Raw genomic sequence first — 57,671 nt, 5'->3', positions numbered from 1 at the left:
CTGTTATCGCTTTTGTTGAAGGCGGAGAGATAAAAGTTGGTGATCCAGCAAAACGTCAAGCAGTAACAAACCCAACAAAAACGGTTTATTCTATTAAACGTTTTATGGGTAACAAATATTCTGAGTCTAAAAACGAAGCAGAACGTGTACCATATAAAGTAGTAAAAGGTGATAACGATACACCTCGTGTAGATATTGATGGTCGTTTATATACGCCACAAGAATTATCTGCAATGGTACTTCAAAAAATGAAAAAAACAGCTGAAGACTACTTAGGACAAGACGTAAGTGAAGCAGTAATTACTGTACCAGCTTACTTTAATGATAGTCAACGTCAAGCTACTAAAGAAGCAGGAGAAATTGCTGGTCTTAAAGTTAGACGTATCATTAACGAGCCTACAGCAGCAGCTTTAGCTTATGGATTAGATAAAAAAGGAACAGATCAAAAAATTGTAGTATTTGACTTTGGTGGTGGTACTCATGACGTATCTATATTAGAATTAGGAGATGGCGTTTTTGAAGTATTATCTACAGACGGAGATACACATTTAGGTGGTGATGATGTAGATGAAAAAATCATTAACTGGTTAGCAGACGAGTTTCAAGCTGAAGAAAACATGGACTTACGTAAAGACCCAATGTCTTTACAACGTTTAAAAGAAGCTTCAGAAAAAGCGAAGATAGAATTATCATCTTCTGAGCAAACTGAAATTAACTTACCATACATCACAGCTACAGCAAGCGGACCAAAACACTTAGTGCGTACATTAACACGTAGTAAATTTGAGCAATTAATAGACGATTTAGTAAAACGTACTATAGAGCCATGTGAGTCTGCATTAAAATCTGCAGGATTAAGTAAAAGTGACATTGATCAAATTATCTTAGTTGGTGGATCTACACGTATTCCAGCAGTACAAAAAGCAGTAGAAAGTTTCTTTGGTAAAGCGCCAAGTAAAGGTGTAAACCCAGACGAGGTTGTATCTTTAGGAGCAGCAATACAAGGTGGTGTATTAACAGGAGATGTAAAAGACGTATTATTATTAGACGTAACACCATTATCATTAGGTATCGAGACTATGGGTAATGTATTTACTAAGTTAATCGAAGCAAATACAACAATCCCAACAAAAAAATCTCAGATTTTCTCTACCGCAGCAGATAATCAGCCATCAGTAGAAATCCATGTATTACAAGGAGAACGTGCTATGGCGGCAGATAATAAAACGATTGGACGTTTCCATTTAGACGGAATTCCACCAGCACAAAGAGGTGTACCACAAATTGAGGTAACTTTTGATATTGATGCTAATGGTATTATTAAAGTATCTGCAACAGATAAGGCAACAGGAAAATCTCAAGATATTCGTATTGAAGCGTCTTCTGGTTTAACTGAAGACGAAATCCAAAAGATGAAAGCTGACGCTGAAGCAAATGCAGAAGCAGATAAAAAAGCAGCAGAAAGTGCTAAGAAGTTAAACGAAGCAGACTCTATGATTTTCCAAACGGAAAAGCAATTAAAAGAATTTGGTGATAAATTATCAGACGATAAGAAAAAGCCAATTGAAGATGCTTTAGAAGAACTTAAAAAAGCTTACGAAACAAAAGATTTAGCAGTAATCGAGCCAGCGTTAGAAAAAATTAACGAAGCTTGGAAAGTTGCTAGCGAAGAAATGTACAAAGCACAACAAGAAGCACAAGGAGCAGCTGGTGCTACTGACGCTGGTGCAGGCGCACAAGGTCAAGCAGCAGACTCTGGTAACGATGTTGAAGACGTAGACTTCGAAGAAGTAAAATAAGCTTGAAGTCTTTAGACGGAAAATAGAAGTAAAAAAAAGGTTGCCTATTTAGGCAGCCTTTTTTTAATGGAAAAAAATTTTACTTACTGAGAATTCAGGAATTTATCTAATAAAAACACAACCTTAATGGTTGTGTTTTTTTGTTTTAAATTTATTTTTTTAAATCCTATCCAACCTTTTTTAAATGTAAAGCGTTTATATAGATAGAGAGCAAAACTAATGACAAAAATAAGACCTATTAATCAAACCGATACTTTGCTTATTCGATTAGCTAAAAAAGCTAATAAGAAGGCGCAATTATCTATATACGACAAGTATTCTGCAAAGATGCTTGCGGTTTGTAGGCAATATATAAAGGATTTACATTTTGCAGAAGATGTTATGATAACAGCGTTTCATAAAGTGTTTTTAAATATAGAATCATATCAACCTTATGGTAGTTTTGAAGCATGGATAAGACAAATTATGGTTAGAGAATGTATTTCTTATTTAAGAATACAGAAAAACAAATTTAACGTTGTAGAGATTGAAGACAATCACTTTTTACATCATGAACAACAAGATTTTACAAATAAAGATAGAATACAATTAGCAATAGATAATTTACCAATAGGATGTAAAACAGTTTTTAATTTATATGCTATAGAAGGATATAAACACCAAGAAATAGCAGAAATGTTAAACATAAGTTTAGGGACATCTAAATCTCAGTTATCGCATGCAAGAAAACTGCTTCAAAGTCAGTTAGAAAAATTTAATACAAGCAATAATGGAACCGAATAATATAGATCAATTAATTAAACAACATCTAAAGGATAAAGAAGTTGTTCCTTCTATTCAAGCAAGAGAAAAACTAAGTGAGCTTATAGATACATCTAAGCAATCTAACCGTAAACAAATATGGTTTAGATTAAGTATTGCAGCTAGTTTAATTATAGGGTTATTTATATTTAAACAGTATGTTTTTAATCAAACAACTAGTATCAATCCAAAAGTAGATTCTCAAGATGTTATCATTGTAGATCAACAACCTAAACCTACTATTGATAAAGAATCAACGCCAAAAAATAACAACAATCAGAATAAAGAAAACACAAGTAAAACTGAAAAAGCTTCAATAACCAAAAACAAAGAAAAGTCTTCTAAGCACTCGCAAATCGCATATTCTAAAACTGAAACTAAACAGAATGAAACAATAAAGACAAAAACAGATAACAATATTGTACTTAATGATTTAGAATACGTTAAAATTGATGAGGATACTCTTTCAATTAAACCTAAAATAGACACACAAAATACTTCTATAAACACATACATTACACCTAATGCATTGCTAGCGTCTTTAGATGATAATCAAAATACAACTATAGAAGATACACTTAAGCTTAAACCAACAAACTCTAACTATGTAAATTCTGATAGATTACTTTTAAATACAGAGAAGCAACTGTTTTTTGATGAATCTAAAGGAACTCTGCAAAAAATTTCAAAACATTACAAATCAATTAAAACAGCTGTTGTAAACAGAAACAACAATTAATTAATTAACCTCTTAAAAACAATAACTATGTTAAAATATTCAATTTTAATAGTGGCATTCCTATGCGCTATTCAGATCAATTATGCACAAGAAACCAGTTTCGAAAAAAACGCACAAATCATTGCAAAACGCATAGATTCTATTACCAATACAGAAAAAATTCAACTAAAAAGTAAAATAAAAAAGATAGACAAACAACTAGAAAAAAATAAGATTACAGAAGAAGAAGCTAAAGCAAAAAAACAAGAGTTTGCTAGTTACCATGCGCAAAAAATTAACGAAGGTGTAGCTAAGCAAGAGCAACTAATGCAAACGCTAATTAAAAATAAAGTTAACGGAAATTTAGAGCCAGATCTAATTGAAGACAATAATCGTTACAAACTATTTAAGTCTTTTTCTGATGAAAACTATATTAAAGATTCATTAACTGGCGCTAGAATAGAAAAGCGATTTACAACTCAAATCGTTGCTGCGTTAGGTGCAAATTTCCCTAGCGAAAATGGTTATAAAAATCATCCTATTGGTGATGGAGAAGTTGGTTTTTCATTTAAATACCGTTTAAAAGAAACATCTACACTTTGGAATTTAAAATTTGGTATGTCTGTATTAGTTAAAGAGTATAAGCCAGAACAAGACAATTTCATTTTTGTGAAACAGAATGGACAAACCTTATTACAAGATTCTGGATTAGATTTAAAAGATGCAAAACTTACTTCAGGGTATTTTACATTACCAGTACATTTAGAATTAGATTTTTCTAAACCAGAATACGATAAAGATACCAATCAAACAGTGTTAAGATCACAACGCGGATTTAGACTTGGTATTGGAGGATATGTTGGCTTTAGATACTTTACACAACAACAAATAAGATATAATGACAACGGTAAGAAAGTAACTATTACTGAACGTGATAACTTTAACCAAAATAATTTTGTCTACGGACCAAGCGCATATATAGGTTATAGAGATGTTAGTATTTATGCAAGGTATGATGCACAATCTTTATTTAAAAACAATACTAATAATCTTAATAGTTTAGCATTAGGTTTAAGAATAGATTTAAATTAAAAGTTCATTTTTTGTTTTTTATTAATGTTAGTCAAAACGCAATTTTTATCAATTGCGTTTTTTTGTTTTTATAAACTACATTTGCACAAAACAATGCTAATGACTTTTTCTAATAAAATAAAAGCAAATTATCAACCCAAACGCCTTGCTGTAAAATTAAATGCAAAAGGAGAACAGTTTGTGGTAAAAGGTCATCCTTGGGGATTTTCTAACAGTATTGTTAAGATAAATGACGATGCTAAAACTGGAGATTTAGCTATCATTTTCAGTAAAAACAAAAACAAAGTCATAGCATTAGGTTTGTTTGATGCTAATTCGCCTATACGTATTAAAATCATTCATAATTCTCAAGACAAAGTTGAAGTCAACTCCGCTTTTTTTCATCATAAAATAGAAAAAGCATTTACATTAAGGCAACCGTTATTGCAAACCAATACTAATAGTTATCGCTTATTGTTTGGTGAAAATGATGGTTTCCCTGGGTTAATTGCAGATGTGTATGACAAAGTTTTGGTAGTTAAATTGTATTCTGAAATCTGGCTACCTTATATAGAAACCATTATTCCTAGTTTACAACAAATTTCTAAAGCAGAAACTGTAGTTGTTAGATTAAGCCGAAGTTTAGAAAATTCATCTAATCACCAATTAAAAGATGGCGATGTTGTTTATGGCGAATTACATAATGAAGTTGTAGAATTTGTTGAACACGACGTAAAATTTTCAGCTCACGTCATTAAAGGTCACAAAACAGGTTATTTTTTAGATCATCGTGCTAATAGAAAACAAGTAGGAGAGTGGAGTAAAAACAAAACCGTAATAGATGTGTTTAGTTATGCTGGCGGATTTTCGGTACATGCATTGTATAATGGCGCAAAAGAAGTAACCAGTTTAGATATAAGTAAACAAGCGCTGGAAGTTGCTGTTCAAAACGGAAAATTAAACGATTATACAGGAATACATAAAACCATTGCAGGTGATGCTTTTGAAGCACTTAAGCAACTTATTAAAGACAAGAAAACGTTTGACGTCGTTGTTATTGATCCGCCAAGTTTTGCAAAACAAGCGTCAGAGATTGATTTAGCAAAAAAGAAATACGCACAATTAGCCCAATTAGGAGAGCAACTTACTGCTAAAAAAGGACTATTAGTTTTAGCCTCATGTTCTTCTAGAGTTGTTCCTCAAGCGTTTTTCGATATTAATAAACAGGTTTTGCTAGATAGTAATAGATCGTTTAACCTAATTTTAAAAACAGGACATGACATTGATCATCCTGTAACCTTTCCAGAAGGAGAATACCTTAAATGTGGTTATTATAGATTTCAAAACTAAAAAGTGTTATGCATGCATAATATTTTTTGTATATTTATGCGATCAAATAAACTGATAAATATGCAAACTAAACTTACAGAGTTACTTAATATAAAACATCCTATTATTATGGCGCCAATGTTTTTGGTGTCTAACGTTGCAATGGTTAAAGAAGCAATGAATTCTGGTATTGCTGGATGTATACCAGCATTAAACTATCGTACTTTAGAGGAATTAAGAGCAGCAATTAAAGAACTTAAAGCTAGCAAGCCTGAAGGTGGTGCATTTGGTTTTAACTTAATTGTAAACAAATCAAACCCTAAAGCTAAAGCACAATTAGATGTCTTATGCGAAGAAGGTTGTGATTTTATTTTAACCTCTTTAGGTAATCCAAAAGAAACTATAGAACATGCTCACAAAGTCGGTATAAAAGTGTTTTGTGATATTACCGATTTACGTTTTGCTCAAAAAGTAGAAAGTTTAGGCGCAGATGCTGTTGTTGCAGTTAATAACCAAGCTGGTGGACATAGAGGAAATATCTCACCAGAAGAATTAATTTCAACTTTAAAAGATAATTTAAATATTCCTGTCATTTCTGCTGGTGGCGTTGGCTGTAAGGCAGATATTGATAAAATGTTAAGTTATGGTGCTGTTGGCGTATCTGTTGGAAGTCCGTTTATAGCCTCAGTAGAAGCTGGTGTCACAGATGAATATAAGCAAGCTTGCGTAGATTATGGTGCAAAAGATATAGTTATGACCGAACGTATTTCTGGGACACCATGTACAGTCATTAATACACCTTACGTTAAAAAGATTGGTACTAAAGCCACTTGGATAGAAAACCTGTTAAACAAGAATAAAAAATTGAAAAAATGGGTAAAAATGATTCGTTTTTCAATAGGAATGAAAGCTACCGAAAAAGCAGCTAAAAAAGCAACTTACAAAACGGTTTGGGTTGCAGGTCCAAGTATAGAACACACAAAAGAAATTTTGCCTGTAAAAGACATTATTGCAAATCTTGTCTAAGATGAAATACTTATGCTTAATCCTAGTCTTAATAGTCTCTTGTGCAAAAAAAGAGACTATAAAAACTGGTGATGTTATTTTTAGAGAACCAATAACAACTAGTCAACTTTCTGAAGCTATAAATGAAGTCACGCAAACCCAAAAAGTGACTAATTATACACATATGGGAATTTGTTTTATTGAAAACGATTCGGTAAAAGTGATACATTCCGATGCAGATTTAGGTGTTGTAATTCAATCGTTACAAGTGTTTTTACAACCAGAAGATTCTACAACGTATTTTGCAGATGTTTACCGTATAAATCAGCTTGAATCTGCTCAAGCTTCAAAAGCTATTAGTAATGCAAAAGCGTTGGTTGGTCAGCCATACAATACCACTTATGTTTTTGAAGATGAAGGTTATTATTGTTCAGAATTAGTCTACGAAGCCTTCAAAGATCATCAAGTGTTTCAATTAGAACCAATGACCTTTAAAGATCCTAAAACCAATCAATTTCACGAAGGTTGGATTAGTCATTATAAAGCATTAAATATCGAAATTCCCGAAGGTAAATTAGGTTGTAATCCTAACGGAATGGCTAATAACAAACACCTAACTTTAGTAGAAAGCTTTAGAAATTAGTTAATAAAATATTAATTTCTAAAATTGATTTTTTAAGGTTTTTTAAGTTTTGTACCTTGTATAAAACCAACTAAAACCCTTAATGAAACGAATTGTATATTTTTTTATATTTCTTCTAATAATAGCGTTAGGCTTGCTGTATTGGTCAACTTCGTCTACAGACCAAGTTTTTAAAAAGTCAGAATTAATCAATATTAAAAACATCAATTCGGTAGATTTTAAAACTAAAGATTCTGTGTTAGTTGCAGCAAGCGATTTGTATCAAGCAGATGAGGTTAAAAAACTAATGCAAGGCGAGCAATATCGTAAAGCTTGGTCAACACCTGTAAAAGTACCAGTTATGTATTTAGATACATTATTTGGTGGCGTTTCTATAGAAAAAGAAGGTGGCGGAAAACAAACCCATTCTTTAAAATTAAAAACTAAAAATAATATCGAATTAACGCTGCGTAGCGTTAATAAAGATCCAGAAGTTTTAATTCCGGAATTTGCAAAAACTTTAGGGTTAGAAAATATTGTGGTAGATGGTATTTCGGCACAACATCCTTACGCAGCTATTTTGGTGGCAAAATTGGCAGAACACGCTAAAGTACATCACACAAATCCTAAATTAGTTTTTGTACCAAAACAGAAAACACTAGATAATTATAATTTTAAATACGGAAATCGGTTATTTCTTTTAGAATATGAAACTGAAAGCAAAACTAACTGGACAAAAGAAAATAATGTCGTTGAAATTTTAGATACAGAAGATTTACAAGAGTTAAAATTAGAACAAAAAGAGCAACTTACTGTAGATAAAAAAGCATTGATTCGCGTCCGACTTTTTGATTTATTAATTGGCGATTGGGACAGACATACTAAACAATGGGGCTGGATTGTAAAACAAGAAAATGAAGTGCTAAAAGCGATACCAATTGCAGGAGATAGAGATAACGCATTTTTTTGTGTAGATGGTGTTTTACCAACCATACTTTCTGATAAAAATGTAGTTCCAGAATTAAGACCATTTAAATCAGAAATAGATTTTATGCCAGGTTTAGTTTATCCTTTTGATCAATATTTTCTTATAAATACTTCAGAAAAATTATTTATCGAGCAAGCAAAACAGCTTCAGCAATTATTAACCGATGAGGTTTTAGAACAATCGTTGTCTGTTTGGCCAAAACAAATAGCAGAAATAGATGGAGAAGAAATTATCTCGAAAATAATATCAAGACGTAACCATTTAATAGAATATGCCAAGCAATTTAAAGCCGAAATTGATAAAAAAGGTATAGTAAATCAGCCATTAAAAGGCTCGGAAGACATTAACTTGCCTGAAAAATTATTACAGTGTTTTGAGTGTAATAATTAAAATTCTTCTAAAATAGTTAGTAAATTTACAGCTCAAAATTATAACAATGCAATACACAAAAGAAGAAGTGCTAGCACAAGCCAATAAAGCTAGTAAAAATACATTAATGGAAACTTTAGAAATAGAAATGGTAGATTTTGGACCAGATTTTTTAGTTGCCAGAATGCCGGTTACTTCAAAGGTACATCAACCAGATGGTGTGTTACATGGTGGCGCAACAGCAGCGTTGGCAGAAAGTGTAGGTAGTTTTGCATCGGTTATTTTTACAGACTCTAATTTAATGGTTAGAGGCTTAGAAATTACTGCAAATCACGTGAAAAGTATTAGAGAAGGATTTGTGTTTGCAAAAGCAACATTTTTGCACAAAGGTCGTACAACGCAATTGTTGGATATTAGAGTTACGGATCAAGATGAAAACTTAATTTCTATCTGTAAATTATCAACTATTTCTTTACCAAAAAAGAAGTAATTAATGCAGCAATCGTTTTTCAATCAATTACAAAATCGTTTAGTAAATCAGTTACCATTCGTAGCGTATCGTAAGCCAAATGAAATAAATATAACTGCTATTTTACAGAAGAATGACGCTGTAAATTATTGTCAAGATTTTACTAATTCTGGTTTTGTGTTTTCACCTTTTGAAGATATTGAAAACGCCATTATTTTTCCTTTAAATGAAAGTGAAATTATTGAATTTAAAGATGAAATAATTTTAGATGAAACGGAACATTTTCAGCCCAATTTCAATCTAGTTAATAGAGAAGAAGCAAAGCAATTTCATATTAATTTAGTTGAAAATGCTGTAAAAGCAATTAAAAACGAAAGTTTTAAAAAAGTAGTCGCTTCCAGAGTAGAGCAATCGTCATTTAATGGTTCAGAAACTATTTCACTATTTAAAAGATTGCTAAATAACTACAAAACCGCTATGGTCTATTGTTGGTACCATCCAAAAGTAGGTTTGTGGTTAGGCGCAACACCAGAGACGTTATTAAAAATTGAAGGTAACCGTTTGCAAACAATGTCCTTAGCAGGTACGCAACCGTATGTAAATACAACAGATGTTACTTGGCAAAATAAAGAAATTGAAGAGCAACAATTTGTGACCGATTTTATTGTAGATAGCCTTAAACCATTGGTAAATAGAGTAAGTACTACAAAACGACAAACGATTAAAGCTGGTCAGTTACTACACTTACAAACAAAGATTTCGGCAGTTATTGATAAAGCTAATTTCAACTTTAAAAATGTTTTAAAAGCGTTACATCCAACGCCAGCAGTTTGCGGATTACCAAAAGCGCCAGCAAAAGATTTCATTTTAAAAAATGAAAATTATAATCGTGAGTTTTATACCGGTTTTTTAGGCGAACTTAATTTTACGCAAACAAAATCAAGAAATACCAACCGTAAAAATGTAGAAAACAACGCTTATCAAAGCATTAAAACCGTCACTAATTTATTTGTCAATTTACGTTGTCTTCAAATAAAAAATAATCAAGCATTAATCTACGTTGGTGGCGGAATTACAAAAGATTCTAATCCAGAAAAAGAATGGGAAGAAACCGTTGCAAAAAGCTTAACGACTAAAAGCTTACTTTAGGCAAGATTTCTTTTAAAATCAAATTCATTTAGACTTAAAAATTGCGTATTTTTGTAAGTAGAATGAAGTACCCAAAAATTCCTTTAGCACAGACCGTTGTTCAGCTTTGTAAAGCTAAACAGATTCAACATATTATTTTATCACCAGGTAGTCGTAATGCGCCGTTAACTATAGGTTTTACGCATGACGATTATTTTAAATGCTACAGCATTGTAGACGAGCGTTGTGCGGCATTTTTTGCTCTTGGTATTGCACAACAAATAAAAGCACCAGTTGCAGTTGTTTGTACGTCTGGTAGTGCTTTGTTAAATTATTATCCAGCAATTTCAGAAGCGTTTTACAGTCATATTCCTTTAGTAGTTTTAAGTGCAGATCGACCTAAATATTTGGTTGGTATTGGTGATGGACAAACTATAAATCAAAAAGACGTATTTAAAAATCACATTCAATATTCGGCCAACTTAAAATTAGATTTAGACGAAAAAAAATCTAATACACAAGAGGATTTGCCAATCATGAAAAGTATTGAAAATAGGATAGAAAACTTTTTAGGATTACAGCAAAGTATTCAAGACTATAATGAGTTGGAGATTAATAAAGCCATTAATATTGCTTTAGAAAATGAAGGTCCAGTACATATTAATATTCCGTTTGACGAGCCACTTTATGAAAGAGTAGATGCGCTTACAGTTACTCCAAAAGTGATACAACCTAATGTTGAAAATGTAGTTGAAACCGATTATCAGTCTTTTGCTAATATTTGGAATTCGTCTAAAAGAAAACTGGTTCTTGTTGGTGTTTTAAGCCCAAATTCTATAGAGCAAAAATATATCAATCAATTAGCCGAAGATGATAGTGTTTTAATAATGACAGAAACCACGTCAAATCTTCATCACCCAAAAATAATTTCTAGTATTGATAAATTAATTGCTGCACTAAATACAGAAGAATTTGAATTACTAAAACCAGAAATTGTTTTAACATTTGGCGGTTTAATTGTATCTAAAAAAATAAAACGATTTTTAAGAGATTATAGCCCAAAACACCATTGGCATGTTGCAAAAAACGGAGCAAATAACACGTTTTTTGTATTAAACAAGGTTTTTAAACAATCTGAAAATTCATTTTTAAGTTCGTTTTTACCACTAACAATAGCTTCTAAAAGCGATTATCAACCGTTTTGGTTAAACCAATTTAAAATTAGACAAGACAAGCATAAAATCTACTTAGATACGATAAGTTTTTCAGATTTAAAGGCGTTTGATAGCATTTTAAGCGCGATACCAAATCAGTATCAATTACAAGTTAGTAATAGCTCTACGATAAGATATTTGCAATTATTTGATGTAAATCCAACCTTAGACGTTTTTTGTAATCGCGGTACAAGTGGTATAGATGGAAGCACAAGTACAGCAATTGGTGCTGCAGTAGGACATACAAAACCAACGCTATTTATTACAGGCGATTTATCTTTCTTTTATGATAGTAATGCTTTGTGGAATAATTACACGCCTAAAAATTTTAGAATTATTGTAATTAATAATGAAGGTGGCGGAATTTTCAGAATTCTTCCAGGACACAAAAACACTCCTAATTTTGATTATTATTTTGAAACTAAACACCATTTAACAGCAGAACATCTTTGTAAAATGTATAGTTTTAAATATGCTAAAGCAACAACAGAAGAAGACTTAAAAACACAGTTACAAGACTTTTTTAAAGATGATAATGCACCAAAGCTATTAGAAATTTTTACGCCTTCAAAGCTTAATGATGAAGTATTATTACAATATTTTCCGTTTGTAAAATAACTTAATCGATAAAAATTGTTTTTAATCGTATTAATTGGATTAATTCTTTATACGAATTAAACTTTTTTAAAAAAATTGTACCTTTAAATAGCTTAAACAAAACATTAATCTTAAAATTATTATTATGAGTAAACGCGATGAGTTAATCACTAAATACGCTGCAGATTTAAAGGACAAATGTGGTGTTAATCCAGATATGGATTTATTAACAAAAGTAACAATTGGTTGTGGTCCTTCAATTTATAATAAAGATGCTGCTACGGTTTCTAGTTCTGACGATAAAGAATTAGCAACGGTTAAAAATAATTTTTTAATTAAAAAATTAGGATTAGCAGATAGTGCAGATTTAGATAAAGCAATAGATTCTGTAATGGAAACTTACGGTAAATCAAATAAAAATAAATACAGAGCAGTAGTATATTACTTATTAACTAAACACTTTAAAAAAGAGTCTGTTTACTAGTAGATAAAAATATATATAAAAAAAGCGTTACAATAGAGTAACGCTTTTTTTATATGCTTACATTTGCAGCATGATACAATTAGGAGAATACAATACTTTAGAAATTTTAAGAGACACAGAACCTGGATTATTTTTAGGAGATAATGAAGGTAATGAAGTGCTTTTACCTAACCGTTATGTGCCTGCACAATTTAATATTGGTGACCAAATTGAGGTGTTTGTGTATTTAGATAATGAAGAACGAATTATCGCCACAACAACAACACCATTTATTAAAAACGGTGAATTTGCAATGTTACGTTGTAACGAAGTTTCTAAATATGGCGCTTTTCTGGATTTTGGTTTAGTAAAAGAATTATTTTGTCCATTTAAAGAGCAAGCTTTTCCTATGAAAAAAGGAGGTTGGTATCTAGTAAGATGTTACATAGATGAAAAAACCGAAAGGTTAGTTGCCTCAAGTAAAACAAATAGATTTTTAGATAACACAACCTTAACTGTAGAACAGTTTGAAGAAGTAGATTTAATAGCTTCTCATCCTAGTGATATAGGAATGAATGTAATTGTAAACGGAAAACATTTAGGCTTAATCTATAATGATAATATTTTCCAAGATATAAGCGTAGGTGATAAGCTAAAAGGTATTGTTAAAAAAATACGTCCAGGAAATAAGTTAGATATTGCATTAGGTCAAATAGGATACAGAAATATAGAACCAAATGCTAAAAAAATCTTAGAAGAATTAGAAGATAATTCAGGGTTTTTAGCTCTAAACGATAAATCTGATCCAGAAGTAATTAAAGATATATTGCAAATGAGTAAGAAAAGCTTCAAAAAAGCAATAGGAACACTTTATAAGCAAAAAACAATTTTAATTAAAGAAGACGGTATATATCTTAAGAAGCAATAGTTTTTTTATTGCAACAATCATTATGGGTTTTGCACCAATTTATAGCATCGTATAAACTGTCAAACCTTTTAATATCAACTTTAGAGAATAGCTTTTCCATCAAAGCATTAAACCAACTATTTTCGCTTTTAGTGACTACTGCATAACCGTTTAGTCTAAAATTATTACGATAAAATTTTAACCAATCAGATGGCTTAACAGAGTATTTATTTACTCTATTAGATATATAACACAAGTTGTAATCATCACCGTAAAATTCTATTGCGGCATCAATTGCATTTTTTGCTTCTTCCCAAGTATATGTTATACCTTCATTTAATTCGGATATAACAATGCCATCTAAAAAGTAAAAAATACCTTGATCTGTAATATGAACATCTAATATTTGGTCTGCTAAGTTAGAATCTGCTATTCTCATTAAAATTAAAAAACAACTAATTTAAGAAGCTTTAGTTTTATGTTGCTCTAAACTGTCTAAAATAGTTTTAGAAAAACTAATAGCTTTACTTAAAGTATTAAAAACATTTACATTTGTATCGCAAAAATAACGTTCTAAAAGTAAATTAGCCCAACTACTTTGACTACTTGTTACAATAGAAAAAGAAACCACATTGCTTTTCTTTAAACTGTAAATTTTTAACCAATCTGTTGGTCTTACAGAGTAAGGATTAATCCTGTTAGAAATGTAAGCAAGGTTTGTTTTTTCTCCATACATTTTTTTTGCTTTTTCTATAACCTCTAAACTTTTTTGGTAGGTTAATGTTGCACCATGATCGATTTCTCCTATCACAATACGATCTAAGAAATAAAATTTACCAATTTCTGTAGTAAAAATTTCTCTTACTTGGTTTTGATTTGGGTTTTCCATAAGAAGATAATTTAGTTGATTATTAAATTTAATAAAAATTAAATAACATACTAATAACTAAATAGTTAAAATTTTAAATAAAAAAAGCTAATATGTTATTATTCATAACATGATTAGCTTTTTTAGAATAACTAATTACTACTTAGGGAATTTATTTTTATTAGAAACTTTCAATTCTTTTTTAGAGAATTTATAAGCTTCTGTTATTGTTTTAAAATCTAAATACGGAATTTTACAAAATTGTTTTTCAAAAGCTAATCCTTTATATGTAAACTGGTTGTAATAGACTGTTACAAATGCTTTCATATTAGGAAAAGTATTGCAAAACTTTTCAAAATCCATAATATTTACAGAGAACTGATTAACTCTATTTGATATATATATAAATGGTTTACCATCAAATTTCTCTGTAATTAAATCTTTATAGTCTAATGCTTCGTTATAATTAACGTGCTTACCTTCATTAATTTCGCTAATTAATATATTTTCAAAAAAAAATATATTTCCTAAACCTAGTTGGTAGCTAGATTTCACCTTTTGGCTATATGCGGAATTCAATAATGTCATATTTGACTAAAAGATTAATAACTAGACAAAGGTATACTTAGTCCCAATCTTTTCATTTTCTGTAACTTAACTTTGAATGGTTAATCGATAAAATACATTTTTTATCGATTATAAATGTTTTATGTAAGAAAACACTTAATTTTATAATATTGAAAATCAATGCTTTATAATTAATGTGTTTCAATTTTTAAATTCAAATTAAACGTGTCTTTACATCTAAAGTAATTGTATATACAGTTATTGTTTTAAAATTATTTAAAAACAGTTTTATTACTTATTTTTATACTCTAAATAGAATTTATAAAACAATGAGTGAAATTAATTGGGTTACAGCCAAAGAATATCAAGACATAACTTATAAAAAATGTGATGGTGTAGCACGTATTGCATTTAATAGACCAGACGTACGTAATGCGTTTAGACCACAAACAACTAAAGAACTATATGATGCATTTTACGATGCAAATGAAGATACATCTATTGGTGTAGTTTTACTATCTGCAGAAGGACCATCATCTAAAGATGGGATTTATAGTTTTTGTTCTGGTGGCGATCAAAAAGCAAGAGGACATCAAGGTTACGTAGGAGAAGATGGTTATCACAGACTAAACATTTTAGAAGTACAACGATTAATTAGGTTTATGCCTAAAGCTGTAATCGCAGTTGTTCCTGGTTGGGCAGTTGGTGGCGGACACAGTTTACACGTAGTTTGTGATCTTACTTTAGCAAGTAAAGAACATGCTATTTTTAAACAAACCGATGCCGATGTGACAAGCTTTGATGGTGGATATGGATCTGCTTACCTTGCTAAAATGGTAGGACAGAAAAAGGCTCGCGAGATTTTCTTTTTAGGTAGAAATTACTCGGCTCAAGAGGCTTACGAAATGGGTATGGTAAACGCAGTAATACCTCATGCAGATTTAGAAGATACTGCTTACGAATGGGCTCAAGAAATTTTAGCTAAATCGCCAACATCTATTAAAATGTTAAAGTTTGCGATGAACTTAACAGACGATGGTATGGTAGGACAACAAGTTTTTGCTGGTGAAGCCACACGTTTAGCTTATATGACAGACGAGGCTAAAGAAGGTAGAGATGCGTTTTTAGAAAAACGTAAGCCTAATTTCCCTAAAAAATGGATTCCTTAAAATGAAAAACTTAAAATATTGGATTTCGGCAATGCGCTTACGCACATTGCCATTATCTATTTCTGGAATTATATTAGCTTCTTGTTTTGCCGAATACAATGGGTTTTTTGATATAAAAATTTTTGTTTTTGCAATATTAACAACGCTTAGCTATCAAATTCTATCAAATCTTGCAAACGATTATGGTGATGGCGTAAAAGGTACAGATAATGAAGAACGCATTGGACCAAAACGTGCCATACAATCTGGTAATATTACCGAAGACCAAATGTTTAAAGCCATACGTTTTAATATTTTAATAAGTATCGTATTAACTGTTGGGTTAATTTTTTACGCTTTTGGATCTAAACATTTCTTCTTAGCTATCCTATTTTTTATTCTTGGTGGACTTGCTGTTGGAGCAGCGATAAAATATACCGTTGGCCAATCTGCTTATGGTTATAAAGGACAAGGTGATATTTTTGTTTTTTTGTTTTTTGGGCTTGTAAGTGTTATAGGATGTTATGTTTTATACGCAAAACGTATAGATCATCTAGTAGTTTTACCAGCAATTAGCGTAGGATTACTAAGTACTGCTGTTCTAAACCTTAATAATATGCGTGATATTAATTCAGATTTAAAATCTAATAAAATGACGTTAGCTGTTAAGTTAGGAGCTAGTAAAGCAAAACGGTATCATTATACAATTATACTACTAGCAATGTTTATTGCTGTAGTATTTGCTATTTTATATTTTACAGGTAGTTTTTATAATTTACTGTTTTTAATAGCTTTTATTCCTTTAGGTTTACATTTAAAAAGAATAAAAACTATTACTAACCCAAAAGATTATGATCCCGAACTTAAAAAAGTAGCATTATCTACTGTTTTGTTTTGTATCCTTTTAGGAATTGGATATTTATTTTAAATTATCTAACGTCACTTTTTAGAATAAATTTATGAAGTAGCTTAGGGAAGAATCGTTTTAAATAGACGCCTAAAATTTCTTTTTTACCAATATAAACTTCAAACTTTTCCTTTTGTATGGCATTTACCATACGCTTACAAAATTGGGTTATAGTTAAACCGTTTTCTGTAGCTTGATCTTGTTTGTTTTGTAAACTACCATCACCTATTAATGCATTTTTAGCAATGTTTGTATTTACAAAACCTGGACATACTATGGTCACTTTAATATTGTCTTTCTGATGTTCCATACGTAACGCATCAAAAAAACCATGTAAAGCGTGTTTTGCGCCACAATAACCTGATCTGTAAGGCGAACTAAATTTTCCCATTAGACTGGTAACCACAACAAAATGGCCATTTTTATTTTTGATAAAATGTGGCAATAAGGCTTTACTTAAAGCAACAGTACCTAGATAATCAACGTCCATCAATTTTTTATCTACACTAATATCTGTATCTACAATTAATGATCGTTGACTAATACCGCCATTATTTATTAAAATATCAATATTTCCAAAGTAGTTAATTGCGGTTTTAACAACCGTTTTCAGGTTATCAATTTCGGCTAAATCAAAAGGAATAACTGCTATATTTTCAGGTGTTTTACTGGCTTGTTTTATGGCTTCTAATTTGTCATTATTTCTTGCAGAAATAATTAATTTACAATTCATTTTAGAGAAATGCTCAACTAAACCTTTTCCAATTCCGCTAGAAGCACCAGTAACCCAAATTACCTTATTGTTAAACGTCATGTTGTTTATTTTTTAACCATTGCTGTCTTAAATCGTCACTTAATATACTTGTACCATCGTGTTTCCAACCTGGTGGTTTTATTAAATAATTAAGTCTATTTTTTATTGAAATTTTTTGTCTAAAAGCATCTTTAAACATTAAATACCATTCTAAAAAAGCAACTTTTACCGGATTAAAGGTTGAAATATTACTAACAAGACCATACACAACTTTCTCGTCCTCTAATTCTTCTTGAAAAGTACCAAAAAGTTTATCCCAAATGATTAAAATACCAGCATGATTTCTATCTAAATAAATAGGATTACTTCCATGATGTACGCGATGATGTGATGGCGTATTAAAAATTGCTTCAAACCATTTGGGCATTTTATGTATAGCTTCTGTATGGATCCAAAATTGGTATAACAAACTTATAGACATTTGTAATAAAATCATTCCAGGATGAAAACCAATTAAAGGTAACCAAAGCCAAAAAATAAATGTGTAAAATCCGCCAGACCAAGTTTGTCTTAAAGCTGTACTTAAATTATACTTTTGTGAAGAATGGTGAACTACATGTGAAGCCCAAAATAACCGACATTCATGTGATACACGATGAAACCAATAATAACTAAAATCGTCTGCAAAAAAGATTAAAATAAAACTCCACCAACTTATAGGTATTGTAAATAACCTAAAATTATCATAAATAAAATAAAACGCAGCAATCACAACTGCTTTACTAAAAAAACCAAGTAAAACATTTCCAATGCCCATACTTAGTGATGTTACTGAGTCTCTTGTGTTGTAAGATTTAATATTAAATTTTATGGTATAGATAATTTCTACAACCATAGATACTATAAAAAAAGGGATTGCATATAGTATAATGTTAGGAAATTCCTGCATTTTATTTAGAGTTAGTTATGCTATAAAAATACAAAAAATATTGCCTATTTTTGATTATTACAATGAAAGCAAATTACTACAAACACATTTTAAACTTTAAAGTACCAAGTGGTACTTCTAGAGGTATTTTAAAAACCAAAGAAACTTGGTATATCACGATAACTAAGGATGATAAAAAAGGAATTGGAGAATGTGGTATTTTAAGAGGTTTAAGCGCAGACGATAGACCAGATTACGAGACGCAATTAAAATACACGTGTCAAAATATAGAAAAAGGCTTAGACGTACTTTATAAAGAAAATGAAGAATTTCCAAGCATTCAAATAGGATTAGAAATGGCTTTTAAAAGTTTAGAAGCAAATGATCCTTTTATCCTGTTTCCATCAAATTTTACAAATGGTAATGATGCAATCCCAATTAATGGATTAATTTGGATGGGTGATAAAGCCTTTATGAATCGGCAAATTAAACAAAAAATAGCTGATGGTTTTGATTGTATAAAAATGAAAATTGGCGCAATAGATTTTCAAACTGAACTAGATATTTTAAAAGGCATCAGGCAAAATTTTAGCGAAAGCGATATAGAAATTAGAGTAGATGCAAATGGTGCTTTTAGTACAGATTCTGCTTTAGAAAAACTAAAACGATTATCAGATTTTCAATTACATTCTATTGAGCAACCAATACAACCGAAGCAATGGGAAGACATGGCAAAACTTTGTGAAAATACGCCACTTCCAATTGCTTTAGATGAAGAATTAATTGGTGTTTTTAATGATGAAACAAAGCAAATACTATTAAACACTATAAATCCACAATACATAATCCTAAAGCCAAGTTTTATTGGCGGTTTTAAAGGTAGTGATACATGGATTTCTCTTGCTGAAAAACAAAATATTGGTTGGTGGATTACTAGTGCTTTAGAAAGTAATGTTGGACTAAATGGTATAGCACAATATACGTATTTAAAGCAAAATCCGATGCCACAAGGACTTGGAACAGGAAGTTTATTTACAAATAATATTACTGCACCTTTACAAGTAAAAAATGGTACATTGCAATACAATACTAACTTAAACTGGAAATTTATTTTTTAATTATGAATTATATACAACAAGCTTTTAAAGGACAACACCAATGGTGGCATTACTTAATTGGATTTGTAATCATATTAATAGCATGGCAATTTATAGGTAGTTTACCACTACTTATTGCATTAATCATGGCAATGATGAAGTCAGGAAATGGACTTCAAAATATGCCTTCAGAAATAAGTGAATTAACCAATCTTTTAGGACAAAACACGTTTTTAACGTTAATGTTAGTTTCCTTTTTAATAGGATTAATAGGTTTGTTTTTTGTGATTAAAGTAATTCATAAACAAACCATTTTATCCTTAACAACAGCAAGAGATAAAATAGATTGGAAACGTATTTGGTTTGCATTTTTCTTTTGGGGAATTATTTCTAGCGCAATGGTTGTGTTAGATTATTATTTACAACCAGAAGGCTATGTTTGGAATTTTGATTTACAAAAATTCTTGATTTTAGCAGTAATAGCAATAGTTTTATTACCATTTCAAACCAGTTTTGAAGAATATTTATTTAGAGGTTATTTAATGCAAGGAATTGGTGTAATTAGTATTAACAAAAAGTTTCCTCTATATTTTATAATTTTTACTGTTTCAATAATACTTTATTTTGTTTTAGATAATACTATAAGCTTTAGATGGTATTTTAAATTACTATATTTATTACTAACATTATTTTTAATTATTTTTTCTAATTCTAATGAAAGTTATTTAGAATCAAAAACATATAAAATGATTCATGAAAACATAGCTAGAAGATGGTTACCACTTGTAATTACTTCAGTAATTTTTGGTGTTATGCACATTGCAAATCCAGAAGTTGAGAAATTGGGCTATGTAATCATGGTATATTATATAGGTACAGGTTTTTTCTTAGGCATTATTACATTAATGGACGAAGGTATGGAACTTGCACTTGGTTTTCACGCAGCAAATAACTTGTTTACAGCATTGCTAGTAACTGCGGATTGGACAGCTTTACAAACAGATTCGGTTTTAAAAGATATTTCAGATCCAAGTGTTATGGGAATTGGCGAAATATTTGTCCCTGTTTTTATTGTATTTCCTATTCTAATTTTCATTTTTACTAAAATGTATGGTTGGAACAATTGGAAAGAAAAATTATTTGGAGATGTAAGTAATCCTATAGCTAATCAAATGCATGAATTAAGTGATGATACCAACGTTTAATAACATTCACAATCGTTTTAAATTAAACGGTACGCATTATAATTTTGAGGATTTAAAAGAAGTTGCTTACAGTTTAGTTAAAGAAGGTCAACCTTTTGAAAAAGAAATAGGCCAATTCCTTCTAGATTGGCAAGATCAAAATGATTTTATCATTGTTAAAACTTCAGGTAGTACAGGTCAGCCAAAAGCGATTAAAATCAACAAACAAGCAATGGTACATTCTGCTATTGCAACAGGAGATTTTTTTAGTTTAGAACCAGGTAACACAGCGTTATTGTGTCTTCCTGCAAATTACATAGCAGGAAAAATGATGCTAGTCCGTGCGCTAATTTTAGGTTTAGAAATTGAAGTTATAGAACCAAAAACAAATCCAATTTTTGATAACGAAGTACACTACGATTTTTGTGCAATGATACCTATTCAAGTACAAAAAGCCATACAAAGATTAGATCATATTAACACGTTAATAATTGGTGGCGCTTCGGTAAATTATCAATTAAAAGAAAAGCTTCAAAATTTAAAAGTGAATGCTTATGAAACTTATGGTATGACCGAAACCATAACGCATATTGCAGTAAAAAAGCTAAATAACTTCAATGCAGATAACGATTGTAGTACAGTTGAAACGTCTTATTTTGAGACCTTACCAAACATCAAAATTTCACAAAATAAATCCCAATGTTTAGTCATTGATGCGCCAAATATTTTAGAGGAAACCATAGAAACAAACGATGTTGTAAAATTACATTCTGCAACTACTTTTGAATGGTTAGGACGTAAAGATAATGTGATTAATTCTGGTGGCGTTAAATTGTTTCCGGAACAAATTGAAACTAAATTACATTCTCAAATAGCTTCACGTTTTTTTATTTCAAAAGAAAACAATGATAAGTTTGGAGAGCAAGTGATACTTGTTGTAGAAGATAAAGATTTCAACTTAAAACCTTCAGATTTAAAAGGGTTATCTAAGTTAGAAGAACCTAAAAATATCTACACTATAGATAAATTTATAGAAACATCTTCAGGAAAAGTAAACAGAGGTAAAACATTACAACTATTTCAAAAGTAGACTTCACTCAACAAAAAACACACTTTACTCAATACTAGTTTTATACATTTTGGTTTGGTTATAGTTTAGTTATAAATTCTAAACCATCATATTATGAAACTATTTTTAAAAACAATATTTGTACTATTTGCAATGGTACAAATGCATGCACAAGAACAAACAATAAGCGGTGTTGTCTCAGATGAGAATGGGTTACCATTACCATCTGCAACCGTATTAGTAAAAGGAACAAAAAACGGTACTCAAACCGATTTTGATGGAAAATACACTATCAAAGCACAACTAGGAGACATTTTAGTTTTTAGTTATGTAGGCTATGCAACAAAAGCAGTTACAGTTGGTGCAACTAATAAAATTAATGTGAGTTTAGTGCCAGATAATAATTTAGATGAAGTTGTTGTAATTGGTTATGGTACAACTAGACATCGTGTAAAAAAAGAAAGAATTAAAAATGCTAGTCAATTAATTAGTAACAAACAGCAAGAATCTTCAAATGTCACTCAAGCTTTAAGTGGACAAGTTGCAGGTGTAGCTGTAATAAATTCTACTGGACAGCCTGGTAATACAGCTAATATTAGAATTAGAGGTTATAATTCAATTAATAATAACGAACCTTTATACATAATTGACGGAAAAATTTCTAGTAAAGAGGAATTAAATGCTATTAAAGCGAGAAAAGTATCAGAAGTCAAAGTTGCTAAAACTTTTGTTGGTCAAACACTTTATGGAGACAAAGGAAAATATGGAGTAGTTTTCGTAAAAACTAAGAATAGCAATTATATTCTACCAGATTTAGAGAGTATTGAAAACGAATCCTACACAAAAATTCACGAAAACAAGTTTAAAACTGTAAGTACTTCGCCATTATCAACATTTTCAATAGATGTAGATAAAGCAGGTTATAGCAATGTAAGACGCTTAATTAATAATGGTCAATTTGTACCAGCAAATGCTGTAAAAATAGAAGAAATGATTAATTATTTCAATTATAATTATTCGCAACCAAAAGACGAACATCCATTTTCAATTCATACAGAAGTGGCGAAAACACCATGGAATCAAGACACAAAATTGGTTAAAATTGGATTACAAGGTAAAATATATGAAAACGAAAACTTACCAGCAGCCAATCTTACATTTTTAATTGATGTATCTGGATCTATGGGAAGTCCAAATAAGCTAGGATTATTAAAACAAGCATTTAAATTATTAGTAAATCAGCTTAGAGAAAAAGACAAAGTATCTATCGTGGTTTATGCTGGTGCAGCAGGAGTTGTTTTAAAACCAACATCTGGCAAACACAAAAATAAAATTATCAAAGCATTAGATAATTTAGAATCTGGCGGATCTACAGCTGGCGGCGCAGGTATACAGTTAGCATACAAATTGGCACAAGAAAACTTCAATAAAAAAGAAAATAACAGAGTGATTTTAGCAACCGATGGTGATTTTAATGTTGGCGCATCTTCAGATCAAGATATGGAAGATTTAATCACTGAAAAACGTAAATCTGGCGTATTTCTTTCAGTTTTAGGCTTTGGATATGGAAATTACAAAGATTCTAAATTAGAAACTTTAGCCGATAAAGGTAACGGTAATCACGCTTACATAGATACAATGCAAGAAGCTAGACGTATTTTTGAAAGTGAATTTGGCGGAACGTTATTTACCATTGCAAAAGATGTAAAATTACAAGTAGAATTTAACCCAAATAAAGTACAAGCCTACCGTTTAATTGGTTACGAAAATAGATTATTAGCAGACGAAGATTTTATTGATGATACTAAAGATGCAGGCGAATTAGGCGCAGGACATACCGTAACAGCACTTTACGAAGTGATTCCTATTGGTGTAAAAAGTGAATTTATAAAAGATGAAATTGATTTAAAATACACAGACAAAAAAGCGAATAACAATTATTCTGACGAGTTATTTACAGTAAAATTCAGATACAAAAAACCAGACGAAGACACGAGCATAGAAATGGTTCATGTTCAAAAAGATGAAACAACAGAAGCTTCCGAAAACATGAATTTTGCTAGTGCAGTTGCTTTATTTGGTATGCAATTAAGACAATCTCAGTTTTACAATAACGCATCTCAAGAATTAGTGATTCAATTAGCAGAAAAGGGAAGAGGCGAAGATAAAAACGGTTATCGTGCAGAATTTATTAGACTCGCAAAAACACAAACATTTTAATTAATTGTATAATGAATTTAGAACTAGATTGTATTTTTAATTTTTAATCATTTATTTTTATGGTCTAACTAAAAATACAATCTATGAGTTCTAAATTTTACGATTTTAAAAACTTAAAAGGAGATTTAACTGGCGGATTAGTGGCTGGTGTTGTTGCTTTACCTTTAGCATTAGCATTTGGTGTACAATCTGGTTTAGGTGCAATTGCAGGACTTTATGGCGCAATAGCTGTTGGTATTTTTGCTGCTATTTTTGGTGGTACAGCTACACAAGCAAGTGGACCAACTGGTCCAATGACGGTTGTTTCTGCAGCATTAGTAGCTGCTTCCATAGAAATTACTGGTAGTTTGGAAGCTGCAATGCCAATCATTATTCTTACGTTTTTATTAGGTGGAATTTTTCAGATTGTTTTTGGATTTTTAAATATTGCAGGTTACGTTAAATACTTTCCATATCCTGTAGTTTCTGGATTTATGAGTGGCGTAGGATTAATAATAATTATCCTTCAGTTGTTTCCATTTGTTGGTTTAAGTTCAGCTAAATCTACATGGTTAGTGATGCAGGATTTACCTAGATTGTTTTCAGATTTTAATTGGCAAGCATTAGTTTTAGGTGTCATAACAATTATTGTTTATTTTGTTTTTCCGTATATAACAAAAGCGATTCCTAGTGCTTTGGTTGCTTTAATTTTTTCATCTGTATTATCATTTTTATTAAAATGGGACGTACCAATTATTGGCGAAATTCCTTCAGGTTTACCAAGTTTACAAGTTTCTGGATTGTTTTCTGTAGATGCTAGTGCTTACGCTTTAGTGTTAGAATACGCTTTGGTTTTAGCTGTTTTAGGCTCGATAGATTCGTTATTAACTTCGGTTATCGCAGATAATATGACTAAAACAAAACACAATAGTAATCGCGAATTAATTGGTCAAGGTATAGGAAATGCAATTGCTGCAATTTTTGGTGGTATTCCTGGTGCTGGCGCAACCAAAGGAACAGTGATAAACATAAATTCTGGCGGACGTACAAGATTATCTGGCGCAACACATGGGTTGTTTTTATTAGCGGTTTTACTTGGTTTAGGTAAGTTAGCGGCGTTTATTCCATTATCGGTTTTAGCTGGATTATTAATTCCAATTGCGTTTAAAATTATAGATGTTAAAGGCTTAAAGCATTTACTAGTTGTACCAAGAGCAGATGCTGTAGTTTTAATAATTGTTTTATTAATTACCACATTTGGTAGTTTAATACAAGCAGTAGGAATTGGGTTATTATTAGCCTCTTTATTATTTATGAAACGCGCTAGTGATATTGGTGAAAAAGGTATGGAAGTTGGTACTTTGGCTGGTTTTGATGGCGAAAAACCTTGGCAAGATGAAAAAGAATTTTACGAAGCGCATAAGGACAAAGTATATATCAAACACCTTTACGGACCGTTATTTTTTGGATTTACCTCTCATTTTCAAGATGAAATTGCAAATATACCAGAGCAAGTAAAGGCATTAATTATTAGGTTAGATCGTGTACCATATATTGACCAATCTGGTTTATATGCTTTAGAAAATGCAGTCTTAGATTTAGAACAACGTGGTATACAAGTACTTTTAACCGCTGTACAAGAACAACCTAAAGACAAATTAATATCAATAGATATTGTACCAGATTTAATATCTGAAGCACATATTTTTGATACTATAGAAGATGCTTACGCGTATTTAAGAACGCATTTTAAATTATAGCAGTTTACAGTCTGTCTTTGTAGACTAAATCTTCGTTTAGATTGTAAGCTCTCCAAAGTCCGACTTGTTTGTCTTTTCGGTATTTACCGCTAATTTTTAAAATCCCGTTTGGATAAAATTCTTGGTATTTACCGTGTTTTAAACCGTCTTTAAGTTCGACTACAATGTGTGGTTTTCCGTTAGTGTAGTTTTTGGTGAATGTTTTTGCAGTTAAGTCTGTTGGATATAATTCAGCAACATTAAATACAGTGTTTTTATCTAAATTTTCTTCGGTAATTTCTATAGAATAAGATGAAGTATATTGCTTTTCTTCTTTAAAAATGAAATTGTTTTTCACAGATTCTAAGTCATCGTATTGCATAACAATTTTACTGCTGAAAAACTTGTTTTCTGGTGTTAATTGTAATCCAATTTGAGGAAAACAAATAAAGTAATCTTTATTCGCTTTTAGTTGTTTTTTTGTGTCATTATCTACAAATTGGTAAGCCGAATTATATAAACTTGGCGTATTGATGTAGGTAAATACACTTGATCTGTTTTCAAACCGATCTTCAAAGTCTTTAAAAGCTTCAAAATTAGAAAGTGTTTCTTTATCAATGTAAGTGTTTATAATACTTTTAAGCGTGTTTGGATGATTGCTAAATACGACATAATCATCAATTATAGTGAAGTAAGGCTTTTCAATATCTTCAAATAATCCGCCTAAAAACAGTTTAAAAAAGCCTTTAATTTGCATGAAATTAATAGCGTAACCTTTATAGTTTATTTCCTTAAATTTTACAGGACTTCTTTTTCTGATTTGCTCTAAAACAAAGCCTAAATTTTCTTTTGCATCATCTTTATATTTCGCCTTTAAAACCAAAGCGACATCTTGTTTAGATTGCGAAACCGACGAATGTAATTGAAGTAATGCTACTTCGTCATCAACCCAATTTATAAAGTGTCTTTTAATGTTTATTTTAAGGAAGTTTTCGACTTGCTCGATACCTTCGGTATAAGTTTTAAATTGCTCTGGATTTTCTTTTTGAAGTGCCTCAAAATTCTGATAAAATTCAGAAAAACGACTGAAACCAAAGCTAAGATATAACGCGGTTTGTTTTGGCGCTATTTCGGTAATACTACGTCCGCCTTTACCTGATTTTTGTAAGGCTTTAAGGTAGATACCAGCATTTGGATTTACATTTGTAATTCCGTTTGCGGTAATGATATTTTTATTTAAATCGAAACTAAAGCCACTAAACGCTAAACTGTTACTAATTGATTTGGTTAGTGTGTTGGGTTTATTGGAGAATACTTTGACAAATTCATCTAAATAATCATATTGAAAATATAGACGAAACATATCATCACCGTCGACTTCTTTTTTAACCTCTAAAAAATTAAGATTTCTACCAATTTCTGGCTCTAAATATTGATCAATAGAGGCTTCTACTAACGTGTGCACGTAGGACGCAATCATTTGATTTTTTATAAAGCTTATGTATAGCGTTTCACGTGTTTTGTTATCGTAAACTTCAGTGATTTCATGAGTTTTATAATCTCGTTTACTCACTTTATAATTGTTGTTTACAACAGTGTTTAAATGCGACTTTAATACATTTAATCGTGATAGTTTTTGAAGGTCTACAACATAAAAAAAGCCATACTTTTTTGGCGCATACACGTGAGCAGAAACCAAAACATCTCTGTTGCCAATTCGATTAAAAACCGATTCTTTTTCCTTAAAAATAGAATCGAGTTTATTAAGATTTTTAGCAAGCGTGTTAAAATAGTCGTTAGTGTTTAGATGTTGCCAAATTTCACTTTTACTAATCGTAGCCCAATTATCTACAGGTTGATCGGTTTCGATAACATAAACCGCATCTTTCGGTACCAAATATATGGATTGAATGTTATCGTTTGTAGCAAAATAAAACACATAAACTTGATACAAACAAAAAGCTATAAACAATACGCCTAAAGCAGATAAAATGGGACGTTTTTTCATTAATTAAACTTGTAAAACACCCATATTAAAAGGTTTTTCGATAGGCGAGTGGTTAGCGGCTTCAATACCCATACTTATCCATGTTCTTGTATCTAATGGATCTATAACTGCATCTGTCCAAATTCGTGCTGCAGCGTAATAAGGTGATACTTGATTGTCGTATCTCGCTTTTATTTTATTAAATAATTCTTCTTCTTTTTCTTTAGTAATCTCTTCGCCTTTTTTCTTTAGAGAAGCTGTTTCAATTTGTAATAAAACTTTTGCAGCGCTATTACCACTCATAACAGCTAACTCTGCACTTGGCCAAGCAGCGATTAATGTAGGATCATAAGCTTTACCGCACATAGCGTAGTTACCAGCACCATAACTATTACCAACAACAATTGTAAATTTTGGAACAACAGAATTACTAACTGCATTAACCATTTTGGCACCATCTTTTATAATTCCAGAGTGTTCACTTTTGCTACCAACCATAAAACCAGTAACGTCTTGTAAAAACACTAACGGAATTTTTTTCTGGTTACAATTAGCTATAAATCTAGTTGCTTTATCTGCGCTATCATTATAAATTACTCCTCCAAATTGCATTTCGGTTGGTTTGGTTTTAGAGCCTTTAGTTTTAACTAAAGTACGTTGGTTGGCTACAATACCTACAGCCCAACCATCAATACGAGCGTAAGCAGTTATAATGGTTTGTCCGTAACCTTCTTTATATTCATCAAATTCAGAATTATCTACTAATCGTTTGATAATTTCTTTCATATCATATTGATCAGCTCGAGATCTAGGTAAAATCCCATAAATATCTTCAGGATTTTCTTTTGGTTTCTTAGCATCAACACGGTTATAACCAGCTTTATCATAGTCACCAATTTTATCTACAATTCGCTTGATTTTATCTAAAGCATCTTTATCGTCTGCAGCTTTATAGTCGGTAACGCCACTAATTTCGCAATGTGTAGTTGCGCCTCCAAGAGTTTCGTTATCTATACTTTCGCCAATTGCAGCTTTTACTAAATAACTACCAGCAAGAAATATACTTCCGGTTTTGTCTACAATTAGCGCTTCGTCACTCATAATAGGTAAGTAAGCGCCACCAGCAACACAACTTCCCATAACAGCAGCAATTTGTGTAATTCCCATACTACTCATAACCGCATTGTTTCTAAAGATGCGTCCAAAATGTTCTTTATCTGGGAAAATTTCGTCTTGCATAGGTAAATAAACACCAGCAGAATCTACAAGGTAGATGATAGGTAATCGGTTTTCTATAGCAATTTCTTGTGCACGTAAGTTTTTCTTTCCAGTAATTGGGAACCATGCACCAGCTTTAACTGTAGCATCATTAGCAACAACAATACATTGTTTACCACTTATATAACCTATTTTTACAACAACGCCACCAGAAGGACAACCACCATGTTCTTCGTACATATCTTCTCCTGCAAATGCACCAATTTCAATAGATTTTCTTTTGCTATCTAATAGATAATCAATACGTTCTCTTGCTGTAAGTTTGCCTTTTTCATGATGTTTAGCAATACGTTTTTCTCCGCCACCAAGTTTAACTTTCGCTAGTTTTTTCTTTAATTCTGATACTAATAATTTATTGTGATCTTCGTTTTTATTGAAGTTTAAATCCATATGCTTTCATTTTTTCACGAATTTACAAAAAGTAAATGCTTTTTTAAACAGAAAATTATATATCCGTTAATTATTTCTTAAAATACAAACATTGTAATTATATTCCTTGGAATATAAATTTAATTATCATAATTTTGAAGTAAATAAAAATAGCTATGAAAAAGATAATTGCATTTGCAGGAAGTGACAGTAAAACTTCGATTAATAAACAACTAGTCACTTATGCAACAACCTATATTAAAGATGTAGAAGTTTTAATTTTAAATCTTAACGATTACCCTTTACCAACTTACAGTGTAAATGTTGAAACCGAATCTGGTTTTCCAGAAAATGCCAAATTGTTTTTAGAGCAGTTAAAAAGCGCCGATGGTTTTGTGATCTCTTTAGCAGAACATAATAATGCGTATACAGCAGTATTTAAAAGCTTAATGGATTGGTTATCAAGATTAGAATTGAAGTTTTTTTATAATAAACCCATGTTGTTAATGAGTACTTCTCCTGGAGAAAGAGCTGCTAAGTCTGCATTTGATATGGGATATGATAGGTTTCCGCGTCATGATGCTCAAATAGTTTCAACGTTTAATTTGCCTTCATTTAATGATAATTTTAAAAATGGTGAAGTAGTGGATGAGCAATTAAATACAAAGTTAATCGAAGCCGTTACGACTTTTAATTCACACTTAAATTAATAATTATGACAAATTTTTCAGATGTTATAAAGTCTTCTTTTGCTAATCATAAAGTAAAAGCAATGCTTAATATTTTATATACAGCAAACTGGATTTCAAGTCATCAAAACGAGTTTTTTAAGCAATATGGTCTTTCGCCTCAACAATACAATATTTTAAGAATATTAAGAGGCGCTAAAGAACCAATAAAAGTGCAAACCATTAAAGAACGCATGGTAGAACGTGCACCAAATTTAACACGTTTAACAGATAAATTGTGTGACAAAAATTTGATCGAACGTATTCCATTTGCAGACGATAGAAGAGTCGTTTTAATCACAATTACAGAAGCAGGTTTAAAACTTTTAGAGAGTATAACAACAGAAAATCCAGTCACGCATCTTTTAGATAATTTAAACGAAAAAGAAGCTTTAGAATTAAGTGACTTACTAGATAAATTAAGAGGTTAAAAAGAAATAGAAAAAGAAATGAAAACAATAGTACATAAAGCAAACGAAAGAGGTTTTGCAAATCACGGTTGGTTACAAGCTAATCATAGTTTTAGTTTTGCAAACTTTTTTAATCCAGAAAAAGTACAATTTGGCGCATTACGTGTTTTAAATGACGATATAATTGCACCAAGCATGGGATTTAGTACACATCCGCATGATAATATGGAAATTATTACTATTCCTTTAAAAGGAACTTTAAAACATAAAGATTCTATGGGAAATACATGGGAAATGGTAGAAGCAGGTGAAGTGCAAGTCATGAGCGCTGGAAGTGGTGTACAACACTCAGAAATGAATGCTAAAACAGATGAGTATTTAAATTTATTTCAGATTTGGATATTTCCTGATAAGAAAAATGTAACTCCGCGTTACGACCAGAAACATTTTAATGCAGAAGATAGACAAGGCAAATTACAAACGTTAGTATCGTCTATAGATAATGAAGATGAAGGTTTAAAAATTCATCAAAATGCTAAATTATCAAGAATTGATTTATCAAAAGACCAATCGTTTTCTTATAACATGATTAGTGAGAATCATGGTGTTTATATTATGAACATTTCTGGACATGTTTCAGTAGAAAATAATCAACTAGAGTCAAGAGATGCAATTGGAATTTACGATACTAAAGTATTTACATTAAAAACAAACGAGGATACACAATTGTTATTTATAGAAGTTCCTATGCGTTAAATAATTTATATGAAAATAAAAAAAGCACTCAAATTATGAGTGCTTTTTTTTATTTATGTTTTCTTAATAAAATAATAATCAAAGCTATTAAAACACCAATAGTAGCCATTCCAGCACCAACCCAATCTGCAGAGGTAAATCCATATCCCATAGCTATAGGTATTCCAGCAAAAAATGCACCAGAAGCATTTCCAATATTAAATGCACTTTGATTTAATGAAGAACCAAGAGTTTCTGAGCCTTTAGAAGCTTTAATAATTAATAATTGAATAGGTGTAGAGATAGAAAAAGATACAACACCAATTATAAAGGTCATTACTAGAACTAATATTTTATCATGAGCAGCAAACGTATTTAAAGCTAAACATATAGCCATGACAATTAACACTATAGTTACCGCATAAAGCGAAGAGTATTTTTCTGTTAATTTAGCGCCTAAGAAGTTACCTATTACCATACCTAAACCTGCTAAAACCATTGCATAAGACACCATTTGTTCTGTGTGACCAGCAACATCTGTAATTAATGGTGCGATGTAACTATACCATGCAAAAAATCCACCAGTTCCAATGGTTGTCAATAATATAATTAGCCATAATTCAACCCTTTTAAAGATTTTAAATTCACTTAAAAAGTTAGATTCTGAAGATTGTTGTAATAATGGCATCCAAAATTTAACACCTAAAACAGCCATTACACCAACAACACCAACCATTAAAAAAGACACATTCCAGCTAAAATGTTTACCTAAATATGTCCCTAATGGTACACCTAAAAGGTTAGCAAAGGTTAATCCGCTAAACATTATGGCAATGCCTTGAGCTTCTTTACCAGGTTTTGATAATTTACCAGCAACAACAGCACCAATACCAAAAAACGCACCATGTGGTAATCCAGATAAAAAGCGTAATGTTATAAATGAATAATAACCAGTAGCAAAAGCAGAAAGCGTATTAAAAACAGTAAACCAAAGCATAAGTCCAAATAGGACTTTATTTGCTGGATATTTACTACCAAAGCCTGTAAGTGTTGGCGCACCAACAACAACACCTAAAGCGTAAGCAGATATAAAATGTCCAGCAACTGGAATTGTAACATCAAATGCATTTGCAACATCTGGTAAAATTCCCATAATCACAAATTCTGTTAATCCAATTCCAAATCCGCCAATAGCTAAAGAAAGTAAAGCTTTATTCATAATTAATTTTAAATTAAATCAAGCTACAAATGTAAGAGCAAATCAAAATTATAAAGTATAATTTAGCTATAATAAAATGTTAATTGTAAACTTGATAAAATTTAAGTGTGTTCTTTACATTTTTAAGAATTATATCTGTTTATTGTACTATAAACAACAGTAAAAATATAAGAATTTAATATAAAACAATTTGATTTCACTTTGTAATATGTCAAAATACACGATATTTGTGTTTCCTTAACTTTAAAACAGAACTTAAAATGGCAATGAATAAAAATACAGTCTTAGCTTGGGCAACATTTATAATGATAATTGTAGGTTTAGCATTAATAGCACTTGGTGCTTTTAGATATGATGATGTAGCCGGATGGGGATTTGCTTCTGTAGGGATTGGTTTTTTTGCAATAGCATGGGTGTTTAACGCGTTAAAAGGACGCGTTTAAATGAAGATAAATTATATAAAAAACATAAATCAAAAATTATAAATCGTAATCAATATGTCAGACGATAAAAAAGTAATTTTTTCAATGTCTGGTGTTACCAAAACGTTTCAAAGCGCTAATACACCAGTACTTAAAAATATATATTTAAGCTTCTTTTACGGAGCAAAAATTGGTATTCTTGGACTAAATGGTTCGGGTAAATCTACCTTATTAAAAATCATAGCTGGTGTAGATAAAAACTATCAAGGTGATGTTGTTTTTTCTCCAGGATATTCAGTTGGTTATTTAGAACAAGAACCACAATTAGATGAAGAAAAAACAGTACTAGAAGTTGTTAAAGAAGGTGCTGCAGAAACTGTTGCTATTCTTGATGAATACAACAAAATTAACGATATGTTTGGTTTAGAAGAAGTCTATAGCGATCCAGATAAAATGGAAAAGCTGATGAATCGTCAAGCCGAACTTCAAGATCAAATCGATGCTTCTAATGCTTGGGAATTAGACAATAAATTAGAAATTGCTATGGATGCACTACGTACTCCAGAAGGCGATAAAAAAATAGCTGTTTTATCCGGAGGAGAAAGACGTCGTGTGGCACTTTGTAGATTATTATTAAAAGAGCCTGATGTATTACTATTAGATGAGCCAACCAACCACTTGGATGCAGAATCTGTACATTGGTTAGAGCATCACTTAGCGCAATATAAAGGAACTGTAATTGCTGTAACGCACGACCGTTATTTCTTAGATAACATTGCTGGTTGGATTTTAGAATTAGATAGAGGTGAAGGTATTCCATGGAAAGGAAATTATTCATCTTGGTTAGATCAAAAATCTAAACGAATGGCTCAAGAAGGTAAAGCCGCTTCTAAGCGTCAAAAAACATTAGAACGAGAGTTAGAATGGGTTAGACAAGGTGCAAAAGGAAGACAAACCAAGCAAAAAGCACGTTTGAAGAATTACGACAAGTTAATGAGTCAAGATCAAAAACAATTAGACGAAAAACTTGAAATTTATATTCCAAATGGTCCACGTTTAGGAACCAATGTCATTGAAGCGATTGGTGTAAGTAAAGCTTACGGAGATAAGTTACTTTACGAAGACTTAAACTTTAATTTGCCCCAAGCAGGAATTGTTGGTGTTATTGGTCCTAACGGAGCTGGTAAAACAACAATTTTTAGAATGATTATGGGTGAAGAAACACCTGATAAAGGCGAATTTAAAGTTGGTGAAACTGCAAAGATCGCTTACGTAGACCAAAGTCATTCTAACATAGATCCAGAAAAAACAATTTGGCAAAACTTTAGTGACGAGCAGGAATTGGTCATGATGGGAGGAAGAGAAGTAAACTCTCGTGCGTACTTAAGTCGATTCAATTTTTCTGGTAGCGAGCAAAATAAAAAGGTAAAATTATTGTCTGGTGGAGAACGTAACAGACTTCATTTAGCAATGACTTTAAAAGAAGAAGGTAACGTATTACTATTGGATGAGCCAACAAACGACCTTGATGTAAATACACTTCGTGCATTAGAAGAAGGTTTAGAAAACTTTGCAGGTTGTGCTGTTGTTATATCTCACGATAGATGGTTTTTAGATCGTATTTGTACACATATCTTAGCTTTTGAAGGTGATAGCCAAGTATACTTCTTTGAAGGTGGATTTAGTGATTATGAAGAAAATAAGAAAAAACGTCTTGGTGGCGATTTAATGCCAAAACGAATCAAGTATAAAAAGCTTGTAAGATAATAACGGATTAAACTAAAAAATCCTCAAAAATAATTTTTGAGGATTTTTTTATTTTGCTAACAGCTAACAGCTAACAGCTAACAGCTAACAGCTAACAGCTAACAGCCAACAGTTAACTAATTTGGATACCATTCCAAAAGCTCAACATTAATATCAGGATTACCTTCGTTTACAATAGATTTAAATTTTTTTACATTACTTAAACCTTCAGTACCTCTAAAATGGTAAGGATAAACGGTTTTAGGATTAAAATCTAATACAGCACTTGCTGCACTTTCAATAGGCATTGTATAAGGTAAATTCATACATACAAAAGCTTTATCAATGTTTTTAAGATTTCTCATTTCTGGGATATCTTCGGTGTCACCAGAGATGTAAACACGTTCGTCTCCAAAGGTTAATACATAACCATTTCCTCTACCTTTTTTATGAAATTTTAATGCTTCTTCACGTAAATTATACATTGGTATAGCTTCAATATTTATGTCTTTAACAACTGCTGTTTGTCCGTTATTCATCACTTTAAACATTGGTTTAAAGTCTTCAGGAAATTTATCTACTACAGCTTGTGGCGCAACAATTAAAGTACCTTTAAGGTTTAATTCTTTTAAGGTCTCAATATTTAAATGGTCACCATGTATGTCTGTAATTAAAACAATTGTTGGTTGTTTAAAATCAGCAAATGCTGCTTTGCCGCCAGTAGGATCTACATAAATAGTTTCGTCACCATAATTCATTACCATGGTTGCATGTGTGATTGGCGTAAAATCTAAACTCGCTTTGGTTTCAGCTTTTTCAATAACTTCTGTGTTAGCCATTTCAGAAGTTGTTTCTTTTTTAGAATTGTCTTTACAACTGGTCAATAAAATAGACATTGAAAGAGCAATAAATAGTAGTTTTTTCATTTTTTATGGTTTTCTTTTAAAGATAAGTATCATTCAACAGAAAAAATAATTTGTAACATTTTTATAACAATTAATACTGATAATATGAGCATAAAATATTTCTTCAACTAATATTTTTTAACGAAATTGCTTACATAAAATTTGTCCAACCTTAAAACTAAGTATATATGTCTGATGATTTTGACTTATTAGAAACCAACTCTCAAGAAAAAAACGAAAAAGTAGACGTTAATTGGGGAAAAGCAATTGACACAATGAAGTCTAAACTAGCGCAAGAAGACGATCCTGAAAGTCGTCAAAAAATTCTTAACGCAACCTTAGATGATGTTGTACATATGGCAGAAAAAGACCGTACAACACTTTTAGATGCAATTAAAGATTTAACCGATTATCAAGATGAAGTTGGTATACTTTTCGAGCGATTTTCGTCTTTAAATGAAGATGAGCAAAAAGTAATCGACGATGCACAAAAAGCATTAGAACGTGCTAAAATCGAACTTGAAGACGCACAAAACAAACCAGATACATGGTGGAATAACCTTTGGGGAAGAAAAAGCAAAATCAAAAAAGCCGAAGATACTTTAAAAGAAGCCGAAAAAACACGTGCAGCTGCAGATAACAAAGCAAAAGCAATGTTCCAAGAGCGTATAGAAAGTGCAGATGTACAGACATTGTTAAGTGAGTTGTCTTATAAATCTCAAGCTGCAATTACACGATTAAAAAACCGTGAGGTTGAAATCAAAGAAGTAGAAGATAAGCTGCAAGATGCCATAGTAGAAGCGTCTAAAAATCATACTAAAGCGTTAGAGAAAAAAGCCGAAACTGAAGCTAAATTAGAAGAGCAATACGCATTATTAAAACAAGCGCGTCAAGCTTTAGAAGAAGTAGCAGATAAACAATCTACAGAATACTCAGAAGCGTTAGCTAAAGTCACAAAACTTGAGCAAAAAGTAGAAGAATTAGAAGGTCTTAAAAACGCTTACACAACTTTAGCTGCTTCAAAAGATAGCTTTGTACACAAGCATAATTTAACGATTAAAGTTTTAACGTCTTTACGTAGTAATTTACAGACACATCGTGCAAAATTAAAGTCAGATACAGACGAGCGTTTAAAGTATTACGATGGTTACGTAGTAGCACTTAAAGCACGTACAGACCAAGAGTTTGCGTCTATTTTAGAGCATTTAGGTGTAAAAACAGACGAGCATATTGGTGAGACCTTAGCAGCAATGCACACAGCAAGTGCTAGAGCACGTCAAGAGATGATGGACAACATACCAGTTCACGAAAAAGTAATGCAAGGTGTTTATAGTAGTTACGCAGAAGCGTTACAAGAAATCCGCGCAAAAGATGTAGATATTCAAAAGAATTTTGCCGAGCGTTACGGTATCGATATGAAAGAAATTTTTGAAGACTATTACAAAGCAGATGCTAACAAACCTACTGAAGATAATTCTAGTGGTGTTGGTAATGGTACTCCAAAACAAGACACCGAAGACGATTTATTAGGTTAAAATAAAAAGGGCGTTACCTACTTTTGCTTTTAATGGCAAAAGTAGGTCAGGCTTTCGGTAGTCGCAATCAAAGATGTGCTCCAACAATACCTCAATCCTTAACGCATCACTTAGCCAAGTAAAAGTAAAACGCAAAAGTTAGTCAATATTTACAGTGTAAAATGGATAACTTCATTCAATTTATCAAAGACAACGGATTATCAATAATCATAGTCATTGTTGGTATTTTCATAATAAAAACAACAAGTTCAGACATTGGATTAATCATTGGTAGTATTAATGTACTAGTCTTTGGCGGATTAATATTAAAGGCACTTATTCAATATTTAAAAAAATAAAAGCTAAAGCATAAAGCTAACAGCAAAAACATGTCAATAAACCATATTACAACACCATTAGATTCGGCTATTTTAGATAGTAAAGCACAATACGTGTTTTATCATAAAAAAGTAGATTTTGCTCTTAAAGAATTAATTGTTGCTGTACAGCAAAACAACTTGTGTACACAGCAAGAAATTGTGTTTTTTAAGCAATATGCAGATCTGTTGTTGTATTCTATCGAGGCTATGCGTATTAAATACATGTACGATGAGGAAGATAACATGAAAGTTGATGTAACGGATTCTGGGTTTCCTAATTATTTAGAGTTTAGATACCTATATAATGATTTATCATTACGTCATAATTACATTAATAAATTAAAAGATGTATCACAATTGCAGGAAGAGTTTTTAGACCAATTATTAAGGGTAAAAGAACCGGTTAGTCGTGATAAATTATTTCAAGCAGCGTCCATAGTTTATTATACTTCTGTAGAACAAAAATATATTTTCAACCGATTTGTTCAAGGTAAAATAATAAAAGCACCAGAAGGTAGTCAAGCAGAATATATGACCAGTTGGAGTTTTTATGATGTGTCCTTAAACAGACCATTTATTTGCTACATGTATTTTGATTACGATGGTAAAGATCCTTTAAAAGACAAAGAAGATATCTACGAAGTTTTAAGCAAAGTTGCAGATCGCCAAATGGATTTAGATACTATGGCTTATGGTATAGATAGACGCTTAAAACGTGTGTTGCCAAAACATATAAGACGGTTAGATGTTGGTGCATTTCATAATGTATTTGCAAAAGACGAAAACGAATTAACACATACCATTTTAGAAGCAATAACAAAAAAAGAAGTGCCTTTAGAAGCTTACGCGTTGTCTTTTAAAGTACATGAGGTTATGTCTGGAAGTACATTTCAAGAAGGCGGATTTTTTAACAAGCAAGTATTACAAAATTGGAGTCCAGTTATCAAACAAAAATACGTCTTTGCGCCTCATAGAATCATACAGCTATTATACAACAAAAACTCTGAAATAATGAATAAATTGGCTAAACCACCATTTCAAATTTCAGATTTAAAAATTGAAAAAATTAATTAAAAATGGAACACAATTCCACATTTCCTATAAAAAAATCAGAACTAGATGTCTTGCGCGATGAAGCTTCATCTTACTTAAAAAGTGTAAGTTGGGAGCAAGGCGCGCGTGCAAAAAACAGAGATAAAGATGCTAAAGACGAGTCTATTTTATTGTATCTGTCTCGTGCCAATAATGGTTCTTCAGTTTCTGTAACATCAGTTTCAAAAACCATTTTAGCGCTTAAAAAGCGTTTGTTGCCAGATAGTATTGCAATTCCAATTCATCTTAACCAGACGTTATATGCTGTTCAAGAAGGTATTACTTTAGGAACGTGGATAAAAGATAGCTATTACGATGCATCTGGTTTGTCAAGTTTAAACGAGCGTAAATCGGCATTAGATAGTAGCGGAAAACGCGAATACGAAAGCAAAATGCAAACCGCAACAGCGTTTATGCTATTTGCAACATCGTATTATATTCTGCATCAAATAAAACCATATGCGTCAGACGATTTAAGTGTGATGAAACAGAAGTTTGCAGGTATCCCTGAAGTGTCTTTACTATCGCCATTAAAAGGAATTTCGTGTACATTATTTTACTATGATAAATATTTAGCGCATCCAGATATAATCAAATCTGATAAAGATGTAGCCGATTTTACAGCGGTATTTTTTGAAGCTGTAATTGGCGAAATTAATTTAAGACGAAGCAGTTTAGAATACACCGAAACGATTGTAGATAGAACATACAAGTTAGAAAACAGTGATTTTGCTATTTCTGGTTGGGAAAACACGTTTCAAGGCACTGCAAAAAGTGTCGAGTTTAATAAAATTAAATTCGAGCAAATTGTAGGTAACAGAGATGCTAAACACTTTGCACGTCGTTTAACAGAAAGAATGTTAAGCTACGATTTTCAAGCACAGAAAAATCCGTTTCAAGAATTAGGCGGATTCATGCCAGTCTTTATGGGTTACGGTATTCCAGGAACAGGAAAAAGTATGCTTATTGCCGCAATAGCAACACGTTTAAAAGAACATTGTGATAATTTAGATATTCCGTTTTTGTTTCATCCAATGCCAGATACGTTAATAAGTACGTTTCAAGGTGGATCTGCTGAGAAAATGGTAGACTGGATGAAACCTTTACAAGATCCAACAAAATTAATTTTTGCACCAATTGATGATGCCGAAAATAACTTGCAAGAGCGTACAGCACAAGGTGTTTCGGCTGGTGTAAAAGAAGTTATTGGTGTCTTTTTACGTTATACAGAAGGTGCTTATGCGGTTAATTATGGGAACAGTTCTATAGGTTTGTTTACCAACTTACCAGAAATGTTGGATAAAGCCGTAATCTCTCGTGTGCAAGGACGTTTTAAAATTGATGGAGCACGTACAGAACACGACTTTTTAGATCAAGATCATTTATGGTGGCGTAAGTTTGAAAAGACAATGCCCGACTTTGTAAACATGCAAAATCCTGCAAATTATACTTATTTACAAGATCAAGGTTTGGCTAAAAATATGGGTGAAATTTTAAACGTATCTAACAAACCAACAGAACAACGTGTTTTAGAAGCTTATGATATTGCCGAAAAGCAACATAAAACAACAGATCATTTGTTTTATGCAACGTTGTATAAAGAAATTCAGAAGATATTTCCGTTTTTCTCTTCTAGAGATGTTAGAAATATACAAAGCGCAATCTCATTACGTTTAACAGATTTTGATTTAGAAGAAAGCTGGTTTGAAAATCCAGAGATTTATTTCAAAAAAGATTACGATACCAAGTTTGCGATGCTTCAAGAATTAATGAAAGCCAATATGAAAGGTTTAGATTTTTCAGAAATTAGACGACAAGAAGTCGTACGTTATTTAGATAACGTTGCTACTATTGCAGATACCGATTTTAAACGTCAAGTAGAAGGAAGAGTTAATCAGTTAAATATTGAAATGGAAGCAAGAAAACAGTTTGATAAATCGTAATAAATCATGGAAACAGCTAAGATTGAAACAACAGAGCAAAGTGTAACTAATTACAGTATCCAAGATTATATGTCTATTGGCTATTTGTTTTTATTAGTTTTAGGTGTAGCTAATCAAGCTATATTTTATGGATTGTTAGGTGTAAATATTTTTGAATATACATCGGTTTTAGATGTGTTATTAAGTCCGTTGGCTGTGATAAGTTCGCATTGGCTTATGCCTGTTATTTTAGCAGTATTAATACCATTAATGATTGGATATTTTAAACTTTTACAATGGTATTATGTAAAACTTTCAAGAAAAGAAAAGTATCAATCTGGAAAAAAGAAAGAAAAATTAGATAAGGTGCTTAAAAGCTTAAATAAAAAGTATGCAGTAATTCCTTTTATATTAATGATGCTAATTTGTATGTTTTTAGGATTTGGATTAGGTGGCGGATATAAAAGTAAAGAACGTTTAGAAACTCAAGATTATAAATACACACATCAAATCGTGTTTGAAGATGGAGAAGCTAAAGACGTAAAAATCTTAGGAAAAAACAGTTTATATGTTTTTTATGCTACGCAAGACAATAAAGATGTTCAAATTTCTCCTATTGAAGGCAATATTAAAGTAATAAAGAAATTACCTTCTAAAGACAAAAAGGAATAAATTGAAAACAAGCAAATAGTATAAAAAGTAAAAGAGTTTTAAAGTGAAATTATTATTTGTTTAACAAGGCGATTCAAACTTATAACTTTACAACTTTAAACTTTCAACTAATAATGAAATGCAAAAACTAAAACAAGCCAATTTATATAGAAGTGAATTAATTCCCGTTAGCGGAAAGTTAGTGGAGCGTTATAATAAATGCCTAGTTAAGCTTGGTTTTACGCCAACAAAATTAACTTCATTTTTTATTGATGGCGTTGGTTATAGTCCAGAAATAGCCGAAGAAAAAGGCTCGACTATGTATTTAAATAATGGAGAAGCTAATCCGCATGCCATCATTATTTCGCCTTTACAAAAAGGTAAACCTGTGTATTCTCCGTTTCACACGTTTGATAAAGAAATGATGCAGCAAGTCTTTAGAATACATGGTGATAAAATAAATGATATTACTCGCGATAGTGCCATTTGCCTAGATTTTGATCAAAATATAGATGCGTTTTATGAGCCATTAGATGTTTTAAAATATGATAAAGTAAGTATCAATTTTCATTTAATAGATAATTTAAATAAAGCTCAAAAAGAACAAGAACAACTTATTGAAATCTTTAAAAAAGACAATAATTTTATAGATGAAAGTATTCATCAGCAATTATTAGAATCGGCTAAAAAACATGGCGATTTACGTAACCGAGATTTAAGTTTGCACAGTCTTCAATATGAAACAGATTCGTTTTACACCAAAGCTTTTGGTGGCGTTTATGTGCTTAGAGATTTTATATCACCAATAGTAGTTTTTGAAAATTTAAAATGGTACAAAGAGGCTATAAAAGATACCATACATGATGTCATGATTTTTCATATTAATCAACCAGAATTAATAGAAAAATTACGAGATCATATTATTGTAGAATACGATTTAGAAGCTGCACTAAACACAGATCGATACCAACGTATTAAAAAAATGGAATTTGCTATGTCACTAAAAGATACGCAACATCCAATTAAGCAAATTCTTAATGATAATGTGTTATTTAAAAGCTATTTAAACAGACTTGATATTGATACTAGAAAAAAAATTATGGGTGTAGAATTATACCTTGAAAAACTTGAAATTAGCAATCAATATAAAATACACGATTTGGTAGATATAGGTGTTTTTAATGCTTTGCATACGCCACATTCGTCTTTACCTGTAACGCAACAAGACTTAATTTGGAAGTTATTAATTAACATAGCGCCAAAAGACGTTTTATTCTTGTTTTGGTATGATAAAGACGAATTTTATAAACAATATGCCACTTGGGATGAATCATTTAAAGATTGGGTGATTGAGACAATTAGTAACAATATTTAAAAATTATAGACTAATTTAGTATAAACTTGTTATTCCGCACTTGATGCGGAATCTAAACCTTCAACCTTAACAACATGACACTAGAACTCATCATATTCGTAGCTTCAATTTTATTCGGAATTTTATTGTATTGGAGAGAATCCAAAAGCAATAAAGTCTATCGATTTTTTAATAAACTAATGTATTCTAAAGATTTACAGATGAAATCAGATAGCAAAAAAGGCTTCATTTATCAGCAAAACTTTCTGTTAAGATTGGTCTACATTACCTTAATATTTTTGGTTTCAATAGTCGTTGTTCAATTTGTTTTACCAATTTCAGCATCTTTAGTACAATGGTTTGTGTCTGCAATTGTAGGTACATTAATTGGTACGTATTTAGCTAATTTTATACTTAAATCTAGTGACGTAATTGGTGAAAAAAGCGAATCTTTTGAAGATGTTTTAAACGAAAGTATAAACAAAGGAAAAAAGTTTATAGACGATTTAAAAACCAAAGACACAAAAGTTGTTGAAGAAGCAAAAGAAGAAATAAAAGAAACACCTAAAAAAGAAGAAAAAAGCGCACGCGAACGCTTAAAAGATAAAGGGTTAATGTAATTAAAACTGACTTTTTTTTACAAAAGAATTATTTAAACATGATAAAAAATTATTGGAATAAAGGCGGAAAACAAAAAGCAATAGTCACTATTGTAGCACTAATAATAGTTGGAATTCTGTTTTTTTTAAGAGACGATTATCAACCGGCTTTACTGTTTTTTAGAAAGTATATTTTCATCATATTACTTAGTGGTGTTGTTTTATTTTTCGGACTTAGAAAATTCCGAAAATCTGCTTCAACAGGAACACGACTTGGTATTTTAGGAATTTTAGTAGCCTTTTTCGGTCTGCTTTACGTGTTAGGTTGGCACTTACAACTTTACGATTATATGAAAACGTATAACGTTTTTAATAATTTAAATAGAGTTGAAATCAATGAGTTACCGCTAACACAAAACGAACGTATACAACCATTACGTAATATTTTTTCTATGGCTAATGAAAGTGTTGGCGAAACCAAAGACGTTTCGTTACCACATTTAGTTAGAGTTGATGGAGAAAATAAATGGACTATGGCAATTCAACCAACCGAAAAATACGTTTGGCAAGGTATAAGTGATAACACAGAAGAAGTGTTTGCAGTACCAAGCACATCGCCTTTTCCTCGTTTTTCAAATGAAAACCGAATTCCTGTCACCTTTTCCATAGGAGAATCTTTAAAATTTAGCCGAAACACATACAATGCTGTAGTACAACGTTTTAATCCTTGGATGTTATTTAATTACGAACCAAGTGATACGTATTACATGAAAGATGATAGCGGACATTGGGTAGAAGTAGTTAGTTTAATTAAATGGAAAGGATTTTTCTTCCCGTATCCAACTTTTGGTGGCGTTATGATTATTGAAAACGGAGAACATGATTTTAACGATTATTTAGAGCGTGTATTTATAGGAAAAGGAACATTTGTAGCTCCAGATCAAATGAAAAACTATCCATTTTTAACACGTCAAAATACGCTTGCCGAAAGAGTATCGCGTTTACAAGCAGAATCTTTAAAATTTCTTGGTGGATTTAGTGATCCATTACCATGGAATATGGAAACAGCTGTAAAAATTCCTGTTTTACCAGACGATCAAAACCAACAACCATTTGTAACCGATTTTGATTTTTCTGAAAGTAATAAAGACGCGTATAGTGGATTATACCATTGGTTTGGTTTAGAACCAGTAGGCGATGAGCGTACCAGTTTAACGTACAGTGTTTTTGTGCCTGCAGATGGAACAGAAAAACTATTTTACTACGATCATGCTAGTAAAAAACAAGGTTATGCAGGTGTTTCTGCAATGCCTTTAAAAGTAATAGAATCAAGAAAAGAATACGATTGGTCTGTAAATAAACCTGTAGAATTTAGACCGTATATAAAAGAAATAGCTGGTAGAAAACGCATGTTCTTTTTAGGTACTATTTCTTCAATTAAAAAAGATAATGCACAGTTTGATGGTTCTGCAACACCAGATTTAGCTTTAATTGATAGCGAATATCGTGATGTAGTTTGGATTGATGCAAAACATCCAAGTCAATGGGATAAAACAGTTTATAATCAGTTAAACGAAGCTTGGCGTGCTAGCGAAGGTATTGGCAATTATTTTCAAGAGGATAATACAATGTTAGACGCTTTAAGTGATATAGAGGATAAAGTTGTTTCCATAGATTCTACATTAACTAATCCTTCAAACAAAGACTTGACTGTAGAAGAACTTAAAGCACAGATAGATTCTATTAAAAAAGCTAGACAACAAAGTGAAGTAGAACGTTTACAACGCGAACTTGACTCTTTAAAAGCTTTAGAAAACTAACTAAACTGTTTAAAAATATCGTTAACAACGGTCTCTATTTTTAGATTTCGTTGTTGACGATCTAATAGTTTAGATGGTACCATTCGCTCTTTACAATCTTTAATCGCACAACGCTCGCAAGTAACACCAACATTAAAGGTTTCAATTTTTTTGTCTTCTAAAAAGTTAAGCTTTCTTTTTAATTGTTGGTTTATTAATAATCCTATACTAACGCTTCTATATTGATCGGTTTTAAACGGATCTTTGGTTGCAGAAGACAATACTAAATACGATTGGTTACTATCTGGATAATTAGAGATTTGTAAATTAAACACATGTTTGTCGTTTGTATCTACAATGTCTTTTAACACCTTTAAAGACATCCAACGTCTGCAATAATGTTCGTTAGTTTCGTTAGCATGAGGCGAATGTTGATGTGATAAATGCAGCTCTTTGGTTAAGTAAAAGTTTGGACTATTTTTTTTATGTATAAAACGTAAGAAAAATAAATTCTGAATATTAAAATCTTTAGGTAAAATATTGGTTAAACGCTGATAAAAAGATTCTGGCGAAGCGTTAAACGATTGTGCAATTTGCACAAATTGCTTTTCGTCAAAGGTTTTTTTCTTAAATAGTTTTTCTACTTGATTGGTAAGTAATTCTTGTGGTAAAATTAACGAACCAGCAAAATAAGATGCGTAAAAGTTATTTAATACTTGATCAAAATTCTCGAATTTAATCCAGGAAAACGTATATAATCGCTCTTTATAATTCAAATAATTATATGCAATTTCTTTAGCATAAATAAAGGTACGTTGCGCTTCATCTATATGATTAGCCACTAACAACGTTTTTGTTTTAGGAATAAAAATAGATCTTAAATTATCTAATTCTTTATAATTTTCTAATTCTTTATTATTAATGGTATAGCCATATTCTTCAACTAAAATTTCTTCTAATTCTAAAGACGAAATATTAGCTTTTAAATCCAATTGATACGCTTCTGCAAACTTAATTACGCTTTGCTCTAAATCTTCAAAATAATTGTTGTTTGCTTCTTGAAAAGATCTTACAGACGCCAAATAAAAACTTTCTTTACTAAAGCTGTAATGCTGCGCTATTTCTATAATTGTACTTATAAAAGCATTAACTTTTGCTGGTGCATTGGCAATAATTTCTATTAAGTTACTTTCTTTTATTCCAAATAAATCTAACGGAATTTCCTTTAAAATCTTCGACTTTAAGATATCACCAATTGGTGCCAAATTTTTATCCAATTTTAAGGATACAAATTGATCGTAAGGCACATCTAATTTTTCAGATAATATTGCAATTTTATCAGGTTTAGGATATTTTTTTCCTTTTTCAATTTCGTTTAAATACGATTTTGATAACCCAGATAATTTAGATAATCCAAATAGGGATAAATTCCTGTCAGTTCTTATCTGCTTTAGCTTTAAGCCAAAAATTAACTTAATATAATCTTCTTCCATAATAGCAAATATAATTAATTTTGCGAATATTATTTTTTAGCGAATAAATAAAAACAGCGAACGTTCGCTTGTTTTTTTCAAAAGTTTGTTTTAATATTGCTTTATAAATACAAAACGTCATGGAATACAGCACATTAAAATTACCAACAGTACAATTTTCTAAAGCGGTAAAACAGTATTACCCAGAAATTTTAACCGATGAAGCTTTAGAGTTTCTTTCTGCTTTACACGAAAAGTTTAATTCTAATAGATTACAATTATTATCAAGACGTGTAGAACAACAAAAGGTGTTTGATCAAGGTAAATTTCCAGAATTTCCTAGAGAAACTAAAGCCATAAGAGAAGGTGATTGGACAGCAAATGCAATTCCGGAAGATTTACAAGATAGACGCGTAGAAATCACTGGTCCAGTAGATAGAAAGATGATTATTAATGCATTAAACTCTGGTGCAAAAACCTTTATGGCAGATCTAGAAGATAGTAATGCGCCAAGTTGGAAAAACTCAATCGAAGGTCAACAAAACTTATTAGATGCAAATAATAAGTCTATTATTTTACACGATAGCAAACGCGATAAAACCTATAAATTAAACGATCAAACAGCAGTATTATTAGTGCGTCCAAGAGGATTGCATTTAAACGAAAGACATCTTTTATTTAATGATCAAGAAGCGTCTGGAAGTTTATTAGATTTTGGTTTATATGTGTTCCATAACGCAAAAACTATGTTAGAAAACGGAACAGCGCCATACTTTTATCTACCAAAATTAGAACATTATTTAGAAGCGCGTTGGTGGAATGAGGTTTTTACCTTTGCCGAAAACTATTTAAATGTTCCAGTTGGCACATTTAAAGCAACGGTTTTAATCGAAACTATTACGGCTAGTTTTCAGTTAGATGAAATTATTTACGAGTTAAAAGATCATATTGTCGGACTTAATTGCGGACGTTGGGATTACATTTTTTCATACATCAAAAAGTTTAGAAATCATCCAAATTTTGTTGTTCCAAATCGCGATCAAGTAACAATGACGTCGCCATTTATGGACGCTTATTCAAAATTAGTAATCCAAAGATGTCATAAAAGAGGCATTTTAGCAATTGGCGGAATGGCGGCGCAAATTCCTATAAAAAATAACGAATCAGCTAATAAAACAGCGTTAGAAAAAGTAAGAAAAGACAAAGAACGCGAAGTAAAAAATGGTCACGATGGGACTTGGGTAGCACATCCAGCATTGGTAGAAGTAGCAATGAATGAATTTGATAAATACATGAAAACGCCAAATCAACTTCATGTTACAAGAGATGATATTACTATAACAGAAGAAGATTTAGTAGAAATCCCAAAAGGAACTGTAACCGAAGCAGGAATAAGAAAAAATATTAACGTTGGTATTCTTTATATCGAAGCTTGGCTACGTGGTTTTGGTGCAGTTGCGCTATATAATTTAATGGAAGATGCAGCTACAGCAGAAATCTCTAGAACTCAAGTTTGGCAATGGTTAAAAAATGAAGTAACTCTTGAAGATGGACGTGTATTTAACAACCAATTATTTACTGATATTTTTGATGATGAAGTTGAAAAATTGATCACAGAAATAGGAGACGATGCTATTAAAAATACAAAATTTGAATTAGCGATATCGTTATTTAAATCTTTGGTAACTGCTACCGAATTTGAAGAGTTTTTAACATTACCAGCTTATAAATACTTATAAAAAAATGATCCTGCGATTGCGGCAACAATCAACAGGATCCAATTATTAATAATAAATAACTATTACAAAATTATGAAAAATTTATTTGATACTAATTACAATTCTGCTTTACAAACAATACAAGATTTAAAAGCAAAATTTGGTACAACTTGGGAAGCAATTTCGGCACAAAATGGCGCAAGAATGAGATTTCAAAATCAGTTTAAAACAGGTTTAGATATTGCAAAATATACTGCAGCTATTATGCGAAAAGATATGGCAGAATATGATGCAGATGCTTCAAATTACACACAGTCTTTAGGTTGTTGGCATGGTTTTGTGGCACAGCAAAAAATGATTGCTGTAAAAAAACATCATAATACGACAAATAAAAGATACTTATACTTATCGGGTTGGATGGTAGCTGCATTACGTTCAGAATTTGGACCATTACCAGATCAATCTATGCACGAAAAAACAGCAGTTCCTGCTTTAATTGCAGAGATTTATGATTTTTTACGTCAAGCAGATGCAATAGAATTAAACGATTTATTTAGACGTTTAGAATTAGGCGAAGATGTACAAGATCAAATAGATAATTTTCAAACGCATATCGTACCAATTATAGCAGATATAGATGCTGGTTTTGGTAATGAAGAAGCAACATATTTATTAGCAAAAAAAATGATTCAAGCTGGTGCATGTGCGATACAGATTGAAAACCAAGTGTCTGATGCCAAACAATGCGGTCATCAAGATGGAAAAGTAACTGTACCACATGAAGATTTTATTGCAAAATTAAATGCGGTTAGATATGCATTTTTAGAGCTTGGAGTTGATGATGGGATTATTGTAGCCAGAACAGATTCTGAAGGTGCAGGATTAACACAAAAGCTTCCGGTAAGTAAAACAAAAGGCGATTTGGCATCTAAATATTTAGAGTTTGTAGATGCAAATCCAGTTAATATTGAAGACGTAACCGAAAATGAAGTATTGTTAAAACGAAACGGACAATTAGTAAAACCTGTACGATTAGCCAACGGATTGTATAAATTTAAAGAAGGCTCTAATATAGATAGAGTAGTGCTAGATTGTATAACAAGCTTACAAAATGGCGCAGATCTTTTATGGATAGAAACGCCAACACCAAACGTAAAGCAAATAGCACATATGGTAAATCGTGTTAAAGATGTTGTGCCTAATGCTAAATTAGTTTACAATAATTCACCATCGTTTAATTGGACGTTAAACTTTAGAAATCAAGTCTATGAAGAGATGTTAGCCGAAGGCGAAAACATGACTGCTTATGACCGTAATAATTTAATGGATGCAGAATATGATAATACCGAATTATCGTTTAGAGCAGATCAAAAAATTAAAACGTTTCAGATAGATGCAGCTCGAGAAGCAGGCGTTTTTCATCACTTAATAACATTACCTACGTATCATACTACAGCGTTACACATGAACGATTTAACTAAAGGGTATTTTGGTAAAGATGGTATGTTAGCTTACGTTAAAGATGTGCAAAGACAAGAAATACGTAAAGGTGTAGCTTGTGTAAAACACCAACGTATGGCTGGATCTGATTTAGGAGACGACCATAAAACATTTTTTGCAGGAGATAATGCTTTAAAAGCTGGTGGCGCAAAAAATACTTCAAATCAATTTGAAACTAAAAAACAGGTTAAAAAAGAGGAAAATACTATAAGCGTTGTTGCTTAATTAATTTGTTAGTTTTAATTGAAAAAGCACTCTAAAAGTAGAGTGCTTTTTTTATTTAATTCATATTAAATTCCATTTTAATATCTGCTCTTTTGTAAGGTGTATTTGGTTCTAGTTTTACCTCTTTAAAACCAATTTTTTTATACAAATAAATGGCGTTTTCTAACGATCTGTTAGAATAAAGTAATAAGCTTTTAAACTTATTTTCTCTAGCAAAATTTATAGCATGTTCTAATAATTTATGTCCTATTTTTTGACCTCTCATTTCTGGTAAAACAGCCATTTTAGTTAATTCAAATCCATCAATGTCTTTTAATGGCATAAAAGCATATGTACCAACTATTGTATCGTTTAATTTTGCAAAAAAGATATAACCACCTTTGTTAATAATATACTTTTCAGGTTGGCTTAAAACGTCTTCATCTAAAGGTTCTACATAAAAATAGGTTTCTAACCATTCTTTATTTAGTTTATAAAAATCCGTACTATATGGTTTTTTAAAAGGTATAATTTGTAAATCTGTTTTCATTTAGTTTAAATAAATTAAAGCAAATCCATAAAGTAAAATAGAAACAAATACAATAAAGAAGGTTAAGTTAAAGATAGATTTATCTTCAATTTTTTTTCTAATTAAGTCTATAATCATCCAAATGGGAATACAAATAATTAGTATTAAACTAGGTATAAATACTATTTTTGATAAGGAATTAAACCAATTGCTATTTACCTGATTGATGTAAAAAAATAGATTTGTTACAATAAATATAAATATTATAAACGTAAGTATAAGTCTTAAATATTCTAGCTTAAGTTTAGTCATTAATTGTTCTGGATTTTATAAAATCTGTGATTAAATACGTGATTAGTTTACCAATTTCAGTTTTATTTTTTTTGGTAGCAATAGCCTCGCAAATATGCAAATATTTTACGTTTTTACGTTTACCAAAATAGTGTAAAAACTGTCTTGTTTGTTTTACAGAAAATCCGCTAGACGTTTTCGCGCTACTTGCTGTGTTAATTATAGCATCGCAATCTATTTCAATTCCATAATTAGTACCGCAAATGTGTTGTTTTGCTTGTTTTAATGCGTTTTTAAACGTGATTTTATTAGTGACTTCGATAGCTTCATAAGTTACAAAATCCAGTTTTTTGTTTTCATTAAAAACATCAAAAATAGATTTTGACGTATAGTTTTCATGAAGACCAAAAACAAAATATTTTTTTAAAAAACCTTCTTCAAAACAATAACTAAAACCATTACCGCTATGTCTACCTTCTAATGCTCTAAAATCTGTATGAGCATCAAAATTTACTGCGTTTATTGGGCTTTTTAAGGCAAGGCTTGTCCCTTTAATTAATCCGTAAGCATTATTGTGTCCGCCACCAATAGCAATTGGAATTTTACCAGCGCTAACAATTAATTGGACTAAATAAGAAACTTCTTTATCTATAGTAGAAACTATTTTTCTAGCTTTTTCAATATCTTTTTCTAAATTTTGATCAAGTTGTTTTACCTGTTTTAATTCTTCTGTAAAATCTAAATGACCAAGTAATAAGACTTTATCTGCATTATTTAAATCGTTATTTTGTGTATTTAACAAAATTTTAATTGTAGCGTCAAAAGCAGTGTAAGTACCTGATTTACCGTTATTTGAAAACACGCCGATATCTTCCGGAATACCAAAAATAACATAGTTAACGTCTATTTTTTTAATTGCATCGTATATAGAAGTAACATCGGGTAATAATTTAATTTGTTCTCCAAATTTTGTTTCACCAATGCGTTTAGAAAGTACAGTGTCTAAGTCGGTTTTATTAAATAAAATTAGTTTTTCCATTTACTTTTTATAAGTTTTGCAGAATAAAATTAAGATAATTATCCTTAATGTTTAAAAACAAAAAAAAGAATTAACGTTTCATTTTAAAAACAATTTTAACTATGGCAAATAACCCAGCAAGTACAGGATTAAAAGTAGCATTAGGTATAGCAATTGCCTTATTTATAGGAACAGCTGTTTATACATCTTCATTGTATCAAGACAAACAGGAAACAGAACAACAATTAACATCTGAAAAAAATGATGTGATGGAAAATCTTAATGCAATGAAAGCAAAATATGATTTAGCATTAAGTGAAAGCGAAGTAACTAATCAAAATTTAGTAGAAGCAAGAGAGCGTATTCAAGGATTGATAGACTCTTTAAAAACTTCTGAAACTAACGTGAAAAGTTTATGGAGATACAAACAAAAATATCTTGCTTTACAAGAAGAAATGGATGTGCTTTTAGCTGAAAACGATAGATTAAAAGTAGAAAACATGCAATTAGCAACTACTTTAGATAGCACCAAAGTACAATTAGAAGAAGGTAGAATGTTTAATGATTCTTTAGTGATTCAAAACACTGCTTTAGCTGAAGTAATGGAAAACGCTGCTGTATTAACTACAGCCAATTTAAAAGGATTTGGTGTGATAGAGCGTAGTAACGGAAAATTAATTCCTACAGAACGCGCTAGAAGAAGTGATAAAATTAGAGTTTGCTATACTGTTGCAAAAAACAAGTTAGTACAATCTGGTGATAAAGAATTATATGTACAGGTGATAGATCCTAAGAATAACATTTTAGGTTTAAATCAACAAGTTAGTTTTGGTGACCAGAGTTTAAATTACAGTGTAATTAGTAAATTTAATTACGAAAACAAAAACTTAGACGTATGCGAGTTTGTTAAAAATAATACTGGAGAAGATTTTGAAAAAGGTCGTTATAAAGTAAACGTTTTTAACGGTAAAGAGCTGGTATCAAATTCAGAATTTACTTTAAAATAAACTGTATTAGTTAATTATTCCACGATAAAAAACCCAAACTAGTTTTGGGTTTTTTTATGCAAAAATTTTACCGTTAATAATTACAGTTTCAATATTATTTTCTCCAAATGAATATGGTAAATAATTATAACTTGGTATAGCTTTAGTTATAATTAGATTTGCTTTTTTACCTTTAGTAATACTTCCATATTCATTACTAATACCCATTGCAAACGCGCCATTAATTGTTGCTGCATTAATAGCTTCTTCAGGCGTCATTTTCATTTTAATACAAGCAGTACTAATTACAAAATTCATATTACCACTTGGAGTAGATCCAGGATTATAATCTGTAGCCAAAGCAAGAGGTAAACCTGCATCAATAAGTTGTCTTGCAGGCGTATATGGTATACTTAAAAAATAAGAACAAGACGGTAAAGCAACAGGCATTGTTTGGCTATTTTTAAGAGCAGTAATATCTTCTTCTGTAATTACTTCAAGATGATCTACGCTTACAGCGTTGTGTTTTGTAGATAAAGCAACACCGCCAATAGCATTAAATTGGTTAACATGTATTTTTGCTGGTAGATGATATTGCTTTCCAGCGTTAATAATTTGTAGTGTATCCTCTAAATCAAAATATCCTTTTTCGCAAAAAACATCAATGTAATCGGCTAAATTTTCCTTAGCTATTTTAGGTAGTATTTCATTAATAATCAAGTCTAAATAACCTTGTTTATTGTCTTTAAATTCTAAAGGTAAAGCATGTGCACCTAAAAATGTAGCTTTTACTTTTACAGGAAAATCTTGTTTTATTTTCTTTATTACACGAAGCATTTTTAATTCTGCATCTGTAGTTAATCCATATCCAGATTTAATTTCTATTGCGCCTGTACCTAATTTTATTACAGATTTCAGTCGATTTATGGATTGATTGTATAAATCTTCTTCAGAAGTGTTTTGTAACGTTTTAGCGCTGTTTAAAATTCCGCCACCACGATTTGCAATTTCCTCATAAGACAAGCCATTTATTCTATCTACAAATTCTTGTTCTCTATTTCCAGCATACACGATATGTGTATGAGAATCGCACCAAGTTGGCAAAACAATTCTACCAGTCGCATCTATTATTTGATCTGCTGTTAAGCCATTAATGTCATCCATTTTACCATAATCTACAATCGTATCATTATCTACTAATACATAGGCATTTTCTATAACAGGTATTGTTTTCATGTCTTTACCAGCTAAAAATGACGGACAATTTTCTCTAACTTGTACTAAGGATTTAATATTTGTAATTAATATAGACATGAGTTGTTTTTTGGTTGAATAAATAATTTCAAATATAAATAAATTGAACAGAAGACATTTTTAATACTTACAAATTAACTTTTTTCTATTTTTTACATTAAAATAGACTAATTCTAAAATATTAATGATACTTTTAGCAAGTGTGTAAAGAATAATCAAACAAATCCCTTTTTATGTTTGAAAAAAAAGAATCTTATAGTCTAGAAGATGTAATGTCTAGAGTACGAACTTTTTCTGAAATTTCTGATGAATCTTTTGCTGAAATTGTAGAAGTTTCTAAAGTTAAATCGGTAAAATCTGGAATTGTATTAGACGATGTTGGAGTAGTACCTACTAAAATTTACGTTATTTTAAAAGGGTATTGCAGATCCTATTTTAGACTAGAAAATGGTAAAGAAATTACCAAAACATTTTTTAAACCCTTAGATATATTTGCTTCCTTTAATGCTTTAATTAATCAGGTTAAATCAGATTGTCTTTATGAAACCTTAACCGATTGTGAGCTTTTTGAGTTAGATTATTTTGATTATTTAAAACTTAGAGATAAAAATTGTGATTTGTTTAGATTTCATTCTCATTTTATGGAATATCTAATTTGTCAGAATGATGTGAAGCATAAAGAATTATTAAGTATGAATGCTACGCAACGTTATTTAAGTTTGCGTAAACAAATACCTAATATTGATAATTTGATACCACAATACCAAATTGCATCTTACTTAAGTATAACACCAGTACAGTTAAGCAGGATTAGAGCCAAGTTATAATTATTAACATATGTTAATGTGTTTTTAAAGCAGTTATATTAATATTGTTTATACATTATTATGTCCAATTTGATACATATTAATAACTAACTAGAAAACAAAAAACCCGTTTTATAAAAACGGGTTTTTTTATTTTAATATTTTGAAAATTATTACTTTAAGCTTCCAACCATGTCTTCTGGTTTAACCCATTCGTCATAATCTTCTGCACTTACGTAACCTAAATTAATAGCTTCTTCTTTTAACGTTGTACCGTTTTTATGTGCTGTATTTGCAATTTCGGCAGCTTTATAATATCCAATTTTAGTATTTAAAGCGGTTACTAACATTAAAGAATTATTTAGTAATTCTTTAATTACAGTATGGTTTGGCTCTATACCAGAAGCACAATTTACATCAAAACTTACACACGCATCACCAATAAGTTGTGCAGATTGTAAAATGTTAGCAGCCATCATAGGTTTAAAAACATTAAGCTCGTAATGTCCTTGTGTACCACCAACAGTTACAGCAACATCGTTACCCATAACTTGTGCACAAACCATAGTTAAAGCCTCGCATTGTGTTGGGTTAACTTTACCAGGCATGATAGAACTTCCAGGCTCATTAGCTGGTATAATAATCTCTCCAATACCAGATCTTGGACCAGAAGCCATCATACGAATATCGTTAGCTATTTTATTTAAAGACACTGCAAGTTGTTTTAATGCGCCATGACTTTCTACAATTGCATCGTGAGCAGCTAAAGCTTCAAATTTATTAGGAGCAGTAATAAAAGGTAAACCTGTAAATTCTGCTATAAATTCTGCGACACGTTTAGAATAGCCTTTAGGCGTATTTAAACCTGTTCCTACAGCAGTTCCACCTAAAGCTAATTCTTTTAGATGATCTAAAGTGTTTTCTAAAGCTTTTAAACCGTGATCTAATTGCGATACGTATCCAGAAAATTCTTGACCTAAAGTTAAAGGTGTTGCATCCATAAGGTGTGTACGACCAATTTTTACAACATTTTTAAACTCTTCAGATTTTTTCTTTAATGTATCCCTTAATTGCTTAACACCAGGAATTGTTGTTTTTACAATTTTTGTGTAAGCTGCGATATGCATACCTGTTGGAAACGTATCGTTAGACGACTGAGATTTATTTACATCGTCGTTTGGTTGAATAGTTTTTTCGCCTTCACCAATAGTTTTTCCAGCTAATTGATGTGCACGGTTAGCAATAACCTCGTTAACATTCATATTAGATTGCGTACCAGAACCAGTTTGCCATATAACTAAAGGAAATTGATCGTCGTGTTTTCCTTCTAAAATTTCGTCACAAACTTTAGCGATTAAATCGCGTTTTTCTACTGGTAAAACACCAAGTTCGCAGTTAGTGTAAGCAGCAGCTTTTTTAAGGTAAGCAAAACCGTAAACAATTTCTAAAGGCATAGATGCAGCTGCACCAATTTTAAAATTATTACGAGAGCGTTCTGTTTGTGCGCCCCAAAGTTTGTCTGCAGGCACTTTAACTTCTCCCATTGTATCTTTTTCTATTCTGTATTCCATTGTAAACGTTGTATGATTTGAAGCGCGAAATTACAAAATTTGGAAGTATTTTTATAATCTAACACTGGTTTATGTGTTAATTTATTAGATTATTTAAATTAATTACTTTTACTTAGCATTTCTATTTAAAAATTCCCTTAAACCACTTACATATTATAGTATTAAACTATTTTAAATTAGATTTAAAATGACTAAAATTATTGACTTAAGTCAAGAAATTTATGAAGGTATGCCTGTCTATAAAGACTTACCTCAAGTAAAAATGAGTGTGCATAATAGTCATGAAGAATGGGACGGAATTAAAAATCCTATAGAGAAAACACCAGCTGTACATAAATTAGAACTTGGTGAGCATACAGGAACACATGTAGATGCTATTAACCATATGGCAAAAATTTATGAAGGACAGTCTATAGATAAAATGCCTTTATCTATGTTTTATACCAAAGGAATTTGTTTAGATCTTTCTTATAAAACATTAAAAGAACTAATTGAAGTAGAGGATCTTATTGAAGCCTGTAATTTGCATAAATTAACCATCAAAAAAAACGATACTGTACTTTTATATACCAATCATTATAGGCAATATTTTAATACACAATTTTGGTCTGATGGTCCTGGATTGTCTGTAAAAGCTGCACGTTGGTTAGGCGAACAAGGTATTGCTGCTTTTGGTGTAGAAACGATGTCTCCTGGAATACCTAAGGTATCTAATAAAGAAGTACACCATATTTGTGGAGAACTAGGTTTTACACATTATGAAAATATGATAAATCTACACAAACTAATAGGAAAAGGAAGGTTTAGGTTTATTGGTTTGCCTCTAAAAATTAGAGGCGGAACAGGTTCTCCTGTAAGAGCTGTTGCAGTTTTTGAATAGTTTTTACACTTACAATTGATTAATAGCAAAAATGAAATTTAATAAAACATATATACTAATTATTCTTGTGATAATTGTTGCAGGAGTATTTTTAAATAAGTTGCTGGTTTCTAATTATCAATTAGAAGAGAAACGAATAGAGGATAGATTGTTAAAAGCACATTCAGATGCTGTTATTAACTCAAAATCTACTATAAAAGTTTATGCAGCGTTGGTGTCTTCTTTAAGAAGTCATGTAAAAAATTCGGCTCAATTTCCTTCAGAATTAGAGTTGCAAAACTATTTAAAAGATTTATTAAAGGAATTAAACTTTAAAGACTCGATTATTGTTAATTACATCGATAAAAATCATGTGTTTAAATATGTAATTACTCCTCATAGTATTGACGATG

Annotated in this window: 53 protein-coding genes (2 of these 53 running past the window's edge); 39 read left to right on the top strand and 14 right to left on the bottom strand. The window is 31.0% G+C overall.

Annotated elements, in window-relative coordinates:
- From dnaK to IFB02_RS13285, 13 genes are all read left to right on the top strand, one after another.
- Positions 1-1,799 carry the 3' portion of a molecular chaperone DnaK gene (gene dnaK / locus IFB02_RS13345; protein ID WP_106688866.1) on the top strand. Its footprint begins 112 nt before the window's first position, so only the last 1,799 of its 1,911 coding nucleotides appear in the window; its start codon lies beyond the left edge, outside the window; the stop codon is at positions 1,797-1,799.
- A 219-nt stretch (positions 1,800-2,018) separates the two neighbouring features.
- Entirely contained in the window at positions 2,019-2,582 is a 564-nt protein-coding gene (locus tag IFB02_RS13340; protein ID WP_106688865.1) for an RNA polymerase sigma factor, read from the top strand.
- Positions 2,569-3,339, top strand: coding sequence for a hypothetical protein (locus IFB02_RS13335; protein ID WP_106688864.1), 771 nt, complete (start codon positions 2,569-2,571; stop codon positions 3,337-3,339). The genes IFB02_RS13340 and IFB02_RS13335 overlap by 14 nt, the downstream gene beginning before the upstream one ends.
- Positions 3,340-3,366: 27 nt before the next feature.
- Positions 3,367-4,410 (top strand): hypothetical protein, encoded by a 1,044-nt coding sequence (locus tag IFB02_RS13330; protein WP_106688863.1) that lies wholly within the window; start codon positions 3,367-3,369, stop codon positions 4,408-4,410.
- Positions 4,411-4,509: 99 nt separating this feature from the next.
- Complete coding sequence (locus tag IFB02_RS13325; RefSeq protein ID WP_191072864.1) at positions 4,510-5,739, top strand: class I SAM-dependent rRNA methyltransferase; 1,230 nt, start codon at positions 4,510-4,512, stop codon at positions 5,737-5,739.
- A gap of 60 nt (positions 5,740-5,799) precedes the next feature.
- A complete protein-coding gene (locus tag IFB02_RS13320; protein ID WP_106688861.1) occupies positions 5,800-6,744 on the top strand; it encodes an NAD(P)H-dependent flavin oxidoreductase in 945 nt (314 codons plus the stop codon).
- A 1-nt stretch (position 6,745) separates the two neighbouring features.
- Entirely contained in the window at positions 6,746-7,366 is a 621-nt protein-coding gene (locus IFB02_RS13315) for a YiiX/YebB-like N1pC/P60 family cysteine hydrolase (protein ID WP_106688860.1), read from the top strand.
- A gap of 82 nt (positions 7,367-7,448) precedes the next feature.
- Positions 7,449-8,723, top strand: coding sequence for a hypothetical protein (locus IFB02_RS13310; RefSeq protein ID WP_106688859.1), 1,275 nt, complete (start codon positions 7,449-7,451; stop codon positions 8,721-8,723).
- Positions 8,724-8,769: 46 nt separating this feature from the next.
- Positions 8,770-9,192 (top strand): PaaI family thioesterase, encoded by a 423-nt coding sequence (locus tag IFB02_RS13305; RefSeq protein ID WP_027878851.1) that lies wholly within the window; start codon positions 8,770-8,772, stop codon positions 9,190-9,192.
- Positions 9,193-9,195: 3 nt separating this feature from the next.
- Positions 9,196-10,320, top strand: a complete 1,125-nt coding sequence (locus IFB02_RS13300; protein ID WP_191072863.1) for a chorismate-binding protein — start codon at positions 9,196-9,198, stop codon at positions 10,318-10,320.
- A 62-nt stretch (positions 10,321-10,382) separates the two neighbouring features.
- Positions 10,383-12,131, top strand: a complete 1,749-nt coding sequence (gene menD, locus IFB02_RS13295; protein ID WP_191072862.1) for a 2-succinyl-5-enolpyruvyl-6-hydroxy-3-cyclohexene-1-carboxylic-acid synthase — start codon at positions 10,383-10,385, stop codon at positions 12,129-12,131.
- A gap of 124 nt (positions 12,132-12,255) precedes the next feature.
- A complete protein-coding gene (locus tag IFB02_RS13290) occupies positions 12,256-12,594 on the top strand; it encodes a DUF2853 family protein (protein WP_106688856.1) in 339 nt (112 codons plus the stop codon).
- A gap of 70 nt (positions 12,595-12,664) precedes the next feature.
- A complete protein-coding gene (locus IFB02_RS13285) occupies positions 12,665-13,501 on the top strand; it encodes a CvfB family protein (RefSeq protein ID WP_106688855.1) in 837 nt (278 codons plus the stop codon).
- Here the strand turns inward: IFB02_RS13285 and IFB02_RS13280 are convergent.
- From IFB02_RS13280 to IFB02_RS13270, 3 genes are all read right to left on the bottom strand, one after another.
- The gene (locus IFB02_RS13280) at positions 13,488-13,919 is read right to left on the bottom strand and encodes an STAS/SEC14 domain-containing protein (RefSeq protein WP_106688854.1); all 432 of its coding nucleotides are present in this window, start codon (positions 13,917-13,919) and stop codon (positions 13,488-13,490) included. The genes IFB02_RS13285 and IFB02_RS13280 overlap by 14 nt on opposite strands.
- Before the next feature lie 21 nt (positions 13,920-13,940).
- Positions 13,941-14,369: a hypothetical protein gene (locus tag IFB02_RS13275; RefSeq protein WP_106688853.1), complete on the bottom strand. Its 429-nt coding sequence runs from the start codon at positions 14,367-14,369 to the stop codon at positions 13,941-13,943.
- A 138-nt stretch (positions 14,370-14,507) separates the two neighbouring features.
- On the bottom strand, positions 14,508-14,903 hold the full coding sequence (locus IFB02_RS13270) for a hypothetical protein (RefSeq protein WP_191072861.1): 396 nt from the start codon (positions 14,901-14,903) through the stop codon (positions 14,508-14,510).
- Between the two features lie 341 nt (positions 14,904-15,244).
- Between IFB02_RS13270 and IFB02_RS13265 the strand changes: the two genes are divergently transcribed.
- Positions 15,245-16,084 (top strand): 1,4-dihydroxy-2-naphthoyl-CoA synthase, encoded by an 840-nt coding sequence (locus IFB02_RS13265; protein WP_106688851.1) that lies wholly within the window; start codon positions 15,245-15,247, stop codon positions 16,082-16,084.
- A 1-nt stretch (position 16,085) separates the two neighbouring features.
- Positions 16,086-16,991, top strand: a complete 906-nt coding sequence (gene menA / locus IFB02_RS13260) for a 1,4-dihydroxy-2-naphthoate octaprenyltransferase (protein WP_106688850.1) — start codon at positions 16,086-16,088, stop codon at positions 16,989-16,991.
- A 1-nt stretch (position 16,992) separates the two neighbouring features.
- Here menA and IFB02_RS13255 read toward each other — a convergent pair whose 3' ends face one another.
- Both IFB02_RS13255 and IFB02_RS13250 read right to left on the bottom strand, forming a co-directional pair.
- Positions 16,993-17,784, bottom strand: a complete 792-nt coding sequence (locus IFB02_RS13255; protein ID WP_191072860.1) for an SDR family oxidoreductase — start codon at positions 17,782-17,784, stop codon at positions 16,993-16,995.
- Positions 17,774-18,673 carry a sterol desaturase family protein gene (locus IFB02_RS13250; protein WP_191072859.1) on the bottom strand — a complete coding sequence of 300 codons (900 nt, stop codon included), beginning with the start codon at positions 18,671-18,673 and terminating at the stop codon, positions 17,774-17,776. Before IFB02_RS13250 ends, IFB02_RS13255 begins: the two co-directional genes overlap by 11 nt.
- 62 nt (positions 18,674-18,735) lie before the next feature.
- Between IFB02_RS13250 and IFB02_RS13245 the strand changes: the two genes are divergently transcribed.
- From IFB02_RS13245 to IFB02_RS13225, 5 genes are all read left to right on the top strand, one after another.
- Positions 18,736-19,770, top strand: a complete 1,035-nt coding sequence (locus tag IFB02_RS13245) for an o-succinylbenzoate synthase (RefSeq protein ID WP_191072858.1) — start codon at positions 18,736-18,738, stop codon at positions 19,768-19,770.
- Between the two features lie 2 nt (positions 19,771-19,772).
- Positions 19,773-20,954 carry a CPBP family glutamic-type intramembrane protease gene (locus IFB02_RS13240; RefSeq protein ID WP_223878848.1) on the top strand — a complete coding sequence of 394 codons (1,182 nt, stop codon included), beginning with the start codon at positions 19,773-19,775 and terminating at the stop codon, positions 20,952-20,954.
- On the top strand, positions 20,938-22,023 hold the full coding sequence (locus tag IFB02_RS13235) for an AMP-binding protein (protein WP_191072857.1): 1,086 nt from the start codon (positions 20,938-20,940) through the stop codon (positions 22,021-22,023). Before IFB02_RS13240 ends, IFB02_RS13235 begins: the two co-directional genes overlap by 17 nt.
- Positions 22,024-22,116: 93 nt before the next feature.
- Positions 22,117-24,222 (top strand): VWA domain-containing protein, encoded by a 2,106-nt coding sequence (locus IFB02_RS13230; protein WP_191072856.1) that lies wholly within the window; start codon positions 22,117-22,119, stop codon positions 24,220-24,222.
- Between the two features lie 83 nt (positions 24,223-24,305).
- Complete coding sequence (locus IFB02_RS13225) at positions 24,306-25,961, top strand: SulP family inorganic anion transporter (protein ID WP_191072855.1); 1,656 nt, start codon at positions 24,306-24,308, stop codon at positions 25,959-25,961.
- A gap of 4 nt (positions 25,962-25,965) precedes the next feature.
- Here IFB02_RS13225 and IFB02_RS13220 read toward each other — a convergent pair whose 3' ends face one another.
- Positions 25,966-27,948 carry a DUF3352 domain-containing protein gene (locus tag IFB02_RS13220; protein ID WP_106688842.1) on the bottom strand — a complete coding sequence of 661 codons (1,983 nt, stop codon included), beginning with the start codon at positions 27,946-27,948 and terminating at the stop codon, positions 25,966-25,968.
- A 3-nt stretch (positions 27,949-27,951) separates the two neighbouring features.
- Complete coding sequence (locus IFB02_RS13215; protein ID WP_191072854.1) at positions 27,952-29,595, bottom strand: acyl-CoA carboxylase subunit beta; 1,644 nt, start codon at positions 29,593-29,595, stop codon at positions 27,952-27,954.
- Positions 29,596-29,750: 155 nt separating this feature from the next.
- Between IFB02_RS13215 and IFB02_RS13210 the strand changes: the two genes are divergently transcribed.
- From IFB02_RS13210 to IFB02_RS13200, 3 genes are read left to right on the top strand one after another with little or no spacing between them, the layout of a single operon-like run.
- Positions 29,751-30,284 carry an NADPH-dependent FMN reductase gene (locus tag IFB02_RS13210; protein WP_191072853.1) on the top strand — a complete coding sequence of 178 codons (534 nt, stop codon included), beginning with the start codon at positions 29,751-29,753 and terminating at the stop codon, positions 30,282-30,284.
- Positions 30,285-30,289: 5 nt separating this feature from the next.
- Positions 30,290-30,733: a MarR family winged helix-turn-helix transcriptional regulator gene (locus IFB02_RS13205; RefSeq protein ID WP_191072852.1), complete on the top strand. Its 444-nt coding sequence runs from the start codon at positions 30,290-30,292 to the stop codon at positions 30,731-30,733.
- 18 nt (positions 30,734-30,751) lie between these two features.
- Positions 30,752-31,468: a pirin family protein gene (locus IFB02_RS13200; RefSeq protein WP_191072851.1), complete on the top strand. Its 717-nt coding sequence runs from the start codon at positions 30,752-30,754 to the stop codon at positions 31,466-31,468.
- A gap of 49 nt (positions 31,469-31,517) precedes the next feature.
- Here IFB02_RS13200 and IFB02_RS13195 read toward each other — a convergent pair whose 3' ends face one another.
- The gene (locus tag IFB02_RS13195) at positions 31,518-32,666 is read right to left on the bottom strand and encodes an MFS transporter (protein WP_106688837.1); all 1,149 of its coding nucleotides are present in this window, start codon (positions 32,664-32,666) and stop codon (positions 31,518-31,520) included.
- 260 nt (positions 32,667-32,926) lie between these two features.
- Here IFB02_RS13195 and IFB02_RS13190 point away from each other — a divergent pair, with 260 nt between their 5' ends.
- Together IFB02_RS13190 and ettA are read left to right on the top strand one after the other, a co-directional pair.
- The gene (locus IFB02_RS13190; protein WP_106688836.1) at positions 32,927-33,109 is read left to right on the top strand and encodes a CAL67264 family membrane protein; all 183 of its coding nucleotides are present in this window, start codon (positions 32,927-32,929) and stop codon (positions 33,107-33,109) included.
- A 54-nt stretch (positions 33,110-33,163) separates the two neighbouring features.
- Complete coding sequence (ettA, locus tag IFB02_RS13185; RefSeq protein WP_106688835.1) at positions 33,164-34,855, top strand: energy-dependent translational throttle protein EttA; 1,692 nt, start codon at positions 33,164-33,166, stop codon at positions 34,853-34,855.
- A gap of 116 nt (positions 34,856-34,971) precedes the next feature.
- On the opposite strand, the gene IFB02_RS13180 is transcribed toward ettA, so the two are convergent.
- Positions 34,972-35,760 carry an MBL fold metallo-hydrolase gene (locus tag IFB02_RS13180; protein WP_106688834.1) on the bottom strand — a complete coding sequence of 263 codons (789 nt, stop codon included), beginning with the start codon at positions 35,758-35,760 and terminating at the stop codon, positions 34,972-34,974.
- Positions 35,761-35,927: 167 nt separating this feature from the next.
- Between IFB02_RS13180 and IFB02_RS13175 the strand changes: the two genes are divergently transcribed.
- The 8 genes from IFB02_RS13175 to IFB02_RS13140 all read left to right on the top strand — a co-directional run bounded on the left by IFB02_RS13175 (position 35,928) and on the right by IFB02_RS13140 (position 45,071).
- Positions 35,928-37,274 (top strand): coiled-coil domain-containing protein, encoded by a 1,347-nt coding sequence (locus IFB02_RS13175; RefSeq protein WP_106688833.1) that lies wholly within the window; start codon positions 35,928-35,930, stop codon positions 37,272-37,274.
- A gap of 161 nt (positions 37,275-37,435) precedes the next feature.
- Complete coding sequence (locus IFB02_RS13170) at positions 37,436-37,612, top strand: hypothetical protein (RefSeq protein WP_158256271.1); 177 nt, start codon at positions 37,436-37,438, stop codon at positions 37,610-37,612.
- A 30-nt stretch (positions 37,613-37,642) separates the two neighbouring features.
- Positions 37,643-38,707, top strand: a complete 1,065-nt coding sequence (locus tag IFB02_RS13165) for a hypothetical protein (protein ID WP_106688832.1) — start codon at positions 37,643-37,645, stop codon at positions 38,705-38,707.
- Positions 38,708-38,709: 2 nt separating this feature from the next.
- Positions 38,710-40,668 (top strand): AAA family ATPase, encoded by a 1,959-nt coding sequence (locus tag IFB02_RS13160; RefSeq protein WP_106688831.1) that lies wholly within the window; start codon positions 38,710-38,712, stop codon positions 40,666-40,668.
- A 6-nt stretch (positions 40,669-40,674) separates the two neighbouring features.
- The gene (locus IFB02_RS13155) at positions 40,675-41,319 is read left to right on the top strand and encodes a hypothetical protein (RefSeq protein ID WP_106688830.1); all 645 of its coding nucleotides are present in this window, start codon (positions 40,675-40,677) and stop codon (positions 41,317-41,319) included.
- Positions 41,320-41,437: 118 nt separating this feature from the next.
- Positions 41,438-42,673: a DUF6638 family protein gene (locus IFB02_RS13150; protein ID WP_106688829.1), complete on the top strand. Its 1,236-nt coding sequence runs from the start codon at positions 41,438-41,440 to the stop codon at positions 42,671-42,673.
- A gap of 74 nt (positions 42,674-42,747) precedes the next feature.
- Positions 42,748-43,272, top strand: a complete 525-nt coding sequence (locus tag IFB02_RS13145) for a hypothetical protein (protein WP_106688828.1) — start codon at positions 42,748-42,750, stop codon at positions 43,270-43,272.
- Between the two features lie 38 nt (positions 43,273-43,310).
- Positions 43,311-45,071, top strand: a complete 1,761-nt coding sequence (locus tag IFB02_RS13140; protein ID WP_106688827.1) for a hypothetical protein — start codon at positions 43,311-43,313, stop codon at positions 45,069-45,071.
- Here IFB02_RS13140 and IFB02_RS13135 read toward each other — a convergent pair.
- On the bottom strand, positions 45,068-46,543 hold the full coding sequence (locus tag IFB02_RS13135) for a helix-turn-helix domain-containing protein (protein ID WP_106688826.1): 1,476 nt from the start codon (positions 46,541-46,543) through the stop codon (positions 45,068-45,070). The genes IFB02_RS13140 and IFB02_RS13135 overlap by 4 nt on opposite strands.
- A gap of 119 nt (positions 46,544-46,662) precedes the next feature.
- Between IFB02_RS13135 and aceB the strand changes: the two genes are divergently transcribed.
- The gene (aceB, locus tag IFB02_RS13130) at positions 46,663-48,261 is read left to right on the top strand and encodes a malate synthase A (RefSeq protein WP_106688825.1); all 1,599 of its coding nucleotides are present in this window, start codon (positions 46,663-46,665) and stop codon (positions 48,259-48,261) included.
- 72 nt (positions 48,262-48,333) lie between these two features.
- Entirely contained in the window at positions 48,334-49,965 is a 1,632-nt protein-coding gene (locus IFB02_RS13125) for an isocitrate lyase (protein ID WP_106688824.1), read from the top strand.
- A 55-nt stretch (positions 49,966-50,020) separates the two neighbouring features.
- On the opposite strand, the gene IFB02_RS13120 is transcribed toward IFB02_RS13125, so the two are convergent.
- Together IFB02_RS13120 and IFB02_RS13115 are read right to left on the bottom strand one after the other, a co-directional pair.
- Entirely contained in the window at positions 50,021-50,494 is a 474-nt protein-coding gene (locus IFB02_RS13120; protein WP_106688823.1) for a GNAT family N-acetyltransferase, read from the bottom strand.
- Positions 50,495-50,777: 283 nt separating this feature from the next.
- Positions 50,778-51,803, bottom strand: a complete 1,026-nt coding sequence (locus tag IFB02_RS13115; RefSeq protein ID WP_106688822.1) for a formimidoylglutamase — start codon at positions 51,801-51,803, stop codon at positions 50,778-50,780.
- Between the two features lie 101 nt (positions 51,804-51,904).
- On the opposite strand from IFB02_RS13115, the gene IFB02_RS13110 reads away from it, so the two are divergent.
- Positions 51,905-52,789 (top strand): chromosome partitioning protein ParA, encoded by an 885-nt coding sequence (locus IFB02_RS13110; RefSeq protein ID WP_106688821.1) that lies wholly within the window; start codon positions 51,905-51,907, stop codon positions 52,787-52,789.
- Between the two features lie 54 nt (positions 52,790-52,843).
- On the opposite strand, the gene hutI is transcribed toward IFB02_RS13110, so the two are convergent.
- Complete coding sequence (gene hutI / locus IFB02_RS13105) at positions 52,844-54,082, bottom strand: imidazolonepropionase (protein WP_106688820.1); 1,239 nt, start codon at positions 54,080-54,082, stop codon at positions 52,844-52,846.
- Positions 54,083-54,255: 173 nt separating this feature from the next.
- Here hutI and IFB02_RS13100 point away from each other — a divergent pair, with 173 nt between their 5' ends.
- Positions 54,256-54,849: a Crp/Fnr family transcriptional regulator gene (locus IFB02_RS13100; RefSeq protein WP_106688819.1), complete on the top strand. Its 594-nt coding sequence runs from the start codon at positions 54,256-54,258 to the stop codon at positions 54,847-54,849.
- 152 nt (positions 54,850-55,001) lie between these two features.
- Here IFB02_RS13100 and fumC read toward each other — a convergent pair whose 3' ends face one another.
- On the bottom strand, positions 55,002-56,399 hold the full coding sequence (gene fumC, locus IFB02_RS13095) for a class II fumarate hydratase (RefSeq protein WP_106688818.1): 1,398 nt from the start codon (positions 56,397-56,399) through the stop codon (positions 55,002-55,004).
- Positions 56,400-56,586: 187 nt separating this feature from the next.
- Between fumC and IFB02_RS13090 the strand changes: the two genes are divergently transcribed.
- Both IFB02_RS13090 and IFB02_RS13085 read left to right on the top strand, forming a co-directional pair.
- On the top strand, positions 56,587-57,279 hold the full coding sequence (locus tag IFB02_RS13090) for a cyclase family protein (protein WP_106688817.1): 693 nt from the start codon (positions 56,587-56,589) through the stop codon (positions 57,277-57,279).
- Positions 57,280-57,310: 31 nt separating this feature from the next.
- Positions 57,311-57,671 carry the 5' portion of a sensor histidine kinase gene (locus IFB02_RS13085; RefSeq protein WP_106688816.1) on the top strand. Its footprint extends 1,229 nt past the window's final position, so only the first 361 of its 1,590 coding nucleotides appear in the window; the start codon lies at positions 57,311-57,313; its stop codon lies off the right edge, out of view.

The sequence above is a fragment of the Mesoflavibacter profundi genome (assembly GCF_014764305.1).
In the GTDB taxonomy this organism is placed as follows: Bacteria; Bacteroidota; Bacteroidia; order Flavobacteriales; family Flavobacteriaceae; genus Mesoflavibacter; species Mesoflavibacter profundi.
This window is presented reverse-complemented; position numbering and strand designations above follow the sequence as displayed.

Bases quoted from the DNA above. Each gene is read 5' to 3' on its own strand.
- IFB02_RS13340 (WP_106688865.1), top strand. From the start codon at position 2,019: ATGACAAAAATAAGACCTATTAATCAAACCGATACTTTGCTTATTCGA.
- IFB02_RS13335 (WP_106688864.1), top strand. From the start codon at position 2,569: ATGGAACCGAATAATATAGATCAATTAATTAAACAACATCTAAAGGAT.
- IFB02_RS13330 (WP_106688863.1), top strand. From the start codon at position 3,367: ATGTTAAAATATTCAATTTTAATAGTGGCATTCCTATGCGCTATTCAG.
- IFB02_RS13325 (WP_191072864.1), top strand. From the start codon at position 4,510: ATGACTTTTTCTAATAAAATAAAAGCAAATTATCAACCCAAACGCCTT.
- IFB02_RS13320 (WP_106688861.1), top strand. From the start codon at position 5,800: ATGCAAACTAAACTTACAGAGTTACTTAATATAAAACATCCTATTATT.
- IFB02_RS13315 (WP_106688860.1), top strand. From the start codon at position 6,746: ATGAAATACTTATGCTTAATCCTAGTCTTAATAGTCTCTTGTGCAAAA.
- IFB02_RS13310 (WP_106688859.1), top strand. From the start codon at position 7,449: ATGAAACGAATTGTATATTTTTTTATATTTCTTCTAATAATAGCGTTA.
- IFB02_RS13305 (WP_027878851.1), top strand. From the start codon at position 8,770: ATGCAATACACAAAAGAAGAAGTGCTAGCACAAGCCAATAAAGCTAGT.
- IFB02_RS13300 (WP_191072863.1), top strand. From the start codon at position 9,196: ATGCAGCAATCGTTTTTCAATCAATTACAAAATCGTTTAGTAAATCAG.
- menD (WP_191072862.1), top strand. From the start codon at position 10,383: ATGAAGTACCCAAAAATTCCTTTAGCACAGACCGTTGTTCAGCTTTGT.
- IFB02_RS13290 (WP_106688856.1), top strand. From the start codon at position 12,256: ATGAGTAAACGCGATGAGTTAATCACTAAATACGCTGCAGATTTAAAG.
- IFB02_RS13285 (WP_106688855.1), top strand. From the start codon at position 12,665: ATGATACAATTAGGAGAATACAATACTTTAGAAATTTTAAGAGACACA.
- IFB02_RS13280 (WP_106688854.1), bottom strand. From the start codon at position 13,919: ATGAGAATAGCAGATTCTAACTTAGCAGACCAAATATTAGATGTTCAT.
- IFB02_RS13275 (WP_106688853.1), bottom strand. From the start codon at position 14,369: ATGGAAAACCCAAATCAAAACCAAGTAAGAGAAATTTTTACTACAGAA.
- IFB02_RS13265 (WP_106688851.1), top strand. From the start codon at position 15,245: ATGAGTGAAATTAATTGGGTTACAGCCAAAGAATATCAAGACATAACT.
- menA (WP_106688850.1), top strand. From the start codon at position 16,086: ATGAAAAACTTAAAATATTGGATTTCGGCAATGCGCTTACGCACATTG.
- IFB02_RS13255 (WP_191072860.1), bottom strand. From the start codon at position 17,784: ATGACGTTTAACAATAAGGTAATTTGGGTTACTGGTGCTTCTAGCGGA.
- IFB02_RS13250 (WP_191072859.1), bottom strand. From the start codon at position 18,673: ATGCAGGAATTTCCTAACATTATACTATATGCAATCCCTTTTTTTATA.
- IFB02_RS13245 (WP_191072858.1), top strand. From the start codon at position 18,736: ATGAAAGCAAATTACTACAAACACATTTTAAACTTTAAAGTACCAAGT.
- IFB02_RS13240 (WP_223878848.1), top strand. From the start codon at position 19,773: ATGAATTATATACAACAAGCTTTTAAAGGACAACACCAATGGTGGCAT.
- IFB02_RS13235 (WP_191072857.1), top strand. From the start codon at position 20,938: ATGATACCAACGTTTAATAACATTCACAATCGTTTTAAATTAAACGGT.
- IFB02_RS13230 (WP_191072856.1), top strand. From the start codon at position 22,117: ATGAAACTATTTTTAAAAACAATATTTGTACTATTTGCAATGGTACAA.
- IFB02_RS13225 (WP_191072855.1), top strand. From the start codon at position 24,306: ATGAGTTCTAAATTTTACGATTTTAAAAACTTAAAAGGAGATTTAACT.
- IFB02_RS13220 (WP_106688842.1), bottom strand. From the start codon at position 27,948: ATGAAAAAACGTCCCATTTTATCTGCTTTAGGCGTATTGTTTATAGCT.
- IFB02_RS13215 (WP_191072854.1), bottom strand. From the start codon at position 29,595: ATGGATTTAAACTTCAATAAAAACGAAGATCACAATAAATTATTAGTA.
- IFB02_RS13210 (WP_191072853.1), top strand. From the start codon at position 29,751: ATGAAAAAGATAATTGCATTTGCAGGAAGTGACAGTAAAACTTCGATT.
- IFB02_RS13205 (WP_191072852.1), top strand. From the start codon at position 30,290: ATGACAAATTTTTCAGATGTTATAAAGTCTTCTTTTGCTAATCATAAA.
- IFB02_RS13200 (WP_191072851.1), top strand. From the start codon at position 30,752: ATGAAAACAATAGTACATAAAGCAAACGAAAGAGGTTTTGCAAATCAC.
- IFB02_RS13195 (WP_106688837.1), bottom strand. From the start codon at position 32,666: ATGAATAAAGCTTTACTTTCTTTAGCTATTGGCGGATTTGGAATTGGA.
- IFB02_RS13190 (WP_106688836.1), top strand. From the start codon at position 32,927: ATGGCAATGAATAAAAATACAGTCTTAGCTTGGGCAACATTTATAATG.
- ettA (WP_106688835.1), top strand. From the start codon at position 33,164: ATGTCAGACGATAAAAAAGTAATTTTTTCAATGTCTGGTGTTACCAAA.
- IFB02_RS13180 (WP_106688834.1), bottom strand. From the start codon at position 35,760: ATGAAAAAACTACTATTTATTGCTCTTTCAATGTCTATTTTATTGACC.
- IFB02_RS13175 (WP_106688833.1), top strand. From the start codon at position 35,928: ATGTCTGATGATTTTGACTTATTAGAAACCAACTCTCAAGAAAAAAAC.
- IFB02_RS13170 (WP_158256271.1), top strand. From the start codon at position 37,436: ATGGATAACTTCATTCAATTTATCAAAGACAACGGATTATCAATAATC.
- IFB02_RS13165 (WP_106688832.1), top strand. From the start codon at position 37,643: ATGTCAATAAACCATATTACAACACCATTAGATTCGGCTATTTTAGAT.
- IFB02_RS13160 (WP_106688831.1), top strand. From the start codon at position 38,710: ATGGAACACAATTCCACATTTCCTATAAAAAAATCAGAACTAGATGTC.
- IFB02_RS13155 (WP_106688830.1), top strand. From the start codon at position 40,675: ATGGAAACAGCTAAGATTGAAACAACAGAGCAAAGTGTAACTAATTAC.
- IFB02_RS13150 (WP_106688829.1), top strand. From the start codon at position 41,438: ATGCAAAAACTAAAACAAGCCAATTTATATAGAAGTGAATTAATTCCC.
- IFB02_RS13145 (WP_106688828.1), top strand. From the start codon at position 42,748: ATGACACTAGAACTCATCATATTCGTAGCTTCAATTTTATTCGGAATT.
- IFB02_RS13140 (WP_106688827.1), top strand. From the start codon at position 43,311: ATGATAAAAAATTATTGGAATAAAGGCGGAAAACAAAAAGCAATAGTC.
- IFB02_RS13135 (WP_106688826.1), bottom strand. From the start codon at position 46,543: ATGGAAGAAGATTATATTAAGTTAATTTTTGGCTTAAAGCTAAAGCAG.
- aceB (WP_106688825.1), top strand. From the start codon at position 46,663: ATGGAATACAGCACATTAAAATTACCAACAGTACAATTTTCTAAAGCG.
- IFB02_RS13125 (WP_106688824.1), top strand. From the start codon at position 48,334: ATGAAAAATTTATTTGATACTAATTACAATTCTGCTTTACAAACAATA.
- IFB02_RS13120 (WP_106688823.1), bottom strand. From the start codon at position 50,494: ATGAAAACAGATTTACAAATTATACCTTTTAAAAAACCATATAGTACG.
- IFB02_RS13115 (WP_106688822.1), bottom strand. From the start codon at position 51,803: ATGGAAAAACTAATTTTATTTAATAAAACCGACTTAGACACTGTACTT.
- IFB02_RS13110 (WP_106688821.1), top strand. From the start codon at position 51,905: ATGGCAAATAACCCAGCAAGTACAGGATTAAAAGTAGCATTAGGTATA.
- hutI (WP_106688820.1), bottom strand. From the start codon at position 54,082: ATGTCTATATTAATTACAAATATTAAATCCTTAGTACAAGTTAGAGAA.
- IFB02_RS13100 (WP_106688819.1), top strand. From the start codon at position 54,256: ATGTTTGAAAAAAAAGAATCTTATAGTCTAGAAGATGTAATGTCTAGA.
- fumC (WP_106688818.1), bottom strand. From the start codon at position 56,399: ATGGAATACAGAATAGAAAAAGATACAATGGGAGAAGTTAAAGTGCCT.
- IFB02_RS13090 (WP_106688817.1), top strand. From the start codon at position 56,587: ATGACTAAAATTATTGACTTAAGTCAAGAAATTTATGAAGGTATGCCT.